The organism is Collinsella sp. CLA-JM-H32B, assembly GCF_040098065.1.
In the GTDB taxonomy this organism is placed as follows: Bacteria; Actinomycetota; Coriobacteriia; order Coriobacteriales; family Coriobacteriaceae; genus Collinsella.
Genome location: NZ_JBBNNA010000001.1, coordinates 115,343 through 173,013, shown reverse-complemented (window position 1 = coordinate 173,013; position 57,671 = coordinate 115,343). Strand labels below are relative to the sequence as shown.

General features: G+C 56.5%; 51 protein-coding genes and 6 tRNA genes (2 of these 57 running past the window's edge). 9 read left to right on the top strand and 48 right to left on the bottom strand.

The annotated features are described in order from the left end of the window. The 3 genes from pstB to AAA138_RS00735 form a co-directional block, all read right to left on the bottom strand. Positions 1–867, bottom strand: partial view of a phosphate ABC transporter ATP-binding protein PstB gene (gene pstB, locus AAA138_RS00745; RefSeq protein WP_349089187.1) — the 5' portion only. Its footprint begins 9 nt before the window's first position; only the first 867 of its 876 coding nucleotides appear in the window; the start codon lies at positions 865–867; its stop codon lies beyond the left edge, outside the window. A gap of 103 nt (positions 868–970) precedes the next feature. Beyond that, positions 971–2,209 (bottom strand): ATP-binding protein, encoded by a 1,239-nt coding sequence (locus tag AAA138_RS00740; RefSeq protein ID WP_349089186.1) that lies wholly within the window; start codon positions 2,207–2,209, stop codon positions 971–973. 25 nt (positions 2,210–2,234) lie between these two features. Then, positions 2,235–2,930, bottom strand: a complete 696-nt coding sequence (locus AAA138_RS00735; RefSeq protein WP_349089185.1) for a response regulator transcription factor — start codon at positions 2,928–2,930, stop codon at positions 2,235–2,237. 197 nt (positions 2,931–3,127) lie between these two features. Here AAA138_RS00735 and AAA138_RS00730 point away from each other — a divergent pair, with 197 nt between their 5' ends. Beyond that, positions 3,128–4,468 carry a D-alanyl-D-alanine carboxypeptidase family protein gene (locus AAA138_RS00730; protein WP_349089184.1) on the top strand — a complete coding sequence of 447 codons (1,341 nt, stop codon included), beginning with the start codon at positions 3,128–3,130 and terminating at the stop codon, positions 4,466–4,468. Positions 4,469–4,600: 132 nt separating this feature from the next. Here AAA138_RS00730 and AAA138_RS00725 read toward each other — a convergent pair. The 3 genes from AAA138_RS00725 to AAA138_RS00715 all read right to left on the bottom strand — a co-directional run bounded on the left by AAA138_RS00725 (position 4,601) and on the right by AAA138_RS00715 (position 6,732). Further along, positions 4,601–4,691: transfer RNA gene (locus AAA138_RS00725), tRNA-Ser, on the bottom strand. 119 nt (positions 4,692–4,810) lie between these two features. Beyond that, a complete protein-coding gene (locus AAA138_RS00720) occupies positions 4,811–5,935 on the bottom strand; it encodes a zinc ribbon domain-containing protein (RefSeq protein ID WP_349089183.1) in 1,125 nt (374 codons plus the stop codon). A 119-nt stretch (positions 5,936–6,054) separates the two neighbouring features. Further along, positions 6,055–6,732, bottom strand: a complete 678-nt coding sequence (locus tag AAA138_RS00715; protein WP_349089182.1) for a zinc ribbon domain-containing protein — start codon at positions 6,730–6,732, stop codon at positions 6,055–6,057. Between the two features lie 131 nt (positions 6,733–6,863). On the opposite strand from AAA138_RS00715, the gene AAA138_RS00710 reads away from it, so the two are divergent. Together AAA138_RS00710 and AAA138_RS00705 are read left to right on the top strand one after the other, a co-directional pair. Beyond that, positions 6,864–8,216, top strand: coding sequence for a hypothetical protein (locus AAA138_RS00710; protein ID WP_349089181.1), 1,353 nt, complete (start codon positions 6,864–6,866; stop codon positions 8,214–8,216). Between the two features lie 248 nt (positions 8,217–8,464). Continuing rightward, complete coding sequence (locus tag AAA138_RS00705) at positions 8,465–9,235, top strand: zinc ribbon domain-containing protein (protein WP_349089180.1); 771 nt, start codon at positions 8,465–8,467, stop codon at positions 9,233–9,235. A gap of 229 nt (positions 9,236–9,464) precedes the next feature. On the opposite strand, the gene AAA138_RS00700 is transcribed toward AAA138_RS00705, so the two are convergent. The 10 genes from AAA138_RS00700 to serS form a co-directional block, all read right to left on the bottom strand. Next, positions 9,465–10,967 (bottom strand): zinc ribbon domain-containing protein, encoded by a 1,503-nt coding sequence (locus tag AAA138_RS00700; RefSeq protein WP_349089179.1) that lies wholly within the window; start codon positions 10,965–10,967, stop codon positions 9,465–9,467. A 12-nt stretch (positions 10,968–10,979) separates the two neighbouring features. Further along, complete coding sequence (locus AAA138_RS00695; RefSeq protein ID WP_349089178.1) at positions 10,980–12,101, bottom strand: zinc ribbon domain-containing protein; 1,122 nt, start codon at positions 12,099–12,101, stop codon at positions 10,980–10,982. A gap of 71 nt (positions 12,102–12,172) precedes the next feature. Beyond that, positions 12,173–13,597: a zinc ribbon domain-containing protein gene (locus AAA138_RS00690; protein ID WP_349089177.1), complete on the bottom strand. Its 1,425-nt coding sequence runs from the start codon at positions 13,595–13,597 to the stop codon at positions 12,173–12,175. A 371-nt stretch (positions 13,598–13,968) separates the two neighbouring features. Beyond that, on the bottom strand, positions 13,969–15,255 hold the full coding sequence (locus AAA138_RS00685) for an ATP-binding protein (protein WP_349089176.1): 1,287 nt from the start codon (positions 15,253–15,255) through the stop codon (positions 13,969–13,971). A gap of 136 nt (positions 15,256–15,391) precedes the next feature. Next, a complete protein-coding gene (locus tag AAA138_RS00680) occupies positions 15,392–17,833 on the bottom strand; it encodes a hypothetical protein (RefSeq protein WP_349089175.1) in 2,442 nt (813 codons plus the stop codon). Positions 17,834–18,198: 365 nt separating this feature from the next. Continuing rightward, a tRNA-Arg gene (locus tag AAA138_RS00675) sits at positions 18,199–18,275 on the bottom strand. 349 nt (positions 18,276–18,624) lie between these two features. Further along, positions 18,625–18,701 (bottom strand) — tRNA-Arg (locus AAA138_RS00670). Positions 18,702–19,134: 433 nt separating this feature from the next. Continuing rightward, a tRNA-Arg gene (locus AAA138_RS00665) sits at positions 19,135–19,211 on the bottom strand. An 80-nt stretch (positions 19,212–19,291) separates the two neighbouring features. Then, positions 19,292–19,669: a hypothetical protein gene (locus tag AAA138_RS00660; protein WP_349089174.1), complete on the bottom strand. Its 378-nt coding sequence runs from the start codon at positions 19,667–19,669 to the stop codon at positions 19,292–19,294. A 171-nt stretch (positions 19,670–19,840) separates the two neighbouring features. Then, on the bottom strand, positions 19,841–21,124 hold the full coding sequence (serS, locus tag AAA138_RS00655) for a serine--tRNA ligase (RefSeq protein WP_349089173.1): 1,284 nt from the start codon (positions 21,122–21,124) through the stop codon (positions 19,841–19,843). Positions 21,125–21,235: 111 nt separating this feature from the next. On the opposite strand from serS, the gene AAA138_RS00650 reads away from it, so the two are divergent. After that, a complete protein-coding gene (locus AAA138_RS00650) occupies positions 21,236–21,409 on the top strand; it encodes a DUF6724 family protein (protein ID WP_006235069.1) in 174 nt (57 codons plus the stop codon). Between the two features lie 155 nt (positions 21,410–21,564). Here AAA138_RS00650 and proC read toward each other — a convergent pair whose 3' ends face one another. The 24 genes from proC to AAA138_RS00530 all read right to left on the bottom strand — a co-directional run bounded on the left by proC (position 21,565) and on the right by AAA138_RS00530 (position 44,664). After that, complete coding sequence (gene proC / locus AAA138_RS00645) at positions 21,565–22,335, bottom strand: pyrroline-5-carboxylate reductase (protein ID WP_349089172.1); 771 nt, start codon at positions 22,333–22,335, stop codon at positions 21,565–21,567. Positions 22,336–22,408: 73 nt separating this feature from the next. Continuing rightward, complete coding sequence (gene rlmH / locus AAA138_RS00640; RefSeq protein ID WP_349089171.1) at positions 22,409–22,879, bottom strand: 23S rRNA (pseudouridine(1915)-N(3))-methyltransferase RlmH; 471 nt, start codon at positions 22,877–22,879, stop codon at positions 22,409–22,411. Positions 22,880–22,885: 6 nt separating this feature from the next. Continuing rightward, positions 22,886–23,824 carry an SPFH domain-containing protein gene (locus AAA138_RS00635; protein ID WP_118256237.1) on the bottom strand — a complete coding sequence of 313 codons (939 nt, stop codon included), beginning with the start codon at positions 23,822–23,824 and terminating at the stop codon, positions 22,886–22,888. 578 nt (positions 23,825–24,402) lie between these two features. Next, positions 24,403–24,489: transfer RNA gene (locus AAA138_RS00630), tRNA-Leu, on the bottom strand. Between the two features lie 43 nt (positions 24,490–24,532). Continuing rightward, positions 24,533–25,450 (bottom strand): TatD family hydrolase, encoded by a 918-nt coding sequence (locus AAA138_RS00625; protein ID WP_349089170.1) that lies wholly within the window; start codon positions 25,448–25,450, stop codon positions 24,533–24,535. Then, the gene (gene rsmA, locus AAA138_RS00620; RefSeq protein ID WP_195364292.1) at positions 25,440–26,300 is read right to left on the bottom strand and encodes a 16S rRNA (adenine(1518)-N(6)/adenine(1519)-N(6))-dimethyltransferase RsmA; all 861 of its coding nucleotides are present in this window, start codon (positions 26,298–26,300) and stop codon (positions 25,440–25,442) included. The genes AAA138_RS00625 and rsmA overlap by 11 nt, the downstream gene beginning before the upstream one ends. Before the next feature lie 107 nt (positions 26,301–26,407). Then, complete coding sequence (gene metG / locus AAA138_RS00615; protein ID WP_195521629.1) at positions 26,408–28,009, bottom strand: methionine--tRNA ligase; 1,602 nt, start codon at positions 28,007–28,009, stop codon at positions 26,408–26,410. A 69-nt stretch (positions 28,010–28,078) separates the two neighbouring features. Continuing rightward, positions 28,079–28,957 (bottom strand): 16S rRNA (cytidine(1402)-2'-O)-methyltransferase, encoded by an 879-nt coding sequence (gene rsmI / locus AAA138_RS00610; protein ID WP_349089169.1) that lies wholly within the window; start codon positions 28,955–28,957, stop codon positions 28,079–28,081. A gap of 6 nt (positions 28,958–28,963) precedes the next feature. Then, positions 28,964–30,025 (bottom strand): cellulase family glycosylhydrolase, encoded by a 1,062-nt coding sequence (locus AAA138_RS00605; protein ID WP_271737150.1) that lies wholly within the window; start codon positions 30,023–30,025, stop codon positions 28,964–28,966. 434 nt (positions 30,026–30,459) lie between these two features. After that, positions 30,460–30,532, bottom strand: a tRNA-Phe gene (locus tag AAA138_RS00600). 156 nt (positions 30,533–30,688) lie between these two features. After that, positions 30,689–31,069, bottom strand: coding sequence for a DUF192 domain-containing protein (locus tag AAA138_RS00595; RefSeq protein WP_349089168.1), 381 nt, complete (start codon positions 31,067–31,069; stop codon positions 30,689–30,691). Continuing rightward, positions 31,045–31,521 (bottom strand): hypothetical protein, encoded by a 477-nt coding sequence (locus AAA138_RS00590; protein ID WP_225094205.1) that lies wholly within the window; start codon positions 31,519–31,521, stop codon positions 31,045–31,047. Before AAA138_RS00590 ends, AAA138_RS00595 begins: the two co-directional genes overlap by 25 nt. Further along, entirely contained in the window at positions 31,521–33,686 is a 2,166-nt protein-coding gene (locus AAA138_RS00585) for a hypothetical protein (RefSeq protein ID WP_349089167.1), read from the bottom strand. Before AAA138_RS00585 ends, AAA138_RS00590 begins: the two co-directional genes overlap by 1 nt. Continuing rightward, positions 33,658–34,158, bottom strand: a complete 501-nt coding sequence (locus AAA138_RS00580) for a TadE family protein (protein WP_225094203.1) — start codon at positions 34,156–34,158, stop codon at positions 33,658–33,660. The genes AAA138_RS00585 and AAA138_RS00580 overlap by 29 nt, the downstream gene beginning before the upstream one ends. After that, on the bottom strand, positions 34,133–34,351 hold the full coding sequence (locus AAA138_RS00575; RefSeq protein WP_225094202.1) for a hypothetical protein: 219 nt from the start codon (positions 34,349–34,351) through the stop codon (positions 34,133–34,135). The genes AAA138_RS00580 and AAA138_RS00575 overlap by 26 nt, the downstream gene beginning before the upstream one ends. A 1-nt stretch (position 34,352) precedes the next feature. Next, positions 34,353–34,742, bottom strand: a complete 390-nt coding sequence (locus AAA138_RS00570; RefSeq protein WP_349089166.1) for a hypothetical protein — start codon at positions 34,740–34,742, stop codon at positions 34,353–34,355. Positions 34,743–34,879: 137 nt separating this feature from the next. Next, positions 34,880–35,113, bottom strand: a complete 234-nt coding sequence (locus AAA138_RS00565; protein ID WP_225094200.1) for a hypothetical protein — start codon at positions 35,111–35,113, stop codon at positions 34,880–34,882. A 10-nt stretch (positions 35,114–35,123) separates the two neighbouring features. Further along, entirely contained in the window at positions 35,124–35,765 is a 642-nt protein-coding gene (locus AAA138_RS00560; protein ID WP_225094199.1) for a type II secretion system F family protein, read from the bottom strand. Further along, positions 35,762–36,688, bottom strand: coding sequence for a type II secretion system F family protein (locus AAA138_RS00555; RefSeq protein ID WP_349089165.1), 927 nt, complete (start codon positions 36,686–36,688; stop codon positions 35,762–35,764). The genes AAA138_RS00560 and AAA138_RS00555 overlap by 4 nt, the downstream gene beginning before the upstream one ends. Next, positions 36,661–37,989: an ATPase, T2SS/T4P/T4SS family gene (locus AAA138_RS00550; RefSeq protein WP_349089164.1), complete on the bottom strand. Its 1,329-nt coding sequence runs from the start codon at positions 37,987–37,989 to the stop codon at positions 36,661–36,663. Before AAA138_RS00550 ends, AAA138_RS00555 begins: the two co-directional genes overlap by 28 nt. Then, positions 37,986–39,635, bottom strand: a complete 1,650-nt coding sequence (locus AAA138_RS00545) for a P-loop NTPase (RefSeq protein ID WP_225094196.1) — start codon at positions 39,633–39,635, stop codon at positions 37,986–37,988. The genes AAA138_RS00550 and AAA138_RS00545 overlap by 4 nt, the downstream gene beginning before the upstream one ends. Next, entirely contained in the window at positions 39,635–40,294 is a 660-nt protein-coding gene (gene cpaB, locus AAA138_RS00540) for a Flp pilus assembly protein CpaB (RefSeq protein ID WP_225094195.1), read from the bottom strand. The genes AAA138_RS00545 and cpaB overlap by 1 nt, the downstream gene beginning before the upstream one ends. A 252-nt stretch (positions 40,295–40,546) precedes the next feature. Further along, positions 40,547–41,626 (bottom strand): ribosome small subunit-dependent GTPase A, encoded by a 1,080-nt coding sequence (gene rsgA, locus AAA138_RS00535; RefSeq protein WP_349089366.1) that lies wholly within the window; start codon positions 41,624–41,626, stop codon positions 40,547–40,549. Positions 41,627–41,982: 356 nt separating this feature from the next. After that, positions 41,983–44,664, bottom strand: coding sequence for a cation-translocating P-type ATPase (locus AAA138_RS00530; protein WP_349089163.1), 2,682 nt, complete (start codon positions 44,662–44,664; stop codon positions 41,983–41,985). 441 nt (positions 44,665–45,105) lie between these two features. Here AAA138_RS00530 and pyk point away from each other — a divergent pair, with 441 nt between their 5' ends. Both pyk and AAA138_RS00520 read left to right on the top strand, forming a co-directional pair. Further along, positions 45,106–46,566, top strand: a complete 1,461-nt coding sequence (gene pyk / locus AAA138_RS00525; RefSeq protein WP_349089162.1) for a pyruvate kinase — start codon at positions 45,106–45,108, stop codon at positions 46,564–46,566. A 190-nt stretch (positions 46,567–46,756) separates the two neighbouring features. Further along, the gene (locus AAA138_RS00520) at positions 46,757–47,005 is read left to right on the top strand and encodes a DUF6061 family protein (protein ID WP_085531192.1); all 249 of its coding nucleotides are present in this window, start codon (positions 46,757–46,759) and stop codon (positions 47,003–47,005) included. A 49-nt stretch (positions 47,006–47,054) separates the two neighbouring features. Here the strand turns inward: AAA138_RS00520 and AAA138_RS00515 are convergent, their stop codons facing one another. The 8 genes from AAA138_RS00515 to AAA138_RS00480 form a co-directional block, all read right to left on the bottom strand. After that, positions 47,055–48,080, bottom strand: coding sequence for a sensor histidine kinase (locus tag AAA138_RS00515; protein WP_085531194.1), 1,026 nt, complete (start codon positions 48,078–48,080; stop codon positions 47,055–47,057). Then, positions 48,077–48,358, bottom strand: coding sequence for a helix-turn-helix domain-containing protein (locus tag AAA138_RS00510; protein WP_230320317.1), 282 nt, complete (start codon positions 48,356–48,358; stop codon positions 48,077–48,079). The genes AAA138_RS00515 and AAA138_RS00510 overlap by 4 nt, the downstream gene beginning before the upstream one ends. Before the next feature lie 129 nt (positions 48,359–48,487). Next, entirely contained in the window at positions 48,488–48,754 is a 267-nt protein-coding gene (locus AAA138_RS00505; RefSeq protein ID WP_349089161.1) for a response regulator, read from the bottom strand. Positions 48,755–48,773: 19 nt separating this feature from the next. After that, complete coding sequence (locus AAA138_RS00500) at positions 48,774–50,846, bottom strand: ABC transporter permease (protein WP_085531198.1); 2,073 nt, start codon at positions 50,844–50,846, stop codon at positions 48,774–48,776. Beyond that, positions 50,836–51,603, bottom strand: a complete 768-nt coding sequence (locus AAA138_RS00495) for an ABC transporter ATP-binding protein (RefSeq protein WP_270441397.1) — start codon at positions 51,601–51,603, stop codon at positions 50,836–50,838. Before AAA138_RS00495 ends, AAA138_RS00500 begins: the two co-directional genes overlap by 11 nt. Before the next feature lie 77 nt (positions 51,604–51,680). After that, positions 51,681–52,868 (bottom strand): hypothetical protein, encoded by a 1,188-nt coding sequence (locus tag AAA138_RS00490; RefSeq protein WP_270441399.1) that lies wholly within the window; start codon positions 52,866–52,868, stop codon positions 51,681–51,683. 64 nt (positions 52,869–52,932) lie between these two features. Further along, positions 52,933–53,877: a DUF3658 domain-containing protein gene (locus tag AAA138_RS00485; RefSeq protein WP_274271614.1), complete on the bottom strand. Its 945-nt coding sequence runs from the start codon at positions 53,875–53,877 to the stop codon at positions 52,933–52,935. 25 nt (positions 53,878–53,902) lie between these two features. Continuing rightward, entirely contained in the window at positions 53,903–55,006 is a 1,104-nt protein-coding gene (locus AAA138_RS00480; RefSeq protein WP_270441385.1) for a DUF6076 domain-containing protein, read from the bottom strand. 220 nt (positions 55,007–55,226) lie between these two features. On the opposite strand from AAA138_RS00480, the gene AAA138_RS00475 reads away from it, so the two are divergent. The 3 genes from AAA138_RS00475 to AAA138_RS00465 all read left to right on the top strand — a co-directional run. Beyond that, complete coding sequence (locus AAA138_RS00475; protein ID WP_109258819.1) at positions 55,227–55,838, top strand: CHC2 zinc finger domain-containing protein; 612 nt, start codon at positions 55,227–55,229, stop codon at positions 55,836–55,838. Next, complete coding sequence (locus tag AAA138_RS00470; RefSeq protein WP_243141398.1) at positions 55,822–57,195, top strand: phage/plasmid primase, P4 family; 1,374 nt, start codon at positions 55,822–55,824, stop codon at positions 57,193–57,195. Before AAA138_RS00475 ends, AAA138_RS00470 begins: the two co-directional genes overlap by 17 nt. Before the next feature lie 399 nt (positions 57,196–57,594). After that, positions 57,595–57,671 carry the 5' end (the start) of a phosphoribosylglycinamide formyltransferase gene (locus AAA138_RS00465; RefSeq protein ID WP_109258817.1) on the top strand. It continues 139 nt past the right edge of the window, so the window shows 77 of its 216 coding nt (coding positions 1–77); its start codon is at positions 57,595–57,597; its stop codon lies beyond the right edge, outside the window.

Genomic DNA, 57,671 nt, shown 5'->3' with positions numbered 1-57,671 from the left:
ACGGCCCGTCAAATAATCCGCCGTGCGCGGATCGGTCGGGTTTTTGAAGAGCTGAGCGGTGGGCGCATGCTCCACCAGCTCGCCCAGCAAAAAGAACGCGACCGAGTCGGAGATGCGCGCAGCCTGCTGCATGTTGTGCGTAACGACCACCAACGTGCAGGTCTCCTTGAGCTCGCAGGCCAGCTGCTCCACCACCAGCGTCGATACGGGGTCGAGCGCCGAGGTCGGCTCGTCCATCAGCAGAATGTCGGGCTGCACGGCCAGCGCACGGGCGATGCACAGACGCTGCTGCTGGCCGCCCGATAAACCCAGGCCCGATTCCTTGAGCTTGTCCTTGACCTCGTCCCACAGTGCGGCGCGTCGCAGGGAGTCTTCGACCAGCTCGTCGAGTACGACGCGGTCGCGCACCCCCATGCCGCGAGGACCGTAGGCGACGTTGTCGTAGATGCTCATGGGAAACGGATTGGGGCGTTGGAACACCATACCCACGCGCTGGCGCAAGCGGCAGATATCGTAATCGCCCAGGATATTCTGGCCGTCGAGTGCAATCTTGCCTTCAATGCGGCAATCCTTGATACCGTCGTTCATACGGTTAAAGCAGCGCAGCAGCGTCGACTTTCCGCAGCCCGAAGGCCCGATGAACGAGGTGATCTGCTTGTCACGAATTTTGATGCTCACGTCCTTGAGCGCATGATGGTCGCCGTAAAACAGGTCAAGGCCCTCAACATCGATGCGCGTCGGCGAGGCGGCAAGGTCCTGCGCCGTGGGGCGAGTCGCATCCCCAACTTCGCGCTCGTGCGCGGCCTCGGCCTGCGCCTCTATGAGTTCCTCAAGCTCCGTAGGCTCCATCGCCGCAGCAGCCGTCATACCGCATACCTCCATATCGATATCAATTCAGCAGTATCGATAGTAGAAATCGCGGCTCATACGCACGTGAGCGCATTGTCAAGTGTTTGTAAGGGCACGCTGGTTATGTAGCGGGCAGTGCAATGGTAAACACCGTGTGCTCGGGCGTCGATTCGCACGCAATGGTGCCGCTGTGTGCCGCGACAATCTCCTTGGCGATGGCAAGGCCCAGGCCGGCGCCGCCGCGATTGGTCGCACGTGCCGCGTCCAGGCGATAGAACTTCTCAAAGATCACCCTGAGCTTAGCCGCCGGAATCGGATCACCCTGATTGATAAAGCGAATTCGCACGCCACCGTCATCTTGGCGTCGGGCCTCGATCGCAATGGTCGATCCTTCGTAGCTATAGGCGATAGCGTTTTTCATGATGTTGTTGAACACGCGAGCCATCTTGTCGCCATCCACGAGCACCGTCAGGTCCTCACGCACATCAACTTGGACATCTTTGTGCTGCTCGTTGAGAATGGGATAGAACTCATCGGCCACCTGCGCCAGCAGCAATCCCAGGTCGACGTAGCCGCGCGTGAGCACAATATCGTGGAAGTCAAAGCGCGTGATATCAAAGAACTCCTCAATAAGCGCGTCGAGTCGGTGCGCCTTGTCGAGCGCCACGCCTGTAAAGTGCGCGCGCTGCTCAACCGGCAGGTCGGGCGCCTCCTGCAACAGCGAGAGGTAGCCCACCACGCTGGCAAGCGGCGTGCGCAGGTCATGCGCCAAGTATGTGACCAAATCGTCCTTGCGATGTGACTCGTCACGCAGGGCCTGCTGGACTTTGCGTTCGCGATCGCGCACACGATTGAGCACACCCTCGACCTCCAGGAAGTCGCCGTCGATGTTGTCCCACGCGTCGGGATGATCGATCAGACGGTCCTGAATACGGGCGGCAAGCACGCGGTCGGAATGCTGCTCACCCTGCTCATAGCCCTGATAGTACAGAGCGCGGCCGCAAAAGAACAGAACGCACACGGCGAGCGCCAAGACAAAGCCAAGCATGTTGAATACAAAGCCGGCATCGAACAGCACCGGTCCCTCAATGCCACCGAGTGCCATGGCACCGATCGCCAGCGTCATGACCCACGCGGCACCGCCGATCACCACGCAACGACGCACGATTTCAAAGCGATCGATCAGCAAGAAGCCGATGAGTAGCACCGCCAAGATACCGGCGATGTTATCAATGCCGATCAGCAGCAGACTCAGCAAAAAGAGCAGCACCGTCGCAAGCGCGCGATTATCGACGACCGCCCTCACGTATTCAAAGAGCCGATCGGGCACCTCGAACAACTGCTTATCGTCTTTTGTCATGTCCATGTCCTCGCAAACAAAGGCGTTATTCGATGATATAGCCGACGCCCCAAACGTTTTTAATAAAACGCGGCTTCTGAGCGTCGTCATCGATCTTTTCGCGCAGGTGACGAATGTGTACCATCACCGTATTGTTGGAGCCGGGCATAAAGTCCTCGTTCCACACCGCGCGGAACAGGTCCTCCACGGGCACTACGCTGCCGTGATGCTCGGCCAGATACAGCAAGATGGAATACTCGATGGGCGTGAGGCGCACCGGCGCACCGTCCACCGTCACGGAGCGAGCGTCACGGTTGATCTCGAGGCCGTCGAGCTGGAGGGTCGGCGACTCGGTCGCCTGCGCGCGGCTGCCGTAGCTGGTGTAGCGGCGCAACTGAGCATGAACGCGCGCGATGAGCTCCAGCGGGCGGAACGGCTTGACCACGTAATCGTCCGCGCCAAGAGAAAGGCCTTCGATCTTATCCTGCTGGGCATCGCGTGCCGTCAACATAATTACGGGATAGGTATGGCCAGCACGGATGGTACGCAGCAGCTCAAAGCCGTCGATATCGGGCAGCATGACATCGAGCAGCGCCAGGTCAAACTCTTGCTCCAGAATTGCCTTGGCCGCATCGGCCCCGCTGTAGGCGATCTGGACGTCAAAGCCCTCCTTTGTAAGGTAGATACCAACCAGGTCGGCGATGGCCTTCTCGTCATCAACTACCAGTATGCGCTCGTTCATGCGTGCTCCTCTCGCGCTCCATTATGCCCGAGGCGGCGCCCGCCACACACAACAAGCGCGGGCGATTAAGTCGACCTTAAGCACCCTTGCGCCCGTTCGAGCACGAATGCGGGCCATGCGCGCTCGCAACGATCGTCGTCGCCGGCAAACGATATACTCTAGTGCCAGAAGAGACCATCCCGTCGAAAGCGAAATCTGTGAAGTCCCTCACCTCTTTTGCAAAGCGCTCCGCCCAGCTTGCCGCCGGCTTTGCCTGCGCCATCGCCCTTGTTGCCGGCGTGCCCGCTGTTGCCGGCGCCCAAGTGCTCACGACCGACGACGTCTGCGGCAAGACCGCCGACGTCCGCGGCATCACGACAGAAAACCTGCCCGATATCGAGGCGACGAATGCCCTTGTTATGGGCAAGGACGGCACCGTCTACTATGGACGCGGCGCCGATGAACAGGTCAAGATTGCCTCGATCACCAAGGTCATGACCGCAATCCTGACCGTCGAAAACTGCAAGATGGACGAGAAGGTCACGGTGAGCAATGCTGCCGCCACCGTAGGCAACTCGACTGCCGGCCTGCTCGAAGGCGACGAGCTCACCGTGGAACAGGCACTACGCGGCCTGATGATCCCCTCGGGCAACGACGCCGCCACCGTGCTTGCCGAGTACGTGGGCAAAAAGATCGACCCCAAGACCAAAAACGCCGAGGCAACCTTTGTGAAGGCCATGAACGAGCGCGCCAAAAAGCTCGGCTGCACCGGCACGGTCTTCGAGAATCCGCACGGCCTGGATTTTGACGAGTGGGCCGGCGATATGCACTCGACCGCACATGATGTAGCACTCATGATGCAGGAGGCTATGAAAAACGACACGTTCCGCGAGGTCGTGGCGAGCGAGGACTCCTGGATCGAGGTTACGGGCGCCGACGGCTCCGACCATTCGCATTCCATGGACACGCACAACGTTTTGCTCGGTCAGGACGGAAACATTGGCGGCAAGACCGGCACCACCGACGACGCGGGCTATTGCTTTACGAGCGCCTACAACCGCGACGGCGACGAAATCTACACCGTTATTTTGAACTCCACCACCAACGACCAGCGCTTTACCGATACAGCCACCCTTGCCAACTGGTACTACGGCCACAAGGCCACGGTCGCGATCGCCAACACGCAGGAGAAGACCGCCAACGGCAACCCGCTCATGGCACGTATTAGCCAGACAGATTGGACGGACAAGACAATCGACGCCACGCTCGCCGACCCCGCCGCGCAGGCAACGGTGTTCTCACTCGCCGGCGAAGTGACCGAAAAGGTTAGCTACGATGACCTTTCGGGCACGGTGCATGTTGGCGATAAGGTGGGCAGCGTTACGCTTAAGCAGGACGGCACCAAGATTGCCGTCATGGACCTGGTTGCCGACGAGGAAGGAACGGGGCCCAATCCCATCGAGTGGCTGCTTGTGAAGCTCGACCGCCTGGGCCGCCGCATCGACAACCGCCCGCTCACAGCCGAGAGCGAGACCGTAGCCAAGGCTCCTGAGGTGTAGGGCCAAAGCGTTATCACATCGAACCAAATGAGGCGTCCAACGGGGCGCCTCATTTTTTGAGGTTCGAATCCCCAGTTAACGTTTTTGATAACAAAAAAGGGTCCCTTTCGGAACCCTTCTTTAAAGTCTTACTGGCGGAGAGCTGGGGATTCGAACCCCAGATGCCCTTTTGGGGCATACTCGCTTAGCAGGCGAGCACCTTCGGCCTCTCGGTCAGCTCTCCGTAACAGCCGTTCTATAGTAACCAAACAGTCGAGGATGGGCAAGGGGGAATTTGAAACTCATATCTGTCCGTCGTCAATCCCACTAGCCAATACCACCAAAGAGGTTATTCGGCCGACATTACTCGACCTTGGTCCAATCTTGGCTTGCGAGAAGATCGCTGCTCTCACTCGAAGCCTGATACTTGGCATCAAACTCATCACGCATTATCCCTGCGTTTTGCCAACCGACGACCATCTGATCCGGCTGTCTTTTGCCACTTTCTATGAGCATCACCTTATAGGAATTCTCGTCATCAGACGAACTGTCGTAGTTGAGCTGCAGGGCATCCGTCAGACTCATTTTGCCGTTCGTATAGTCAAAGTAGTAGCTCGCACTATACCTATCTTGGCGTGTCCTCAGAGCTATCTTCCCGCCATCACATAGCTCGATTGTCTGGCTCTCCCCCATGATGAGGAAGCCATCCTTGGACAGCATCGCGGTCGCCATTCCGTCACCAATGTTGTCATAGATGGATTTAGCTTTGCCGTCCTCAAAGTAGTAGATATTTACAAGGTCAAAGCTATCTCGGACGCCCTTCTCATAACAATACTCTTGAGCAACAAGTAGCTCGTCTATCCCATCGCCATCGAGATCTTTTTCCAAGTAATATGCTTCAAAATAATCCGGGCCAGTGCGCTTGTTGTATGCATAGGGTCCGATATAGCTTTGGTCGGCCATGAGATCGTCGAGTTTCTTCGACGACTCCTCGCTCCATTGCTCCGCTTCATTCTCATCGCAGTATTCTCCGTACTGCCTGTAAATATCAACGATTCCATCATAGGCATCATGGGCTTTTTCGTTCTGAGCTGAGACGGTCTCCTTATTCGATTCTCCCTTACCTTTGACCGCTGGCTCGCTCTTTTGCTCGAGTGCTGGAGCAACGAAGACCTGGTATACCTTGCACAGCGCGTATGCCGTACCGGCGGCGACGATCATTACGGCGAGGATGATGGCAAACGTCGGGACCATTGTGCGACCGATTTGGCGCCGCTCGATCAAAAACGAGGCGAAGGACGAGCGCTGCGGAGCCACCTGGGCTTCGAGCGGATATTGCACATTCTGCTGAGGATAGACGACGTTTTGAGGCTGAGCGGGATACGGCTCATATCCCGCATTGGCCGCCGTGCCTGCGACGCGGCAGCCACAGCTACCGCAAAAGCAAGCGCTTTCTTCGATTTTGGCACCGCAGTTTGTGCAAAACATCGCTTCTCCCGTTGATCCGCATCTGCCGGCGCATCGCATCAGGAACACCTGTCACAATGAGCCATTCCATCATAAGGTGCCGTCAAGCATCTCTCGACGGCACCTTGATTAATTTGAGCCTATCGAAGCCCGTTGATGGCGTCGACAATCTGTGCCTGACCGTACGCCATGCGGTCGGCAGCATTCTCGGTATGGATGCGCACGTTGGTGTCGTACTTGCGAGCGCTCAGCAGCCTGTTGATGTTATCGGCAATCATATCGGCCTTGTCGCGCTCAAAAACTACCAACGGAATGATAACGAGCTCGCCCGAGTCCATTGAAATCGCCACGTACGAGACCAATGCGTTGAGCACCATGAGCACACCGAACGCCATGATTGCCAGAGCGAGTAAGATGCTGTCCGGATCTCCCAAGCTGCACAGGCCAACCAGCGCAATCACCGCACCAATCAGCAGTTTCTTGATGTCAACCTTAAAGTCGCTCACCGTTGACGTGATATGCGCAACATCGAGCGTGCGCTTACGGCGGCCGAGCGGAATAACACCGAGAATCGTATTGGGCACCTGCGCGATCACGTTGTCGTTGGTGAACTCGATGCTCCCCTTAAGATAGAACGTGATGTACGAGGTGATGAACTCGATAGCTCCAATGCCGGTGCTCTGGGGAGCATAAAAGGTATGGCGGCTGTTAGCAGCCACATCCTCCGGCGTTGCTTCGGCCGCAACCGTAGGAGTGCCGCACACGCCGCAGAACTTGGCGCCTTCATTGACCTGCGATCCACACTGCTTGCAATACATGATAGGGTCCTTTCTGCTGTCCCTCTTCCTGACACCACATAAGATACGATTTGCAGTAACCCAATTACAGTGATTTTGACCGGGTAATTATTTGATATACTCCCTATAGAAAAGCACAAGGTAGGAGCGCTATGTTCAATCTTTCGCAAACTAAGACGGCGCAAGGATTTATCCCCTTTAAGGGCGTCAAAACCGTTGAGCCCCACGACGGGCAAACCGCCAGCGACACGCTCCTGTTCTTTGATTTATACCAACCCATCGAACTTAGCGAGCTTAACCATAACGCCGCGCCCAAGCATAGCGAGCGCCATGCGGACCTGATCAAACTCGCTTCATGCGTCGAGCCCACCGGCAACCCCGAATCCCCCATTCGCGTAGACGTGGGCAACATTGTTGATTTTGCACGTCAAACAGGCCCTCTTTTCGGTGTCAGCGAAACGGAGATAGTGCGTGATTGGGCATACGCCGCCGTATCGGCACTTGTCGCGGTTCGCATTCAGGAATTCCTCAACGGCAACTGCAATATCGCAAAAGTACGTGCCATCAGGCAGATTGATAAGGTCGTCATCTCAAGCGAGGCAGACGAATCATCCTTCATCATGTACTCGATTTATCTGGGCATAAGCGGCGGCTACGCTGCATGTTTTAAAAGCCTGCCGATTATCCGCCGCATCGAATCGAGCGATGGCTATTTCTACGCATTTGTTTCCGCCACCGGAGACGCCGCTGCATCAGCTATTGAATTTCGCGTGTTCTCCTTTGATCACGAGCTTACATTGGAAGACTTCGAGACCCTTAAGCTGCTGCTTGACCTAAGCGATGACGATTCGCGTGCCGCGATGGAACATCTTAAGCTTGCTCCCAGCGAGCAGAGCTATTACGACATCGCCCCTGACGCGAGCATCGTTCCGCAGAGCAGCTTTCTCAACGACACCGACAAGGGCGCACTCACCGCACTTGTCCAGGCGCTCGTGATTGCACACCTCTCGGGCGCGCATGTCGATGTGTTCCAGGGCAGCGAGTCCACAGGTTTTCTGTCCTTTGACAGCCACCTCTCATGGCTGTGGTTCGATTTCTCGCGCAAGCTCAGCACCGTACGCATCGGCTACTGCGAGCAGTGCGGACGCGCCTTTTCGCTCGCCGGGCACCGCGGCATGGAACGCAAATACTGCAGCGAGAAATGCAAGACCGACGCCAAAAACGAAAAGACCCGCCAGGAAACGCTTGAAATACGCCGTCGATTCGCCGAAGGCCAGCCGGTAAACCAAATAGCCGAGGCAACCGAACGCCGCCCCGACTATATTCGCAAACAATTGAGTAAATGGACCCAGCTCAAGCACGAGCTGGAAGACGATCTTGCCGAAAACGGATTCAACGGTTCCGGTCTGCTTAAGCGCTGTGGATCAGAGGGCCTCAACCTAGACCAGCTCCTCAGCAGCAAGCGAAAAGCCGAGCTCAAAAAGATTGCAAACGGAGATAGGTAAGCTGGACATGGGCGTTGCCGAAGTCGCGGCGGCAAAGTTTAACAACTTTAGCAAACTTTAACAAGTTTAACAGCTGGTCTTACAAAGGCTCAACTGGGCTGTCGTAAAGCGGGGTTGGAGAATCGCGCTTCCTCGGCTTCGTCAAAATATATACCTCATACCGAAATTAGGGGCATAGCCGCCATCCTTTTGGAGCAATAGGAATATCATTTTGCCGCCTTTGTTCCACATCACGTAAGGACATATTCATGTACTGCAATCACTGCGGCGCCAACAATCCAGATGGAGCTACTTACTGCAATGCGTGCGGCAAGTCCATTTCCGCAACCGGCACCTTGCATATCGAAAAGCCAGCCACCAAGCACAACCTCGCTGAGTTGGAAACACGGTCTCAGTGGTGCGATTTCTTAAGCAGATTTCGCAACCACGTCCTCCAAGTTAACGATTGTTATGATCAAATAGAGCGCATCTGCGCCAAGATTGCCGTCTATCAGGCCGAAAAAACCGAGTTGAAAAACGCCCTTGCAAACGATACAGCTTTTCGTAAGTCAAAAAAGGTCCTGATTGGCTTCCTCATTTTTGTATCTTTAGAAATCATCCCCTCCATCTTAAGATTCGGCCCTGGCTATCAAGACGGCCCAGCGGACGATTTAAAAGCCGGTGCAGTCATCCTGGCCATCCCGCTCCTCGTTTTTTTGCTGCTATTCAATCGCCGAAAGCACTGGCAGCGTGAGATTAGACTCCGCGACGAGAATACTGATCTTCAGGTGAAAAAGGCAATCAAAGAGAAATTGAAACTTCAAATCAATTTCGAAAAATTCAACGAAAATAAAATCAACGGTGTTACATCATCGGTTTCGACTACTCAAGCCCTTGGATGCTCAAGGCACTCGAGGATGTCATCCGCGACGGAAAGGCCGACAACCCCAAAGAGGCAATCGCCTGCTACGAAGCCGAGCTGGAGAGACGGAGAAGCCAGCAGGACCGAGAACGCAACGCGCTTTTCCAGCAGACGCTGATCGACCACATGAACGAACTCCACGACCAGATGAACCTCCTCAACTCCTTGACATCGGCGGACTTCGTCCTGAACGGAGCCAGGCTCTAACGGTAGACGACAAATAACCTCGGCAAGATGAAGCCCGGATGCGCAATTAACGCGCATCCGGGCTTCTTGCTTTTGAGTCCCTCCATGTCGCAGCAGCTAGATCGGAAACTCTCTCTATGCCCAACTGACCAAATACACATCTACGCTTTATCAAGCTTTGATAGCGTGTCAGCAGTCCTTTGCTGAACATCTTGCAAGGACAAATAGGTCGAATCCTGATACTCGTTTTTCGTAGTACTGAAATCCAGCAATGCATAGGTTGCGTATTGGTCATAACTCTTCAGGGCGTCCATATACTCCTCCTCGGATGCAGGCTTTCCTTGTACTAGGCAGAAGGATTCGCATGCACCCGACGAGTAACTACTGGCAAATTCGATTGAAATGTCGTCCTCAAAAGAGTCGCCTTCCTTGCCACGCATCGTCGTAATTGAAGCGGAGAGGATATCGCTTTTCTCGCACATGGCCTTCATCTGATCGCTCATCGTAAACATATCGCTCTCGATAAAGACCTTGTTGGACTTCTTCGTAAGCGTGAGAAACTCACCGCCGCCGTTGCTGAAATCAACCCAATGCTGCTCATATACGCGCTTCAGGCCACCGTCGACGTAAGACCAGACCTCAACTTCGTACGGCTTGGTCGAATCTGTGCCGGCCCAGTCCATCTGAGACGCACCCTCATCCAGGCTGCACGCAATCGTAAGTAGCTCATCGCTCCCATCGTTGTCGAAATCGATCAAATCCGCCACACAAAATCCCGTCAGCGCATATCCATATGTCTCAACAACGCGCGCCTCGCCATATTTATTGAGGTACTCGCGACACTTTTGGCTGTATGCACGATATGCAGCAATCTGACTGGGGTCCACGTCTTCCCCGTCCGCATTATCCTTCCCGGCATCTGCAGCAGGCTTCTTTGCGGGAGCCTGAACAGTGATTTCAGTTTCAGCCTCAGATTTATGGCTACCGCCCACAAGCTTTACCGGAATCGAGTACTCGACCTTTGTCTGCTTGTTGGTCACTTTGAGTGTATACGGTCCCTCTTTGGCATCCTTAAACTTCCCCATCGAAAAGCCTGACTCCCCGGTTACTTTTACCTTCGAAGAGCGACCGTCCTCATCAATAAGCTCCGCTACAAAAGATGTAATCGTATTACCGTCTGAATCTTTCGGAATTACCTTGGTATCAAGAACACAAATCACCGATTCCTTTTGGCCGAACGTAGCGGAATTGCCGCCAAAATCGCTAAAGAAAAGCCGCCGGGACACTAGCCCGATCACGATAAGTCCAACGGCGATTCCAAGGACATAGAGCACCTTGGGCTCTTTCCGTTGAGGAATTGCAGCTTGAGATGCTGCATTTGCCGTAGTCGATGTTTGCACGGATTCACTCGCTTGCAGGGTGTTGTCGGGCACATGCTCATCCGTTCCGAATTCAGGCTCCACCCCAACAGCTTCGTCAACAGCATCAGTCACCATAGCGCCATCGGCGAGTGTTTCACCAGAAAGCTCGGATGGAGAGCCGTCCGCGCTCGTCTTTTCGCGAACTTCGGCCAACACCTGAGCCGCGCCCTCTAACGAAGCACCGCACTCGGTGCAAAACTTTAAATTGTCGGCGAGCTTAGCGCCGCATTTTGGACAGAACATATTTGCTCCTTGCTAGATCAGCGGTTGCCAAGCTGCTGAAGTGTCAACCGGGTAGGTATTCTCGACTTTTTGAATCAGTGCGTTGCAATTTACTAAATGAGAAGCATCATGTATGCCTTCGAATGAATCGCTCGCCGTATCATTAATTGCCCCCGTGCACTCAACAGTTGCAATCTTTGTATCGTCGTCGCGATCCTGAGACATTATCGTCTCGCTCTCGAAACGCCCTTCGATCAGCCGGCTATAATCCCAAGCGACCACTGCCCATCCGCCATTGCCGCACTGACAAATAATATTGTCCGTGCAAAGCTCCATGCCCTGTCTGTAGCCTGTTACGGCAACGAGCCCTTTAGCTTGACCGTCCACAAAAGTATAGATAGCTAGCACACATGAAGACGGGCAACTAATCCCCGCGTCGTCATCTACATGACCAAAAAGAAGCTCATCTACCCCATCTCCATCCAAATCCTTATAGAGGTAACGCATTCCTTGCGCGGTTATGCCGGTCCCCGGCACGTCCATAGAGTAATTGAATAGTGGGTATTTTGAATCCTTCTGACTATCAGTCCAATATGGCGATTCCACGGCGTCGTCGTATACGAATCCATTATCTTCATAGCCTTGGGTCAAAGATCCATCAGCAAAAGCCTCGCGATACTGATTTAAAACCTCATCGTAGGCAACGTGGGCTTCCTTGTTTGCTTTTTCCTTATCGTCTTTTTCCGAGGACTTCTGCTGCTCCTTGCTCTTTTTCGCCGTCTGCTCCTGCTGGACGGGCTCCTGGATACGGGGCTCGACAACATTCTTGTAGAGCATGAATGCGGCGTAGGCGATGCCTGCGGCGGCAATGAAGCTTGCGATGATAAGAGCGAACGTCGGTACCAGGCGATTGCCGATCTGACGCCTCTCTACGAGGAAGTCGAGCATACTAGAGCGCTTGAGCTGTTGCGGTATCGGTGCCGGAGATCCAAAGTCCACCGGATTCGCGGGGCCTGCGGAGTTAACGACTCCAGTCGGATTCACCTGCGTAGGCGCATCAACGCCACCTTGTTGCAGTGCGCCAAGCGGAGCACCGCAACCGGTGCAGAAACGCGCGCTGTCTTCTACTTTTGTTCCACATACCGGGCAGAACATCGATGCTCCTCCTTCATCGCGGCGGCCCCGCAAACAGCTGCAGGGTCGCCAACCGTCTCAAATGAATCGCTCTAGTTGTCCTTGGTCAGCGTATAGGTATCGTAATAGTACGAGCTATCAAAAATGCTGCCTGGCAGATAAGATGTTTTGATCTTCGCTTCGGCATCATCGCCAAAGCTCAGCGAAAACGTCACTTTGCCGTTTGCGTCTTGGGGGCACTCATAGTCATCCGAAGGATACGACCACGAGGAATTAAACGTGAACACCATGTTGAACGGAACATCGGTAAGCACGGTATCGCCGGCATCGGAATCCTCTGCGTTATCGGGTGTTTTGTGATTATGCGCCACGCCACTAAACGTTCCCTCGACCTCGCCAGTCTCATCGTCAACCTTGGTAATCGTCACCTTAACGGGATTCGCCTTGCCGCCAAAGCATTCCTCGCTACTTGACTGGCTCTTAAACTTGCCGGTCCACGTTCCCACGAGCTTCTGATAGCTCACTTTGTCGATATCATCGCTCGCATCAACGGAATTGAGCTCCCAGCCATTGCCGCCATAGACAAACTTAGCGGTAATGGTGCCTTTGCTTTCACTATATGTCGAGCTCGACTTGCAAGAGATCTTTACGGTATCCGTGGCCTCATCCGGGTTAAGGTCGCTTTTCTTGACCTTAAAATCGCCGTTGCCATACAGCGAGGACAGACTCGTTGAATAGCCGCTTGCGTCAGCCGTGCTCAGAATCGTCCCCATATTCTGGATGACCTTTTTCTCGTCGACGCCCCCGGTTACCTTGGTTCCCGTGGTTTCGAGATCCGACCCACTAAAGTAAATCGTGTCCCATTTGCCATTGGCCTTGACCAAATTGATATTGCCCTGCTTGGTGACCTCGGAGTCATTGTTGGCAAACACGATCTCAATCCTTGCAGAATAAGGATCAGAAATCCTAACACCCATGACCTGGTAGCTCGAGACGCCCTGCATACTGTCCTTTTGCTTGTTGAGCACCTTGACCGACTTGATGGAGTAATCGCTACCGTCGCTCCACATCGAGCCGGTACTCATATCCTTGGTCGAGACGTTCTCGCGCACGATCTGCTCAATCGTGCCGTTGGAGGGGCCGCTGTTCAGGAACACGACCACGGCAACAACGGCAACCAGGACGACTGCGACAACACCGCCGATGATTGCCTTTTGCTTCGTGGGAATTGCAGCGATTTTGGAACCCACTCCCGAGTTGGCAGGTGCGGACTGTGCTCTGATCGAAGTGGCGTGTGGCTCAACGTAACCAGTATTCTGGAATGCTTGATTGTCCGCGGGCTGTTGCGACGAAACAGGAGTGCCCTGCTCGAGCGCTGCATCCTGATTCATGCTCTCGTCAGCCTCTGGCGCTTTAGGCTCCTCCGGCACCGAAGCAGAGGGAGCCAGTGGCGTTCCGCAGGCATAGCAGAATTTGGCGCTCTCGACGTTCTTAGCTCCACATTGAGGGCAATACACAGTGATCGCTCTCCTTCCCTTTTCCCGATCGCGTATGCGACCTTCCCTTTGTTGATTCACAAGATACGTGAGACAGCTATCCCCTAAAAGAGATTTTGAGCGGGTAATAATTTGAGCCTGTTGGACAAATAAGACGCTGTTGCACAACACCAACCATGCACGTGATTATACGGCGAGAAACTTCTCCTCTACCTCCTTTGTCACGATTACACTTGCCAGACCCATCTGAGCCGACACGAGCAGTCCCGTAACCCCCATCACCGTTGCGTTCGCCATAGTAAGTCGCACCTTAACTCGTTATACCTTATCTATGCGCAGGCGATGCAAATACCACCGATCCCAACAGCCCGCAAGTTTCCGGTAGAAACCAATCACGCACTCGGCTGGCTGTAGAGGTCCCTCAAGATGAACTTCCAGGCAGGGATAACCTCGATGTGCGCACCCTCAACATCGAGGTCCCCTTCGTCTTCTTTTGTCACAATAACAAGCCTGTTCACGGCGTCATCAACCTTGGCAAGCTTTACCAAGTTGTCAATTTCGCGCGACCGGGCGCTTTCCGATAATGAATACGCCACCTGAACCGCAAGCCCCCTCTCGGGCACGTAGAAATCGACATCAATCCCGTTCTTTGCGGATTTTAGATAGCAGAGCGCATCTCCGTACACATCATGCATCGCAACCGCAATTTCATTTTCGAGCAGCACCGGTTCCTTATTCACCAAGAAGAGGTTGAGCAAACCATTATCCGAAAAATAGTATTTGGGGCTACCTTCACGTTCTACGAATTTTGCCGTTGCGTTTTTAACGACAAAGAGCAGGTACGCCTCTTCAATCATCCCCAAGTACTCGATGAGGGCCGCCTTGCTTAGGCCATATCCAATGCCTTTGAGCATTCCATGCAGGGATGAGAAAGAAGCCTCGTTGTGGACCGTTTCCGCAACTTTCTTCACAAGCACACGCATGGCCTGAGGGTTACGCACGTTATTGCGCGCAACGACATCTCCGAGCAAAACTTTTTGATAGACGCTCTCAACGTATTCTCGCGGAGCCTCATAACGAAGGGACTCAGGAAATCCGCCGTAGGTATAGAAAGAATCGAATGCCGCGCTCAAGGCGCCCCTACCCGACGTCGAGTACAGCGCCGCCTCGTCGCGGCTTTTCCCCAATGCGTCTAGATATTCGTCGAATCGGTAGGGAGTGACGTGTTTGACCAGGAAACGACCGCCAAGCGTCGTTTCAATCTGACTGCTCAGCATCTTCGCATTGCTGCCCGTTATATAGGCGCGTCTGCCAGAATCTGTTAATCGCCGCGCAAATTTTTCCCAGCCCTCGATGTTTTGGACTTCGTCAAGGAAAAAATAACCCTCTCGATCGCTCAGCTCGCTTTGAGCGAGCAAGATATCGTTGAAATCAGCAGAAGTGAATTCAGCGAGGCGCTCATCCTCAAAGTTGATATAGATTATCTGGTTCCACGCTGCTCCGTCTCTAACCAAATCGCGCGCAACTTTATAAAGCAGCGTTGATTTTCCCGAACGACGAAGGCCCGTGATGACATAGTTTCCCTGGGGATCCAAGTGGTAACGGCGCGGCACAATCGTCGCGCTGCGAATAACCTCGTGTTGGTCAAAAATCACATGCTTTAGGAGTTCGCGATTCATAGGGCCTCCGATTTGTTCAATATACTGAACAAATTATATCTAATTTCGTTCAGTATATTGAACAAATCGGAGGCATTTCCGTTCACTATACTGAACAAGTTTGCTTTTCAATGCGGAAACAGCAGGCCAGCCGCCCCTATCCCAGCGAGCGGTTGAGGGAGCCGAGCTCATCGTTGCCCATGGTGCGCCACATTTGATAGATGCAGCCGCGCGCCAGGAAAAAGAAGCCGTTGTCGACGAGTTGCACGGCGGCATCCGCGAGTTGATTGGTCACGGCGGGCACCGGCGGCAGCTCAAGACCTGCCTTGCGGATAGTCTCGACAGCCTCCTCAAACGTGGGCGGTTTGATGACGCCCATCTCGTTCATAAGGCCCTGCATTTCCTCCTGCGCACTGCCACCCGACTCCTCGCCGCGCGGCACCAGGCGGTAGCACGCCAGCGCCAGCTCGAGCTGGTCGCAGTTCCAGTAGGCGAATGCCAGGCGATAGAACAGGTAACCGATCGAAGTTCGGTCGCTGGCGATGCGCAGGCCGTGGCGCGCCACCTCGATAATCTCGTCATAGCGCTCCAGACGTGCCAGCACGTTGATCAGGGCAAAGTGAGACTGCATTGACGAGCGTGCCAAATCGTAGAGACGACGCACCTCGGGCAGCGCACGCTCAAAGTCCTCTTGTTCGGCGTAAAAGCTGCAAATCTCGTGCTGGGCAAAATACAGCGCATCGGGAGCGCGAAGGATACGCACGGAACGGTCCTCCTCCATCACCGGCAGCACCATGCGCACCAGCTGGTTGTCGCAGAACTGGGTCTGCACTGGGCCCGTCGCCAAAAGCTCAGCAACCGTACACTTGGCTTCCAGCTCCTCGACAAGGCGAGAAAAGCCCTCGAAAGCACCAGCTCGGTCAACTTTGAATTGCTCGCGCAGCTCGACGACACGGGCGACATACGGATCGTTGTCCTCCTCCATGACCTCAAGCTCGTCAGCCGTATCAGCGAGCAGCAAATCGCGAAGCGCAGGCGGCAATGAACGATGGTCATCACGTGGTCGGGCGTGAACCTCTGCAGGCTCAATCATGTCCGGAGCATCTGCCTCATATGCCTCGAGCAAATGCTTGCAGGGCATGTCGTCCATATCCATGCTCTCAAGATCCTTGGCGACAGAAACGCAATCAGCCAGATAGGCCGCACGGCCAAAGGAATACGTTTCGACAACGCGCTCGCCCTGCTCGCCGTCGGGAGCCGCAATCTGCACGTAGCAGCGCGTGATGCGAGCACCCGAAGCAAAGCAAGCCGCCGCGAGTGTAAGCGCAACACGCGCATCGTGCTCAGTGGCCCATGCCGCGCGCTTAGGCTCATCCACCTCGCGCCAGGCGTCATCTTGAGCATCGTATTCGCGTCGCGGCATAGCATCGACAACCGTGCGGCCAAATCGCACCAGCATGATGCCCTCGGCAACGTTCGCTCGATAGGTATAGTCGAGCCGCGTGACCACGTTGAGCGCTTCTACGAGACGTGCAAAGCGAGTGCGAACGTCCCACTCGCCACCCGGCTGGCACGCAACCGTCCCCGGCTTGGCCCACGGGTTGTCATTCGACAGCGTTTCGAGCAAGCGAGGAACGTCGTTTGTCGTCTTGCTGATATGCCATAGGTCAAAGAGCGAGCAGCCCTCAAAGCTTGGCGACGAGGCAACGGGGCCCAACCCTGCCCCAATACGCTCAAGGATGCCCGATAGGCGGTTCAGGCGGCACTCGACGGCAAGCAGGGTATCGATCTCGTCCTGGTCCAGCAGGCTACGGTCAAAATTGAGATAGAAGAGCCTCGAGCGATCGATGCGCGCCAGGCTCATTTCGGTTTTGGCCGCGATGGTGCGCAGGCGTGGCAGATTAACTTCGCCCATCAAAGCGGCGGCATAGCGCTCAATGCCACTTGGATTATCTGCATGGTCAATGCGGTAGAGCAACGTTTCGATTGCATCGGGCAGCGGCGTGGAATCAAAACCCAGCAGTACCTCAACCGGCTCGGGGAGTTTTACAAGTTTGATCTTGTCGACGGCATTTTTCATGCCCTCGTCGAGGCCGTCACCGTCTGCCGTGCCTAAGACAGCGTTTTCAGAATCGGCAAATACCACGTAACGCAAGAACATCGAGGCCATGAACTCGCCGTAGCGAAGGCTGCGCGTCGAATTCCACGTCTCGCGATCGGATTGTTCGCGCATGGTGCCTTCGGGAGAGCCGATGACTCGCGCCCGGGAGTACATCGTCCCATCGGTACCCCTGACCGCAATCTCACCGATGTTGGAATCGGACTCGTCAAGAATCAGTTGCATGTCGGGATCGTCGGGCAGCGACATCTCGTTAACGGGACGGTCCACCTTATAGACCTCACCCGAAACGCTCACGTAGCCCAAAAGCGACACATGGCTTTTGCCGACGAATTCGACGACATAGCATGATTCATGCGGGTCCTCGCCAAAGAGCTTCCAAACCACGCCATACGAACGTCCCGCAGGCTGCTCGGGCATGGCCGGAAAGCGCTTTTTGGGATCGAGAAACCTGAGCTTGTATGTCGGACGCTCTGCCACGAAATATCACCCTGATCGGTCGTCTAAAGAAAGAGCGCGCCACGGGCTCACCGAGGCGCATACTCGAAATCTTACACGAGTCGATGAGAAATAGTCCCCTTTGACCGAGGTTCGAATCCATGCGGGGTCCGCCTAAAAGAAAAGCCCCCGTTGCCGGAGGCTTTCAATTTCAATTGGTGCGGCGTATAGGATTCCGCGTATCCGCTTGCGCGGATCCGCACCGGCTTCGCCCGCCTGCCGGCGCGCTCGCCCGCGGGCTAAAAACGCTCCGCGTTTTCTTTACGCCCGCGCCTCGACCGAGGTTCGAATCCATGCGGTGCCTACGTAAAAGAAAAGCCCCCGTTGCCGGGAGCTTTAATCTCAAATGGTGCGGCGTATAGGATTCGAACCTATGACGTTCTGATTCGTAGTCAGACCCTCTATCCAGCTGAGGTAACGCCGCAACTTCTTGATTATTATGCACATGGACTGAATAATGGTCAAGCGTTTTTTCAAAAAAAGTTATCGAATTTGATTTTTACTCATTTGGAGGGCTTGGCACGATCTTCGGTGCATCGCGATATAAGAAAAGCCCCCGTTTCCGGAGGCTTTAAATTCAATTGGTGCGGCGTATAGGATTCCGCGCATCCGCTGCGCGGATCCGCACCGGCTTCGCCCGCCTGCCGGCGGACTCGCCCGCTCGCTAAAAACGCTCCGCGTTTTCTTGACGCTCGCGCCTCGACCGAGGTTCGAATCTCCGCAATGCCCCCGTAAAGGAAAAGCCTCCGTTGCCGGAGGCTTTAAAGCTCGATTGGTGCGGCGTATAGGATTCGAACCTATGACGTTCTGATTCGTAGTCAGACCCTCTATCCAGCTGAGGTAACGCCGCAACGCACGGATTATTATGCACGTGAGCCCCCGATGGGTCAAGCGACAATTTGGAAAATTTTTACGAAGCGCTGATTAAGTTGTCATGCTGATCCGCACCGGCTTCGCCCGCCTGCCGGCGGACTCGCCCGCTCGCTACGGACGCTCCGCGTCCGCTTCACGCTCGCGCCTCGACCGAGGTTCGAATCCATGCGGTGCCGGCGTAAAAGAAAAGCCCCCGTTACCGGAGGCTTTAAGTTCGATTGGTGCGGCGTATAGGATTCCGCGTATCCGCTTGCGCGGATCCGCACCGGCTTCGCCCGCCTGCCGGCGCGCTCGCCCGCTCGCTACGGACGCTCCGCGTCCGCTTCACGCTCGCGCCTCGACCGAGGTTCGAATCCATGCGGTGCCGGCGTAAAAGAAAAGCCTCCGTTACCGGAGGCTTTAAGTTCGATTGGTGCGGCGTATAGGATTCGAACCTATGACGTTCTGATTCGTAGTCAGACCCTCTATCCAGCTGAGGTAACGCCGCAGCACAAGACATATAAAACCACTTTAGTTCGTTAGAGTCAAGCAAAATCTCAAACTTTTTTTCGCGCGGGCCGCAATTTGTCACGCTGTACCACGATCATCAGCGCTTTTCGTGCGATCGATTGGCTTTTCGATCACATCGAACCCGACGCCAAGCTCCCCCAGAAGCGACCGCACCCGTTGGGCACAGTCGTAGTCGGCAAACGAAATGCTCAGCATTCGGGCCACCTGATTAGAAGTTCCAACGCCATAGAAGTGCTCAAGGACAACAAGCGCCTCATGCGCCACAAACGTCTCGACCACATGCGGCGACTCCTCATAGCACCATTGCGTCAATGGTCCCTCACTCGTCTGCCGAACCACCAAGCCACCCATACCCGACGGCTCGCACGTTACCAGCAGGTGCTCCCCACCCTCATCGCTCTGGAACAAAACAACCCGCTCGTCGAACAGCTCCATCGCATCCCCTTTCTCTTGCTCTTAGTTAGTAAAAGCATAGCAGGTAAATGCATGTACACAGAACATCTGTTCGTGTGTTTTCTATCGAGCTGTCCACACGGCATGGTATAGCCGTACACAAAAAGGGCGCCCCTAAAAGGAGCGCCCTCGCAAATCGCCTATGCAGCTAGCTTACGCGACCGGCTCGATCTTCTCGAGGCCGCCCATGTAGGGACGCAGAACCTCGGGGATCGTGATGGTGCCGTCGGCGTTCTGGTAGTTCTCCAGAATGGCAGCCATGGTACGGCCAGCCGGCAGACCGGAACCGTTAAGGGTGTGCAGGTAGCGCGAGCCCTTGAAGTTCTCGGGGTCGCGATACTTGATGTTGGCGCGACGGGCCTGGAAGTCGCCGCAATTGGAGCAGGAGCTGATCTCCTTGTAGGCGTTGTAGCTCGGCAGCCAGACCTCGACGTCGTAGGTCTGACGGGCAGAGAAGCCCAGGTCGCCGGTGCACAGACTAATCACGCGATACGGCAGGCCCAGCTGCTGCAGCAGGTACTCGGCCTCGGCGGTCATGCTCTCGAGCTCCTCGTCGGACTCCTCCGGCTTGGCGAACTTGACCATCTCGACCTTGTCGAACTCGTGCTGGCGAATGATGCCGCGGGTGTCGCGACCGGCGGAACCGGCCTCCTCGCGGAAGCAGGGGGTGAAGGCAGTGTAGCGGCGAGGCAGAGTGTCGGCGTCCAGAACCTCACCGGCATGCAGGTTAGTCAGTACGACCTCGGCGGTAGGGATCAGGAAGTTGTCGCCCGAGACGTGATAGGCGTCGTCCTCAAACTTGGGCAGCTGGCCCGTACCGAACATGGTCTGACGCTTGACGACGATGGGCGGCCACCACTCCTTGAAGCCACGGCTCGTGTGTGTGTCCAGGAAGAAGTTGATAAGGGCGCGCTCCAGGCGGGCGCCGGCGCCACCGAGAACGGTGAAGCGGCTGCCGGAGAGCTTGTTGCCACGCTCGAAGTCGAGGATGTCCAGATCGGTGCCCAGATCCCAGTGGGGCTTAAAGTCGAAGTCGAACTCGCGCGGGGTGCCCCAGCGGCGACGCTCGATGTTCTCGTCCTCGTCCTTACCGTACGGGGTAGCCTCGCACGGAATGTTGGGCAGGTGAGACATGAAGTCGTACTGCTCCTGCTCGAGAGCGGTACGGCGCTCGGCCAGACCGTCGATCTTCTCGTTGACGGCGCGCACGGCCTCCTTGGCGGCCTCGGCCTCGTCCTTCTTGCCCTCCTTCATCAGGGCGCCAATCTTCTTGGACTCGGCGTTACGCGTGGCCTGGAGCTCCTCGACCTCGGTGATGACGGCACGACGCTCGTCGTCGAGCTCAAAGAACTTCTCGCGATCCCAAGACGTCTGGCGATTTGCCATGGCGGTATCGATGGCATCGGGGTTCTCGCGAACAAACTTGATATCAAGCATTAGATCCTCCGGCGATATACATTCCATTTAGGTTGCAACCTTGTACATGTATGGGCAAGTATATACTTATGAGCGTTTACGACCCAACCCAACTACGCAAGAAGGCACCCAATGGACGCAGTTTTTTCCTTTTTGTTTGGCACCCGCACCGGTTTTGCCATCCTTTTCGCCGGCGGCATCCTGCTATTTGCGATTCTTGCCTTTGTGATGGAGAAGCGCACCCATAAGATGTATGTCGACCGCGGCCCCAAGTCCGAGGATGAGGAGGACAGCTTCTGGGACTAACCTGCCAAATAGAGACAGGCTTATTTTGGTCGGTTTTATCTGGGCAAACGCAAGCGCCCCGCAACTGGAATTGAGCCAGTTGCGGGGCGCTTTTTGCTCAAGGTACAAAACCGCAGGAAAACCCTGCAAAATGAATCTGTCCCTTATTGGTCAGTTTACTGGAGAGTAGCGTCGATGGCCTTGACTAGGGCGCTGCGCATGCCGGCGTCCTCGAGCGCGACGACGCCCTTGATGGTAGCACCGCCGGGCGAGCACACGGCATCCTTCATCGCTGCGGGATGCTGGCCGGTTGCAAGCTGCAGCTTTGCCGTACCCAGCACCATCTGGCTCACAATGCGATAGGCATCGGCGCGCGGAATACCGTGTTTGACGGCCGCATCGCCCAGAGCCTCGATTGCCATGGCGACAAATGCCGGAGCGCAACCGCCCACGGTACCGCCCACAAACAGCAGACTCGAATCGAGCTCGACCACCGTGCCAAGCTTTCCGAGCAGACCGAGCACCGTGGCACGCTGCTCTTCGCTAAGCGTGGAAGCCTTCTCGCAGGCGATAACGCCCTCGCCCACCGAAACCGGCGTGTTGGGCACCGTCGAGATATGAGCGACACCCGGCAGGACCTGTTCCCACTTGGCACTATCCCAGGTCCAGGCGACCGAAAGGACGACCTTGTCGGCAAGCACATCCTTGAGCGGGGCGAATACCTTCTCAATCATGTACGGCTTGACCGCCGCAACCACGATATCGGACGCGGCAACAACCTCCGCCGCATCGTGGCAGGCAGCCATGCCCCGTGCCTCGCAACGCTCAACCAGAGCATCGTAGCGGCCTGCGCAGGCGCACATGTCGCCCGCGGCCACGCCGGCGGCAATCCAGCCATCGGCCATAGCGCTCGCCATATTGCCAAAACCGACAAATCCAATCTTCATATCACACAGTCCTTTCAGACACATTCCTCAAAACGAAAGTCATTGTCCCACGCCATTGTTTCGCATTGCCGACCTACTTGTGATACGGCTCGCCACGGCTAATCTTGCAGGCGCGGTAGATCTGCTCCAGCAGCACCACGCGCGCCAGGTTGTGCGGCAAGGTAATGCGTCCAAAGCTGAGCATCTCGTCGGCGCGGGCGCGCACGGCATCGCTCACGCCGTCCGATCCGCCGATTACAAAAGCGATGTCGCTGTTGCCTCGCAGCATAAGGTCATCGAGATGCGTCGAGAACTCCTCGCTCGAACGCTCCTTGCCCTCGATAGCCAGCAGAATCACATGTGCCCGCGGTGGCAGGGCAGCAAGAATCGCCGCGCCTTCTTTGTTGCGCGCGGCATCCACGCCGCCCGCCTTGGCCGGATCGATATCGGCAGCCTCGCGCATATCTACCTTGGCATAGGCGCCTAGGCGTTTGGTGTATTCGGCGCACGCGTCCTTCCAAAAGCGCTCTTTGAGCTTGCCAACGCAAACAACGGTATATTTCACGCGCGTCTACTCCTTTGACTCGTTCTGAACTTTGCCGGCGGTCAGCATCTGCTCGAACATCGAGGCCGACTGTGAGAAATCGCTCGGCAGCACGACCGTCGAGGTTTTGCCCGTGCGAGCGAACTCCGTCATCATCTCGGACCACTGCGTAAACATGAACAGCTGGTTGGCCTCATCGTTGCCGACGCCCGTCTCCTGGATAATCTCGAGCGAGTCCTTGATGCCCAGCGCGATGGCTTTGCGCTGGTTGGCGATGCCTTCGCCTGCCTTTTCCATCGCCTCGGCCTCGGCGGTCGCCTCGGTAACGCGCTTGATGCGATCGGCCTCGGCGAGCTCCTGCGCAGCGGCGCGCTTTCGCTGGGCAGCGTTGATGTCGTTCATGGAGTTCTCGACCTCGGTCGGCAGCGCGATCTTGGTGATAAGTGTCGACACGAGGGTAAAGCCGTAGGCGGCCATCTGCTCGGACACGGTGGCGTTGACGTCCTTGGCGATATCGTCTTTTTTGGCAAAGACCTCATCGAGCGTGTAGACGGGGATGGAAGAGCGCAGGGCATCGGTGATGAAGTCACGCATTTGGTCGACGGGCTCCTGCAGCATGTAGTAGCTCTTGTAGATGCCCGAATCTGCCGGGCCGGCGCCCATGTCATAGCTCACGTGGTACTGAGCAGAGACCTCAAGGCCGATAGTCACGTTGTCCTGGGTCTTAACGTCGATGCCAAAACCGTTTTTCATGGTGCGCAGACTCACCGTGGCGGCTTTACGGTCGATTACGGGCACCTTCATGTGGAAGCCCGCGTTGACGATGCGGTTGAACTTGCCCAGGCGCTCAATGATCACAGCATGCTGCTGTTCAACGACATAGCAGGCGTTGGGGAGCAGTAGCAACAAAATGATGATGGGAAGTAGAAGGCTCGTAAGGGCAGCGATGATACCGGACAACAGCATGGTTTCTCCTCTGATAGGCACGCGTTGGGACTAGGATACCCGCACGAAGCAGCTGTGTGACACCAACAAGAGGACCCATGGTCAAAAAAGGCCAAATATGAGTACTGTTACCAGTTTAGTAACAGCGTATTTGGGTCAAAATCGCCTCTTTGAACCCGAAGTCTATCGAAATGACTTCATTTTGTCTCAAGGTTGAGCCAAATTAGCGTACATCTGTTGCGTAAAATGAGCAAAAATGGCTTCGCGAAATGTCTCTGTTTTCGTGCCAGTACTCATATTCGCCACTTTTTGACCACAGGGGCATCTACCGCGCGAAATCGATAGGTCAAATCTGCCAAAAACGGCCCATAACAAAAAAAGCCCCCATTGCTGGGAGCTCTTTCATTTAATGGTGCGGGCGAAAGGACGTCCGCGCATCCGCTTCGCGGATCCGCACCGGCTTCGGCCGCCTGCCGGCGCCCTCGCCAGCTCGCTAAAAACGCTCCGCGTTTTCTTTACGCTCGCTCCTTCGCAGGTTCAAGTCCCCGCGATGGGCCCATAACAAAAAAGCTCCCATTGCTGGGAGCTCTTTCATTTAATGGTGCGGGCGAAAGGACTTGAACCTTCATGGGGTTGCCCCCATACGGACCTGAACCGTACGCGTCTGCCAATTCCGCCACGCCCGCGTGCAGGAATTAGAATAACGGAGCGCCACCGCGAACGCAAGAACTATTTTTGAAAAAGTTTGCAGGCATTTTCCCAGGCGGCTCGAGCAACTGCTTCAGCATCCTCGCCGGTACGATCGACGCGGTCATTGACCAGCGTGTTTGCTGTGATGGAAATCATTGCAGGCTCGCACTCGAGACCGCGAATGGGCTCCGGCGCCATATAGGGACAATCCGTCTCGAACAGAATACGGTCGAGCGGGGTTGCCGCGAATGCCTCGCGCACGTCGCCGTTGCGCTTAAAGGTAGCCGCGCCGCCATAGGCGATGTAACAACCCAAATCCACAAAGCGCTCCATCGTGGCTCGATCCTCGCCAAAGCAGTGCAGCACGCAACCGGCCTGAGGCACGCCCACCTCGCGCAGCACGTTGTAGGCGTCCACATGCGAGGTGCGCTCCTCGTCCGTATCCTCATGACGCAGATGCAGCTCTACCGGCACATTGCGGCGTACGGCGACCTCGAGTTGGCGCGCCATACAGTCGATCTGCACGTCGTGGGGCGCCGGCGCGATATCGTCGTCATAGTCCATGTGGTAGTCCAGACCGATCTCGCCAATACCGGCGCATAAGGGATCATCGAGTGCGGCAACGACCTGTGCGTGAACGTCGTCGGTATAGTCCGGTGCGCCATACGGATGCACGCCGGCAAGATACTTGATCTGCGGGATATCCCGCATCGGCAGGATCTCGCGAACCAGCCAGTCGCTATAGTCCGCCACGCTGCGCTTATCGGCAATGGGGTCGAAGACCGTCACCAACAAGTCAATGCCCGCTTCCTTGGCGCGCGCAAGCGTCTCGGGCACTTCCTTGCTCCAAAAAGAGAGCAGGTGCGCATGCGTATCGGCAAGCGGCGCCAGCGGCACCGGGCAGGCCACCGTTTTCTTCTTTTTGGTAAACGTCACGCGTTCGACATTAGGCGTCATGGGAAAGCTCCTGAGCCAAGCGGACAAAGGCAGCGACGTCGAGCGTCTCGGCGCGCGTGGTAGGTGCGATACCGCAGGCCTCAAAGGCGGCGTCGAGCGCGTCCTTGGCAAAGCCGTTGGCGCTCATAGAGTTGCGAATCGTCTTGCGACGCTGAGCAAACGCGGCGTCGATCACGCGGGCCACAAACTCGCGGTCGATGCCCTCGGGTACCATACCGTCAACGCGATCGATGCGCACCACGGCAGAATCCACATGCGGCGCCGGCATAAAGCAGCGCGGCGGCACCTCAAAGCGCCCCGTCACCTGCGCATACAGGCCGAGTTTTGCCGTGTAGCCGCCATAGGTCTTGTTGCCCGGCGTTGCGCCAATACGATCTGCAACTTCCTTTTGCACCATAACGACAGCGCGCATAAGCGCGGGCATCGTCTGGAAAAACTGAAGGATGATCGTCGCCGCCACGTTATAGGGCAGATTCGCGACAAACACCGTGGGTTCACCACCGGCGGCATGCTCAATCTGCTCCGGCGTCACCTTGAGCGCATCGCCCATGATAAAGCGGAAGTTGGCATAGTCGGCGGCGTGGGCGTCAAGCACCGGCTCAAGCTCGGGATCGGCCTCAATCGACGTAACGCACGCCGCCTCCTGCAGCAGGGCCAACGTCAGCGTGCCGCAACCCGGGCCGACCTCGAGCACGCGCTCATCGCCCGCAAGCTCAGCGAGCTCACAGATACGCTCGATCACATGGTTGTCGATCAGGAAGTTTTGGCCCAGGCGATGCTTGGTCGCAAGGCCAAACTCCTCTAGCAGCTCCCTAGTTGCCGTGGGGTTTGCCAAAGGCGAAGTTGTCATGGTTGCCTCCTTAACATGGTGGCTGCATCGTAAAGCAAAAGGGCATGGACCGTTGCGGCCATGCCCTTACATCTAAACAGCAAATTGCCGATATGGCGCGCAGCGGCTTAGCCCAGACGCGGGAACAGCGGCTCGCCCTTCTCGACGGGCTGACCACCGGCAAGCAGGCCCCAAGCGCAAATGCCCTTGAGGTCGTCGCTCGCGGCCTCGTCCTCGCAGGACAGGCGGCGCAGGGCCTCGGCAGAGGTCTGGGGCATGAGCGGCATCAGCAGGTGAGCGGCAATGCGGATGGCCTCGAGCAGGTTGTAGATCACAAACGCCAGCTCGTCAGCCTTGGCCTCGTCCTTGGCAAGCGCCCAGGGCTCGGAGTCCTCGATGTAGTGGTTGGCAGCATGGATGAGCTCCATGACCTCGTCCTTAGCTCCACCGTAATCGAGCACGTCCATCTTGGCCATGTAGCGATCGACCAGACCATCGGCAATCTTTGCCAGCGGGTTGTCGAACGCATCGAACGACGCGGGCTTGGCGGGCGCGCAGCCGTCAAAGTACTTGCCGCTCATGTTGAGCGAACGCGAGATGAGGTTGCCCCAGCTGTTGGCCAGGTCGGCGTTGTAGACCTGCTCCATGCGATCGAAGCTGATGGCGCCGTCGGTGCCGGGGACGACGTCGGTCATGAAGTAATAGCGATAGCCCTCGACGCCCAGCATGTCGATAACATCCTGCGGAGCGATGGCGTTACCGCGGCTCTTGGACATCTTCTCGGCCTTGCCGGTCTCGGCGTTGCGCACGGTCAGGAAGCCGTGGGCAAAGACGTGCTCGGGCAGGGCTTCACCGATGGCCATGAGCATGGCAGGCCAAATGACGCAGTGGAAGCGGATGATGTCCTTGCCCACGATGTGGAACTGCGCGGGCCAGCGATAGGCCAGCTCGGCACGGGCCTCGTCGGTGTCGACACCGTAGCCGACGGCCGTCATATAGTTGAGCAGCGCATCGAACCACACGTAGGTCACGTGACCCTCGTCGAACGGAACCTGAATGCCCCAGTCAAAGCTCGTACGGCTCACGGAAAGGTCGTTGAGGCCGCCTTCGACAAAGCTGCGCACCTCGTTCATGCGGAACGCGGGCTCGACAAAGTCGGGGTGCTCGTCATAGAGCTTGAGCAGCTTGTCCTGGAACGCAGAGAGCTTAAAGAAGTAGGACTCCTCCTGCACGCGCTCGAGCGGACGGTGGCAATCGGGGCACAGGTGTTGGCCGACGCTGCCGTACTCTTCGTCACCCTTCTGGACCTGTGTATCGGTAAAGTAGGTCTCGTCGGGCACGCAGTACCAGCCGTCGTAACTGCCCTTATACAGGTAGCCGGACTCCTTCATGCGCTCCCACAGATACTGCACCGCATGATGCTGGCGCGGCTCGGTGGTGCGGATGAAGTCGTCGTTGGAGATCTCGAGCTTGCTCCACAGCTCCTTGAAGTGCGGAGCCTGGCTGTCGGTCCACTCCTGCGGCGTCATGTTGTGCTTGGCTGCAGCCTCGGCGACCTTCTCGCCATGCTCGTCCATGCCAGTCAGGAACTTGACGTTATAGCCGGCGGAGCGACGATAGCGAGCCTGGACGTCGGCGATGATGGTGGAATAAGCCGTGCCCAGATGCGGATCGGCGTTGACGTAGTAGATGGGCGTCGTGATAAAGAACGAAGGCTTGCTTTGATCCATGGGGTTTGTCCTCCAGAAAAACGTTGCATACAGGGGATGATTCTAGCGCAAGGGCTGGATATCCTCCATCTATTGCATATCGAGCACCATGGCATAGACATCGCGCTTGCGGCGCGAGTACTTCTGTGACAGGCGCTTTGCCACCGCGGAGGCGGGCTCCCCCTCCTCGAGCGCGGTGCGAATGTCCTCACGCAGGGCTTCGTCGGGATCCGCTGCCGCGGCTCCAACGGGCGCGATACCGGCATCCTCGTCCTCACTCGGCGGCGCGATGACCAGCGCAATCTCGCCCTTTACCTCGCCACGGGCACGCAGCTCCTCGGTTAGCTGGGCGGCAGATCCACGCAAGACTTCCTCGTGCAGTTTGGTGAGCTCGCGACAGACGGCAACCTCACGCTGGGGAAAGACCTCCGCCACGGCCTCGAGCGTCGCCACGATGCGATGTGGAGACTCGTAGAAGATGAGCGCGCCGGGGACGACGGCAAGGCGCTGCAGTCGGCGCACGCGGTCGCCGTGCTTGCGACCCAAAAAGCCTTCGAAGAAGAAATGCTCGCAGGGAATACCGGACGACACGAGCGCCGTGACGCAAGCAGAGGGGCCGGGAATAACCTCGACAGGCACATCCGCCTCGCGCGCCGCCTCAACCAAAGCCTGGCCGGGATCAGACACACTCGGCATACCGGCGTCTGAGGCAAAGGCGAGGGTCTCCCCCGCCAGCAGGCGGTCGACCAGGCCGGCTGCGCGACTTGCGATCACGTTCTCGTCGCAACGAACGAGCGGCTTGGAGATGCCTAGGTGCATCAGCAACTTTGAGGTCACACGCGTGTCCTCGCAGCAGATGGCATCGGCGGCGGCAAATGCCTCGCCGACGCGCGGAGACAAGTCGCCCAGGTTACCGATGGGCGTACCGACCACATAAAGTTTGCCCGTGCGGGCGCTGTTTTGCGTCATATCAACCTATTCAATCATGCCGCGCTCGAGCGTGCCGAGTGCCGCGCGGGCGTCCCATGCTGCAATACGCTTCTCGGTCTTCCACGTTTGGAAGAACCAACCGGCAGCCGGCGCAAACGATGCCAGCTGGTTGGCGATGAACACGCGCTCGTAGGCATTGCGGCCCTCGGGCGTAACCGATGAGTTGGCAAAAATCGCCGCACCCGACCATTCACCCACCAAAACGGGGAATCCGGTCGAGATTGCCTCCTTGAGCTCACGCTTGTTGCGCGAAATCGCCGTCGTCAGACCGCGGGGGCTCGTGATGTCGAGCGCATACTCGTCGCGGTAATGGTACAGGTGAAGGTCCATGTAGACGTTCTTGTACTTGGCACCGCGCATAAAGTGCTTCCACTCGCCGGGGTGTCCCGAAGAGGAAAAGACGACGATCTTATCCTCGGGCATATACGAACGGACGAGCTCGTAGGCATCGCGATAGAAGTTGCGCAGGTAGTGCGCCGGAATACCGTCCGTCATGGTAAAGAGGCTCTTGCGTACGCTCATCTGCGGCGTATCCAACAGCTCGATGCCTAGCAGGCTCTCGGCCTCGCCGTAGCGATCGGCCAGGCGCTCGAGCACATCGAGCGCAACGTGACGGCCATTGGTGGACGAATGCCACTCAGCGACGACTTCCGGCGTCGTGGGCGAATCGTTGGAATCGCCCTGGCCGCCCGGCACCGTCGCCAGATCGAGCAGTACGCGGATGTTGTACTTGTCGGCCCACTCAATAGCACGGTCGATATAATCGACGACCGAGATGTAGGAAGCGTCAGACTCCTGCGAACCAAAGGCATACCACGGCACCGGCAGGCGCACGGCGTTGAGACCGATCTGCGCCATACGGCGAAAATCGTCCTCACTCACAAACGTCTCGTAATGGCGACGCATGCGCTCGTTATAGGCAGCGGTGCCCATGGCCTCCTGCAGCTCGGCTGCATTGGATGCTCCGGTCGCTGCATAGAGCGACGGGGTCACCCAGGGCTCGGGAATAAACCAGCCAGAGAGATTAACGCCGAGAATCCTCTCCATCACGGCCCCCTTCGAATCGCGCAGGCCGAACCTGCATCGTATTGCATAGGAAAAGTATCGTTTTGAGTATACCCGCGCGTGCGGACAGGCGACCGAACGGTCTACAAAGTGGCGCAAAAGTGGGAGAAATGTCCGGGCGGGCGGAATCCGCGCATCCCGCTCTGAAGCCAAATTCCGGGATGCAGTTTCCGCAGGAGCCCTCGGTAAAAGAAAAGGACCCCTTTGCAGAGGTCCTAGTCAATTCAAGGTGGCGGGGAAGGGAATCGCGCCCGCGCTCCGCGCGTGCGGACCGCTGCGGCGCTTCCGCGCCTTGCGAGCTGCGCTGGCAAACGCTCACGCGTTTACTCAGCTCCGCGCCCTCACGGGGTTCGATTCCGCGTGGGGGCCACATAAAAGAAAAGGACCCCTTTGCAGAGGTCCTAGTCAATTCAAGGTGGCGGGGAAGGGAATCGAACCCCTGACACGAGGATTTTCAGTCCTCTGCTCTACCAACTGAGCTACCCAGCCATTTGAGGTGTGCCTTGTTTCAAGGCTTGATTAGTATAACCAAGGACACGCTCCGGTCAACCGAGAATTTTAAAAAAATTTTTGAGCATAGCCTCGGTTCTATAAATCGGCACGTCAGAGACATCAGCCGGCCGCAAGAAGTTTTCACTCAGTCCCTTAAGCCGGCACTCGTTGAAAGACGGAGGGCGAGGTGAGGATTGAAGGGCGTTCGAGTGCCGCCCAGGCACCGGGACAGGAACACATACGCCAAGGGCGTACGTTTTCGTAGCATGCGAGGACATTGCCGCTGCGATCGATAAAGGCAATGTCGATGGGATAGGCCATAAAGCAGGTGTGAACCGAGGAACAGCGCGGAAACGCCATGACAAGCGGCAGTCCGCTGGCGGCAATTGGCCGCCGTCCCAGCATGCCGCGCAGACGCACGGTAAACGACTCCGCCACCACAAACTCGGCCGGCGTCCAACCCAACCTGTTGAGCGCCCGCGCGTAGGCGATATAGGACGAGACCGCGGTCACATGACCACCCCCGGACGCCATGGATCGACCGTCACCGCACGTTCATGCGTGAGCACGGCCGGCGCCCCCAGGGAAACGCCGGCGATGCTCAGCAAACTCGGCCACGGCTCGTAGTGCATGGTGCAGGTATAGGTCCTAAACGTGCCAGAAAGAGAGAGCAGACTACCATCCGATGACGCCGTGCCTTGCTCGCTCGAGACCTCGACCTGTAGGTCATATCCCTCCATGGCATCCTGAATCTGAGCTTGAACGGTCGCGGAAGCGTCAATGGAGCTCTCGTCACCCTCCCCGCCCGGCGCCACAGCGTGCGCAAGCACGATGTCGGGCACCACGCGGTCGAAGCGCGCGACCGCGCCTGCAAAGATCATGACGTTGTACGCGACGAGAGCCAGCACGAGCAGGACAGGCGTGACCACGGCCATCTCGACCGTCGCCTGGGCACGCTCCTCGCGCAAGCCCGCGCGAATGCCCATTACGACCCACCGCCAAAAGCTCCCACCAGCGTGGCAACATCGACAGTGAGCGGGATGGAGCGGCCACCGGGCAGCGGGATCTCCGCAAGCGTGAACACCGCGCTGCTGATGGTGCGCTCGACGTGATATTCCAAGGCCTCGCAAAGTGCCTTGGGGTCAGTCACGCCCAAGGGGATTTTTCGCAGGGTATCTTGAGTTTTGGAGATGCCTGCGATATCGGACCCCGGACTTTTGATGACATTGGCGGTATCGGTCAGCACCGGTTTTCGCAGACGCAAATCGCACGGTTCGAGCCCCAGCGCCGCCACGGAGGACGAGACGGTGTCACCGAGCCAGGACGCGATGGAGCCCAACGCGCCGCTACCCCCTCCCAAGCCACCGATCAGCTCTCCCATAAGCTCGTCGGCCGCACCCTGGATGTCTCCGTACCCCACAAGCAGGCGGCCCCAAACATCCATAACACCGTCGAGCACGCCGGCAACGCCGCCCGAACGCTCCTCCAGCGTCGAGAAAAACCGCGAGAGAACGTTATTTTGTGCCGTCGCATCATCGGGTGCGAGTACTGCAGCAGAAATTGCACCACGATCGCCAAGCTCGACTGCCGTGCTAAACGAAGAGTTGAGCTCGTCGGGACTGGAGATGGCGCCCGAGACCGCAAAGGCGACCACGCCGTTGCGACCGGGCGGGGCGATGCGCGGACGCTCACCGGATAGTTCTTTGATGGCGGTATCGAACGCATTGCCCGCACGGTCGGCTTCGTCCTCGGTCTGACGCTCGAGTTCGAGTTCCTTGTTGCGACAGTCGACGTAGTCCTCCAGGGCGTCTTTAAACTTGTCAAAGTGATACTCGAAGCCGTTTTCGATAGAGGTTGAAGGCGCCGCAACAGCACCAAGCGACGAAACGCCAAAATGGCATTTGCTGCATTTATCCTGCCCATCGTAATCGGCAACCGAAGCAAATCCGCTCGGCGTTCCTTTCTTATAGTTAGGGCAGGTCGTCCCGTAATGCAGATACGCCTTGTCATCGTTCATGCTCGTCGGCCACACCGCATCGGTATAGAGTTCCGTCGCCCGAACCTCATCAGAGTTGCGCGGCAGCAGCGGAATATAGGAGGAAACCCTGTCTCCGTTCTCAGTTATATATGCCCGATCGACCTCCGCACTCGCATAGGTATAAAACGCCTTACGCGCCGCAGACTCTGCCTTCATCTCGACACTCGAGCCTTGGGGCTTCTCGCTTGCCAGACGCCGATGGTAGTAGTCCTTCGAGCGATTGAGCGCCACTTGGGGCTCCCACGTAACGCTCGATGAGTAATGCGGATTTTGAACACCGGAGAGATCCGTTAGGCTTTTTGCGCGCTCCCACATACACGAACAGCTGCCGACCGAACCTTTATCCGACCCACCGCAATCCGCTAGCCAGGCGCGCTCTTTGGCCTTCGCCGTCTCCTCCGATGCTTTTTGCAGCTCCTCGGCCGCGCGTTCCAAATCTTCCGATGCATCTTTAATGGCATCGGTCGAAATCTCGGACCCTTCGAGCGCAACAAAATCCGACTCGGATGTCCTGGGCACGGCGAGCGCCGTACCGGTATAGGTCACGCCGTCGGTATCCTGCGCCGATACTGCCTGCATGGCGCGCGCGGCAACCAGGTACGGCAAGGCGGTCTCGATCTTTTGCAGGCCCTTTGCCGCGCTTTTAGCAAACTTGTTACGCGTTTTAATGATCTGGGTTCCCGTATCGATGATATCGCTGCCGACAACCTCGGCGCCCGGAATGAGAATGGCAACCAAGCCGGTGCCGATCGTGGCAAACCCCGCCAGGCCCAAACTCAAAATGCTCGCATCGACCACCGTGGCGGCTGTGTGATAGGACGACACCACGTTGGCGCCCGCCAGTGCACCGCTATCGGCCGCCACCTGGGTGTCTCCGGCGCGCGACATACTCCATATCGCCGCGGTCGACGAAAACAGCAGCGTAAGCACCACCAGAATGACAACCGCAGAGGAGAGCGTGGTATAGGCGCCGTCTTCGATAAACAAGTCGATACCGGCGCGGCCCATAAAGCCGCCCCGCTTGCGGCGAGCGCCTGGTCGACGGCGGGCCGCAAGCCCTTGCGTCGCCCGCAGCAGGCAGCGCCTAATCCCATGCAGCAATCCATGAATCATAATCTCCCTCCAGCCATTCGGGACGCGATCGATACGAGACGTCGACCTTGAGCTCGACATAGCCGCCCTCACCCGCACTGCCCATGGCCTGCACAAATGCACCGATCACGGGCAGCGGCTTAACCTCGCCGGCAACAGACACGGACGAAACGCCACCGGCACCGGCCCGCCCCAACTCGATATCCCACGACAGCGGCCCGCCGGCATGAAAAATCGAGACGTTGGGCACCGCGGCAAGTCTGCGGCGAGTGAACTCCTTAAGGTCATCGTCGTCCTCCACCGTCGTCGTGGTCATAAGCCGCGCGGTCTCGGCGGCGGCAGACTCCATGACCGCACGCGTATAGAGCAGGCACACCGGCTGCAACGCGAGCAAGATAAGTGTCAAAAACGTCGGCAGCAAAAAGGCGGCCTCGACCGTAGATTGCGCCCGATCCTCGCACGCGATATCAATACAGAGCGATGTCCTTGGCACCCGTCGCGGCATCGATAACCGACGATGGGGCGACGCCATGAGACGCTGCCCGCTCGACCAGTGCCGCCAAGCGCCCATCGGTGCCAGCGCGCCAAAGCCCCGCAATCGCCAGCACAATCGATAACAGCGCCACGGTGACGATGGCGTATTCGACGGTCGACTGAGCAGATTCCTCACACAGGACACCATGCATTTCACGACCCCTCCTTTGACTCCGTTGTTTGCGGAACCAGACGCACGGCACGCAGGCGGCACGAGGCATCGCCGGCATCCGCGGCAACCGTCACCATGTCGACCCAGCCTCTCCCATCGCGCACGATGGCGCCCCATACGTTGCCCTTAATATCGAGATAGCCGCTCAGGGCGAGCTGGGCCGTGGGCACCTCACGGTAGGCGCGCAACAGGTCTGCCGCCGCCTCGGTCATCGGCCGGTCCTCGGACCATGCGAGTCGAACCGCGATCGCGTTGTCTGCAGACGGCTCCGTCGCGCTGGCGGCCCGCTCGTCGAGCGCCTGCAAAAAGGTACGAGCCGTGACGGCGGCATTCTGACCGCTCGAATCTTGCGCGCCTTCCGCTTGTGACACCGCCGCCGAACCCGATCCCAAATCGGCAGTAGCGCCTGGACGCTGCTGTCGCGCAACACCCAGCCCCCAAAGCGTCACCGCTATTGCCACGAGCAAACAGACGAGCACCAGCGGCGAACCAACAGGCCGCCGGCCTCCTACAGGCTGTTGATGCCGTCTTTGATCGCGTTCCATAGTTCTTCGACTTTGCTCTTAAACGCGACGATGGCGATAATCGCGATCACTACGAGCACACCGACCAAGATGGCGTATTCGGTAGTGCCCTGCGCGTTCTCCTCCCGCAACAGCGCCTTGGCACGCTGGCGAGCGCGGATTGCCCGGCAAAATGCCCAGCTCCAAGCCTTGCCCGCAATGTCGGTCATCGTGTTCATGTATTCCTCCCTACATCATCCCGCCTGCTCCCAGCAGCGGGCCCAATATGGACAGAAGCAACGCCGGCAAGATGAGCGTGCCGGTGGGAATCAGCAACTTGACCGGCGCGCGCTCGATCTCGCGCTCGACTGCGGCGCGATGGGCCGCACGGATCTCGCGACTTTGAGCAGCCAGCGTCTCGGCCAGCGGGGCGCCCAGCGCAAGCGCCTGCCCCACCGTGATGGCAAAGGTCTCGAGCGCCCTCACGTCCAAATCACGCGCGGCAGCCAACAGCTCGGCCTCGCGCGTCCCCACGCCCACCTGCCACGCCATGCAAGCTCGTTCAAGACGAACGGCCAGCACCGACCGACGATTGGCACAGAAAATCTCGAGCGCCGCGTCAAACGAAAGGCCGGCAGAAAGACCCAGGCGCACCACGTCGATCATCTCGGACACCTCACCGAGCGACACCCGCGCCGGGCCGCCCGCCCCAATCGCGCCCTTCATTCGCGCAGTCAGGGTATCAATCACCGAGTAGCCCGCAGCAATGACCAGTACCGCTTCACGCTTGCACGTCTCTGCAATCTTGCAAGCATCCGCACGCTCCAAACCTGTCGCGGCAAATACACTCAGGGCACACAGACAAGCCGCGGCCCCGACCAGGGCGCTCATAGCTCCACCCGCATAATGCGCCGGATAACTACCAGGGCAACGACGTTGAGGGCAAGTCCCAGTACCACGGCGCCCGCACCAGCCGGCGTCGCAAGACCGCGACGAAAGTCTGCCGAAAGCAAAGCCAGCACCGCGCACATGCCCGCCGGCATCGCCGCGACCATGTGTGCCGACATACGCGCCTGTGACGTCTTAACGTCCAGACGGCGTTTGAGCTCAATGCGCTCACCCACCATGCTCGACGCCTCGGACAGCAAGCCGGCAAGCGGAGCCCCGGTACGCTGCGATACTTTGAGCGCCAAGGTGACAAGCGAAAGGCCGGGAGCATCGATGCGAACGAGTAGGTCATCGAGTGCGTCGGTCGCCGAGATACCGCAATCGATTGCCGCCGCCACCCGCAAAAACTCGGTATGCACCGGCTCTTGCGCATGGGCGCCCACAAAGCGCATACCCTGTGCCAGCGAATGCCCCGAGGCAAGCGACATGGATAACGCTGTGAATGCCTCGGGCATGGCCTCTTCTACATCATGCTGTTCGCGTCGGCGATCGAAGGTGTCACGCGCGGCGCCCACGCCAAACGGCGCCACCAGCCCCAAGACAAAGCCGATGGGCGACAACGACGTAACGGCCAGCAAAACGCTGCAGATACCGCTCGACAGCAGCAGAAATGCCAGACGAGCCGCGTTATCCTCAATAGCAAGCCCAAGGCGATCTGCGGGGATCAGCGACGCCCACGAGCGGGCAATCTTTGTCAGCAGGTCGTTTTCCGCCAACTCACGGGGCAGTTTCTCCGCCATCGATTCGAGCGTCTGGCGCGCCAGCTCCGCCGGCGGCATCCGCGGCACACGAGGCTCTACCCCACACGCCGTCGCGACAGAAAGCCCCGCCAAACCCCCTACGACGAGGGGCATAGCGATCTCCATTCGTCCACCTCCTCTTGCGTGAGCGTTCCCGACCGCAAGCCCTCCGCAATAAACGGCGGCTCGCGGTCGAGCGTCCAGGTGCGTTCGGCGGCATCGAACGTCACGTAGCGTTCGAGCTCAACACCGCCCGACGCGCCGCGGTGAACCCCCGAATATGAGGCCACAAAGCGCCTGCCATCTGCATGACGCTCGGACATCACGATGCCGTCGAGCGCCATGGCGATCTGCTCTTCGATAAGCTCACTCGGCAAATCGATGCCGTAGCGCGCAAGCAGCGTCAGGCGAACCACGGTCTCCTGCTCGGTGCCCGCATGGAGCGTGGTGAGCGAGCCGTCGTGGCCCGTGTTCATGGCCTGCAGCATGTCGCAGCACTCGGCACCGCGCACCTCGCCCACGACGATGCGATCGGGGCGCATACGCAGAGCATTGGTCACCAGGTCGCGAATCGTCACCGCACCCTCGCCCTCGATTGACGCCTCACGCGCCTCCAGACGGACAACGTGTGGGTGATGTGCAAACTTGAGCTCGGCGGAATCCTCGATCGTCACGATGCGCTCGCCGGTGGAAATCTCGCACGACAGCGCGTTGAGCAGCGTGGTCTTGCCCGACCCCGTGCCTCCCGCAACCGCCAAGTCCTGCCGCAACGACACCGCGCACGACAGCAGCTGCGCATACCAAAGCGGCAGTGACCCCAACCCCACAAGCTCGTCCAACGAACAGATACGGTCCGAGAACTTACGAATGGTGAGGATTGGCCCGTCAATCGCCACGGGTGGAATCACCGCGTTGACGCGATAACCCGTCTTGAGGCGGGCGTTGACGATGGGGCTACGCTCGTCAATACGACGGCCGAGCGGCGAGATGATGCGGTCGATGAGCACACGGATCTGCTCGTCGTCCTCAAACGCGTGCTCGATGGGATACAAAACGCCACTGCGCTCAAAAAAGGCAGAGCGACAGCCGTTGATCATGATTTCGGTAACGGTGTCGTCCTCGATGAGCGGCTGCAGCGGTCCCAGGCCCACCACGTCATCTAGAATCTCGTCAATGATGGTCTCACGCTCAGGCGTCGCCAAGTCGGTCGACTCTTCCACGTTGAGCGCCGCTTCCACCGCCGGACGTAGCTCAGAGCGGGCAAGGGCCGGGTCGACGTAGGCACTGATGCGCGCCACCTCGTCGTAGCCCATGCGGTCCATCACCGCACGCTTGGTGCGGCGTTTAACGGCACGGCGGCGTCCCGCATCAACGGGGGCAGCCGCGGCGGCCGCGCCGGCGGCTTTAATCCTCGTCTGCAGACTCATCGCGAATCACCCTCACGCGACCAGGGAAGACGGATGCGCGGGCGCTCGGTGCGGGTCGCGCGGTCGGCGACCATATCGCTCCAGGGACCGACGGCGCAGCCCAGCTCCACGAGCATCTCGCGCGTGGCCTCGCGCACGCTGGTCGCAAAAGCACTCGTCTGACCCACTGCCTCGTCGGCGCGACCGAATGCCATGAGCGCGACCAAGTCCTGACCGCCATCGGCAATGCGGATCTTGGAGCTCAGTGCGCAGGCGATCTCGAAGCGCATGGCGACGTCCTCGTCGGCACCGCGCGCACCAAACCGGTTGAACACGGCGCTCATGCGCGTGCGTGGCACGCCAACACGGCTCGCCAGCTCAATGACGCGCGAAGTGGATGTCGCGGACGATACCGCCGCATCGCCTACGACCAGGCAACGGTCGCTCGCCGCCACCGCGGCGGCCACGGCATCACCCCAAAAGACCGAGGTGTCGACAAAGACCACGTCGGATTCGCGACGCAAAACATCGAGCAATAGCTCCACCGGACGTGCCATGAGCTCGGCCTTCTCGGGGGCCGCGACAGGTCCCCAGAGCGTGACGCCCGGGGCGACGCGCATCGATGCGGCCACGATATCCGGCTCGGCAAGTGCGCCCGCCGCCGACGGCTCGACAAGCGTCGCCATATCGTGCGGGGCATCGACACCCAGCAAATCGTATAGGTTTCCAAACATGAGGTCCAAGTCGAGCACAGCGGCACGCAAACCCAACAGCGATGCCGCATGCGCCATGGTGGCAACGATCGTCGACTTGCCGCAACCGCCCGAACCCGAGACGGCGCAGACGACCGGCGCCCGACGCGACGGAATCGAAGCGTCCGCCGACGGCGCGGGGGCTGACGGTGCAGGAACCGGCGACACGAACGCGGGCGATAACATCCCCGTCTCCCCCGCCGCGGTCACGCGCTGAGCCCAAGCCGGCATGGCAGGCTGCCCGGGCTGCGGCTCCGAAGCCAAAGACGCAGCGGCACACGGCTCGCCAGCCCCGGCAAAACCCTCGATCTCGTCGAGTTCATCGGCCAGATTTACGCCGTGCACGTATCCCATATCTTCAGCCAGAACGTCATCGCCATACGGTACCGGCCTTCCAGCGTCATCGTATGCAAGGGGGTCCCGGGGGCGCCGACCATGCTCGGCTTCCGCTTTTCCATATTCATCAACACGCGGGCCTCTTGTAGCGCGAGGCGCCCCGGGTTCCCTATCAACAAAAGCATCGGGCTCAATCGTCATGCGCCGATCGGAATCAACCGTTCCCTCGCCCGCGAGCCCGTTGCCGCACAAGCTGTGCGCAGCGATGACCTCGGTCGCCCCCGCGCGAAACAGCCCTTCGATATCCGACGGGTCGAGCGTCTCGATCAACACGACGACGCGACTCACACGGCCCTCGGCCGTCAGGCGTGCAACGGTCTTCCGCACGTCTTCGGTATCGAACAGAGACGCCGCGATGATGGCGGCACCGCGGCGCGACGGAAACGCCCGCGCCATGGATACCAGCCCGTCCAGGTCGCCCACGCGAAGTACCTGCGCGCCCACATCGCGGCCCTCGACTTCCTGCTGTAGCAGCCCGTAATCACCGCACGCGCAGCACGCAAGCCAGATCGCCTTCATCACTCGTCGCCTCCGCTCTTTTTGCCGCGCGCCGTGGCGGGAATCGTCAAGCTGACCGTTCCCTTTCCCGAGGCTCCCAGCAATTCCTTGACGTCTTCGGGGTCTGCCGCCAGCGTCACCCACTCGATCTTGCCTTCACGCGTGGTGCCGGCATCTTCGCTGGTATCGATCACGTACGCGCCGCACAAACGATCGGTCACGCCATCTTTTTGCACGTACACGTCCACATAGCTGCCCACGCCCGTAGCGCCGCCGACCGAGTGCTCGGCATCGACCGCCACCGAAACGGCAACCTTGCCTTTAGGCACCTCGAGCTTGTGGCTCTCGGCCTTGGTGTAGACATTGCAAATCACGGCGTTTTTAGGAATGCGCGAGGTCGTCACGTCGCCGCGCACCTGACGCAGCTCGGTCGCCGCATCACGCGGCAACTGACTCGCCAGCCATTCCTGAGTTATGACATTAGTCTCGTCGAGGGTCTCGCCCGCATCGATATCGCGCGCCGCGACGCACACCTCAACGCGGTCGCCGCCGTATTTTGCCAACGTCTCGGCCTGGGCCCGCTCGGCTTGCGAGCGGATCGACGAGCCGTAGACCATGCAGAGCGCCGCGGCAAGCACGCCCGCGACCAGACTGATGGCGATGCGCTTGCTCTTGTTCACGGCCGCTCCTCTCTTGGCGGTGCCGGGCAAATGCCCGTACCACCATTGTCTGGGCGACCAGGGCGCAAAGCGGCGCAATCGCGATCTTGGTTTTACGTGTCAAACCAATTGCTGACCAAAAGCTGACCAGCCCGTCAAGCTCGTGGCAAGGTTTTGGTCAGAACGTCGGCAAAACGCATATTTCGAGACGCTTTGGCAGCAAAAAAGCCGCCTCCCAAGCAGTTGGGAGGCGGCTGTCATAGGAAAAATCAATTACAGATGGACATCGGGATCGAGCATTTGGGCACTCACGCGCATGGATGACGCCAGGTTTTGGAACGTCTCCAGGCGCAGGCTGTCGATCTGCCCCGCGTCCTCGGCCTCGCGAACGGCACAACCCGGCTCATGGGTGTGCGTGCAATCGCCAAACCGGCACGCACGCGACGCCTCGACGATCTCGGGGAAGGCACGCGCCAGACCCCGCTCATGTCCCACAAGCGGCAGGCTGCGCAGGCCCGGGGCATCGGCGATCACGCCGGCGTCGCCCGGCAGCGCCACCATCACGCGCGCAACTGTGGTGTGGCGACCTTGGTCGTCACGCTCGCGCACGCCGCCAGTGGCCAGGGTGTCGTGGCCCAACAGCGCGTTGAGCAGCGTTGACTTGCCGGCACCCGACTCGCCCAAGATCATGGCACAGCTCCCGGCCGGCACGCAGGCGCGCACCTCGTCCAGGCCGAGGCCCTCGGCAGAAGACGTCACGATCACGCGCACGTCCGGACCCACCAGACGGCGCACGCGGTCCAGATCGCGCTCGAGTTCATCGGCCTCGCAGCGGTCGGCCTTGGTGAGCACCACCACCGGCTCGGCATCGCAATCGAGCGCCAACACCAGTGAGCGCGCCACGCGATCGAGCAGCACCTCGCCGGCGCCGAGCGCCTGCACGATCAGCACGCTGTCAACGTTGGAGCAGAGCACCTGGCGCTCACCGCGGGCACGGCCACGCCAACGCTCAAAACTCGTACGGCGCGGCAGTACGCACTCGATCACGCCCATGTCGTGCCCGGGAGCACGGCGAACCGCCACGCGGTCGCCCACGGCGGGCAGCAAGACCTCGTCCTCGCCACGCGACTTGGCAAACCCTACGGCATGCTCGGCGCGAAACGCGTCATCGGCAGTCGCCACCAGCGGAAACCCGCGGTCCAGGCGCACCACGACACCGAGCTGCATTTGCTCGGGCTCCTCGGCCTGTGCGCAAAAGTCGTCAAATGCAGCCTGCTGAGCCGCATCGACCGGCAGGTCATCGAACGCCGGAACATCCTGCAGCGCGTCAAGCCCCGGCACGCTTGCCAGCAGCTCCTCGGCAGACGCGGGGGCTTCGGTCGCAAGCTTCCGACGACGGTCACGCTTAGCCCGCGCCCCCGTCGTCTTTTTCTTCGCCTTAGCCTTAGCCTTGCCCACAAGCGCCTCCCAGCAAAAAACCACACAACTGAGCAGGTATTTTACCCATAAAAAAGAGTCGGTCGAGCAACTGCTCGACCGACTCACACACTTTCCCTCAGCCCTTTATCATCCGCGCGGGAGAAAAGCCAGCAAGGACACCGCAGGGCCCGCCCGCCGGGAGGGGTTTCCTAAGGGCACATCCCGCAGCCGCAAAGCGGCGAGGACGTGCCCGTGGAAACCCCGCAGGCGGTCGGGGCCGGACAGGTACGTTACTCTTTCTCCACTGCGCGCATGATCGCCTTGTAGATCTCCATCAGCGGGATGATCAGGAAGGCAAGGCCCAACGCGGCGATGACGCCCTTGAGCTCAAGCGTCACGGGACCAAAGAACATCTCGGCAAGCGTCGGCTGAACGGTCACGATCACCGTCAGTACCAGCGCCAGCGCGGCCGAAGCCCACAGCCACTTGTTCTGCTTCTTCATGCTAAACAGCGACGCACGACGGCTGCGCATATTGAAGCAGTGGAAGATCTCGACCATGTTGAGCGTGATGAAAGCCATCATCACGCCTTCCTCGTCGGCATTGCCGGCGATCATATCGGCGATGTGGATGTAGCCCATGTCAAAGTACACGCCCACAAAGAAGCTCGCCAGCACCAGCACGGTGATGATCAAGCCCTGGACCACGCAGTCCAGGCCCATATTGCCGGCAAAGACACCATCCTTGGCGTTGCGCGGCTTGCGCTTCATGATGTCGCCCTCGGCATCCTCCATGCCCAGCGCGAGCGCGGGGAAGCAGTCAGTGACCAGGTTCACCCACAGCAGCTGCACCGGCTGGAAGATGGTAAAGCCGATGAGCGTGGCGATAAACACCGAGAATACCTCGGCAAGGTTGGCCGAAAGCAGGAACTGGATGACCTTACGGATGTTGTCGTAGATGCGGCGACCCTCTTCGCAAGCACCGATGATGGTGGCGAAGTTGTCGTCGGCGAGCACCATGTCGGCGACGTTCTTGGTGACGTCGGTACCGGTGATGCCCATGCCAACGCCGATGTCAGCGCGCTTGATGGACGGGGCATCGTTGACGCCGTCGCCCGTCATGGCCACGATCTGGTCGCGCGACTTCCAGGCCTCGACGATGCGGGTCTTGTGCTCGGGCTGGACGCGAGCGTACACGCCGTAGTCCTCGATGTGCGCGTCGAGCTCCTCGTCGCTCATGCGATCGAGATCGGCACCGGTGATGGCATGGCTGCGATCGGTGACGATTCCCAGCTGCTTGGCAATGGCCACGGCGGTGTCGATATGGTCGCCCGTGATCATGACGGTGCGAATACCGGCGTCATGGGCCTCGCGGATGGCGTCGGCGACCTCGGGGCGGACAGGGTCAATCATGCCGGACAGGCCGCAGAAGACCAGGTCGTGCTCGAGCGCAGTGGGGCTGCAGTCTGCCGGAACCTCGGTGTAGGTGCGGCTTGCCAGCGCCAGCACGCGCAGGGCCTCGTCGGCCATGGCCTTGTTGGCGGCCACGAGCTCGGCACGACGCTCCTCGGTCAGGGGGACGACCTTATCGCCCTCGTAGATGTGGGTGCACAGGCCGATCACCACGTCGGGCGCGCCCTTGGTGTACTGCTCGTACTCGCCGTCCAGGGTCTCGACGACCACGGACATCATCTTGCGGCCCGAGTCGAACGGGGCCTCGCCCACGCGCGGGTGCTCGGCAGTCAGGCCAGTGAGACCAGCCTTGCCGGCATCGTTGACGAGCGCGCACTCAGTCGGCTCGCCCACGGCCTCGCCCAGCTCCTCGTCCCACTGGGCGTCGGAGCACAGGGCCATACCGGCCAGGAACTTCTCCTTAGGCGCGGCGAGCTCGTGCTTGACGACGGTCATCTTGTTTTGGGTAAGGGTACCGGTCTTGTCGGAGCAGATGGTCTGCGTGCAGCCGAGGGTCTCGACGGCAGAGAGCTTACGGATAATCGCCTGGCGCTTGGCCATCTTGGTCACGCCAAGCGACAGCACGATGGTCACGACGGCGACCAGGCCCTCGGGGATGGCAGCAACGGCGAGCGAGACGGCGACCATAAAGGTGTCGAGCAAGGCAGTCGGGTCGGTAAGGACGTTGCCCACGCCGTGGCGGAGGATATCAACGCCAAAGATCACGACGCAAATGATAATCACCATGATGGTGAGGATGCGGCTGAGCTCGGCGAGCTTCACCTGCAGCGGCGTGAGCTCTTCCTTGGCCTCGGCCAGGGCGCCGGCAATCTTGCCCATCTCGGTATCCATGCCGGTACCGACCACGACGGCGCGACCGCGACCGTACACCACGGTGGAGCCCATGTAGCACATGTTCTTGCGGTCGCCGAGCGGCACGTCATCGGTGCCCGCGGCAAGCTCGATCACGTTGGCGTGCTTCTCTACGGGAACGGACTCGCCGGTGAGTGCGGCCTCTTCGATCTTCATCGTGGCGCTCTCGAGCACGCGGCAGTCGGCCGGGACGGAGTCGCCCGCCTCGAGCATGATTACGTCGCCGGGCACGAGCTCGGCGCTCGGCAGGTGCACGAGCTTGCCGTCGCGCAGCACCTTGGACTGCGCCGCGCTCATCTCCTGCAGGGCCTCGAGGGCCTCTTCGCTCTTGGCTTCCTGAACCACGCCCAGCACCGAGTTGACGATAACGACGAACATGATAATGACGACATCGGCAAAGTCGGGCTCGCCCTTGACCATGCCCGTGAGCGCGCTGATGACGGCGGCAACGATCAGCATGATGACCATGGGATCGGCCATCTGCTCAAAGAAACGCTTCCACAGCGGCGTCTTCTCGGCTTCCTCGAGCTTGTTAGGGCCTGTCTTGGCAAAGCGCGACGAAGCCTCGCCGGTGCTCAGGCCGAGGTTCTCATCGACACCTTGGTCGCCGAGCACCTCCGCCGCGGCGGACAGGTATTCCTTTTGCATATAGAGTCCCCTCCTGGGATTCGGGCCACTCAGCAGATTGATGCCCGATCATAATTCCCAGGAGAAGGGCAAGGGCTCATCAAGGCTGCCGTGCTGAGCGGCAGTTGATAGTGGGGCTATGGTACCCCAAAGCGACACGTCTAGCCAAAACAATCCATTTGGAAATATGGTCCATAAGCAACGGTGCAGACCGTGTGACGCTCAACATTGATAAAACGCTTTTTCTTCGGTGCATCATCAAACTGAAATATCGCCCAGATAGCAGCGGTTAGAACGGTTGGTAAAGTTTTTGCATATACCGTTTTTCCGCAAAAAATGAACTTCTAATTCGGCATACGGTCGATTTTTTGGGGTATTCGGTCGTCATTTCGTTATAATCATCTCAGTTTTATTTCTTATGGTTTATCTATCAGCGCAAGACGATGTCAGATGGAGGTCTGAATGTACAAGCGCACTAAGATTGTATGCACCATGGGTCCCGCCTGCGATAGCGACGAGACCATCCGCGAGATGATCAAGGCGGGCATGAACGTCGCCCGTTTTAACTTCTCGCACGGCTCCTACGACGAGCACCACGGTCGCATCGAGCGCGTCCGTCGTATTTCCAAGGAGCTCGGTATGCCCGTCGGCATCCTGCTCGACACCAAGGGCCCCGAGGTCCGCACCGGCCTTCTGGTCGACGGCAAGAAGGTTGCCGTCAAGACCGGCGACAAGATCGTCGTCACCGCTCAGCCCACGACCGAGGATTTCCACGGCACCGCTGAGCACATCTCCCTCGACTACCTGGCTCTGCCCTCCGAGGTCGAGAAGGGCTCCCTCATCCTGATCGATGACGGCCTGGTTGCCCTTGAGGTCGAGTCCGTCGACGGCCAGGACATGACCTGCGTCGTCAAGAACGACGGCCTGATCGGCGAGCGCAAGGGCGTCAACATGCCCAACGTCAACATCTCGCTGCCCGCCATCACCGAGCGCGATCGTCAGGACATTCTCTTTGGCCTGACCGAGAACATCGACTACATCGCCGCTTCCTTCATCCGTGACGGCGAGTCCGTCCGCGGCATCCGCGAGCTTTGCCGCGAGAACGGTGGCGAGCACGTGACGATCTTCCCGAAGATCGAGTGCGCCCTGGGCGTCGAGAACTTCGACGAGATCCTCGAGGCTTCCGACGGCATCATGGTCGCCCGTGGCGACCTGGGCATCGAGATCAAGCCCGAGCTCGTTCCGCACATCCAGAAGGAGATCATCGCCAAGTGCAACGCGGCCTACAAGCCCGTTATCACCGCTACGCAGATGCTCGACTCCATGCAGCAGAACCCGCGCCCGACGCGCGCCGAGGTTGCCGACGTTGCTAACGCCATCTACGACGGCACCGACGCCGTCATGCTGTCCGGCGAGTCCGCTGCCGGTAAGTACCCGGTTGAGGCTGTTAAGATGCAGGCCAGCATTGCTCTCGAGACCGAGAAGTACCTCCCGGCCCACGCTCCGCTCGAGGTTCCGGCCGATGCTCACGGCACCCGCGTCGTCAACAACGTTGTGGGTATGTCCGCTGTGAACATGGCCACCACCGTTGGCGCCAAGTGCATCACCGTGCCGACGACCACCGGTCGTACCGCTCGCCTGATCTCGCACTTCCGTCCCAACATGCCGATCTGCGCGTTCTCCCGCCACGAGTGGGCCGTCCAGCAGATGATCATGTACTGGGGCGTTATCCCGCATCAGGCCGAGATTACCCAGGGCACCGTCAACGGCACGATCGTCAAGGCGATCGAGACCGCCAAGGAGCTCGGTTACGTCGAGGCCGGCGATTTGACCGTCGCTACCGCCGGCGATCCCCGCATGAGCGTCCAGCTCGAGGACAAGGTCTCCTCGACCAACGTCGCTTACGTCGCTCAAGTGCGCTAAATCGCACTTGCAAGCAAATTTGCATTGCAAAGGGCCCGGAAGGCATTGGCTTAACAGTGATAAGGAACTAATTTACTTATCAACTGTTAGCTGACGGTTTCCGGGGTGCATACGGACAAATCCCGTCTGATTTCTAACAGGAAGTCAGACGGGATTTTCGCTTTATATTTCGAATTATGGAGGACATACCATGAAAACCTTAATATCTTGTGCTTACACTATGGATAATTGCTGTGTGGAACTGAAATTCAGGGACGGCAGAATGATTGCGATTGACACTATCGCTGTTGAGAACGAGATTGCAGACAATATGTATCAGCGGTCAGAGTTGGATTATTTGATCTACAATGACCCGATAGCATATGCTGACTTGATATTGAATGGCGATCCCGAAACCTATCTGAAAACTGTAACAGAATACAAGCCTTTGGATAGCTGACAACACGCTGCCCGCAGGAGAAAATCCTGCGGGCGTTTTTCTGTTTATATTATTTCCCTCCGTTGGATCTCAATTTAGGAAAGAAGATGACAATCTTGAAGCCCTTTCCCCACTGGGAAGTAGCTTCCAGATGAAGATTTAGATCGTCGGCCATCTTCTTAACCAGGTAAAGTCCCATACCGGTAGCCTTCTTTCTGCTGTCAGTAGAATCCCCGGTAAAGCCCTTTTGAAAAATGTACGGCAGATCATATTTTTTTACGCCAATGCCGTTATCTTCAACAGAAAGGATATCTGCGGTCTCCGAATGTATCATGGAAATCGTAAGCATGGGACTATCGCTGCTATATTTGATGGCATTGCTAACGATCTGTCCCAACATAAACTGAAGTCCTCTACGGTCTGTATAGACTGTTTCAGATTGCAGTTTGTTGAGAATGACAAACTGCTTCTCTTCAAGAAGTGGGGCATAGTCCTCCAGAACTTCACCCAAGCAGTCATTCAAATTGACATCCTCAAATCGGTAATCCTTTGTACTGCTCTTCAACCGGGCATAGTACAGCATCTGCGTGACATCCTCCTGAAGCTGACTGCGGACATAATCCAGCTTTGCTTGCAGGGAAGGAGAGATTTCATCGTTCCGGTTATCCAAGAGCATGGTCAGCAACGATAGGGGCGTTTTCGCTTCATGTGCCCAGCCCTCCACGTATTCTTCATAGTCCCGTAGGGCATCCGCCATATTGTTACTCTCGTTTTTGTATTCCCGTAAAACCGAAGCCAAAAATCGGACAGATTCTCCTTCTTTCTGACTAATGGCACTGAGCAGCCGTTCTTCATTGCAGATGGTAGGATCACTGAGGAAATCCCGGAACAGTTCCATGTGGGTGTTCTCCCTCTTGTTTAGTACAAACAGAATCGCTGAAAACAAAAGGATGCTCGTCAGAACTACTAACCCGATCAAGGTTTGAAATGCCTGAATGTCAGAAATCCAAAGAATGACAGCGCAAAAGCAATCCACGCCCAGCAGCAACAGAAGCCAGGGGTAGTACCGTTCTATCATGTGCCAAAGCTGCTTCATAGAGACACCTCCGCTTCCAAACGGTAGCCCATTCCTCGAACTGCAACGATTCGCTGCTTCATTTCAAGGGCGGACATCGTTTTTTTCAACCGGGTCAGGTTAACCTGCAAGGCATTTTCATCTATGTATTCCGTAGTTCCCCACAGTGCCATGCAAAGCTGCTCCGTTGTAACCAGTGCATCACCACTTGCCAAAAGAGCAACCAACAGTTTTCCCTGATTTTTTGGAAGCACCACAGAGGTGTTATGAATATAAAGTGTGTAGGTCTGCTGGTCCAACAAGAAGTCCAATCCCTCTATGAGGTTGGTACGACCTTCATACCTTTTGAGAATATTGGATACCCTGGCGAGAAGTCGGTCTTTTCTGCACGGCTTCGTCAAATATTCATCTGCACCCAACTGGAACGCTTACAGTTCATCCTTTACCTGATCTCTGGAAGTCAGCACCAGGATGGGGATAGCGGTTTTATTCTTTAACTCCTGGCAGATTTGAAAGCCACTGATTTCTGGTAAATTCAGGTCTAAGATCACGAGGTCAGGACGGAGGGCTGCCAAGAGCCGAGCGGCATCTTCAAACTCGGTGATTGCCTCCACAAGATACCCGTCCTTTTGGAGCATATTGCAGAGTTCTTCCCGCATATAGACTTCATCTTCCACAACAGCAATTCTTTTCACGACAGCACCTCCTTCCAAATTATTCTTCTCTCTGCGGCTGCATCAGTGTCAGCAAATACCGATCACTGGAGTGCTTGACCACTCTCATATAAATATATTCTATCACGCAAAGCAGCAAAATCATAGCAGCAGATACAAACATCATTTCAGCCACTGTCCCACGGGTTCGGGACGAGAGTATCCCTGTAAATAACGCCCTGACTCCAAACAGACTGCTGACAGCTGCAACCAATACAGGAAGTCCCATAAACCAGGTAATTTGCTTTCCAGCAGACTGGCAAAGGGTTTCGTAAGTAGCTCCCAGGCGGATCAGAGTCTGGTATCTGCGCCCGGTTTTCTGCTGACTCATCAGGAACTGAACACCCACGATGGTGTTGGCAACTACCAAGAAAACAATCGCAAGATAGAGGGTAATATAACTGGATGCTATGGTGTAGAAAAGCTGGCGGCCCATATTCTGAAGATAGCTTTCATATTCGATACCTATTTTGTCCAGCTTCTCGTTCAGATCGGAATAGGCAGTCATAAGGCTATTTCCTTCCATAGCCTGCTCACTGAGTACCGCATTCACATACGTATCATACATTCCTTGGGTATGATAGAGGAAGGCTTCATCTGGAAGAATCAATGCAAAGGACAAAGTAATAGAACGATCCGTAATCAAATTTACAGACTGAACCTCTCCAGTAAGATAAATCGGACTGCCAACCAGTTCCGTTTCAGGCTGTTCAGTAAGTATGTCGTTCAGCATTGCGGTACGATTTACAGTAGTAAAGTCGGAACCTATATAAACAGCGGCTTCATCCTCACTTAATTTAATGACAGGCTTGCCGGACAATTCCAACAAACGATTATAGTCCGATAAACAAATCAAATATGGGTATGTGGCATAACCAAGATTGTTCAGAAGGACATCCCGGTCTTCCGACTGGGGCAGGCTCCGAAGAGAGTCCATAACAGCGTCCATGCTGTAGGCATTATCATAATCTTCTGTGGTGCGAATACGCCCAACCCTCATTTCAAAAAGCTCTGAAAATTGATTTTCCAAACTGTTTTCTTTCAGGACTGCCTTTATATTCGGAAGAACCTGCGATGAGTCTTCTGCAGTATGATCTTCAAAAGTATAGTCGATTACATGGCCAGAAGACAGGTTATTCGTTCCTGCAATTCCTACGCCCGCACCAAAACAACACAGCGCCGCCAGAATCAGCAGGGAGCTGATGGCCATGGAGTTTGACTGATGAATGACATTCTCCTGAATCTGCCGGAAGGTAAATACATGAAGCTGCTTATTTCCTTTTCCTTTCTTAACAATCAAAGCAATCAGCGCACGCATCCCATAGAAAAGCAGCATCGTACCAACTATGCCCAACAGCAAAGTCAGTCCCATCATACTTACCTTTGTCCATGCAATTCCCTGAATCGCCATGTAGTAAGCCACTGCCAACATCACACTTCCGCATATAGCAGCCAGTCCATAGATAACAGATGGCATTTGCTTTTTGGGGCGGTTCGTTGGCTGGGATAGCAAAGTACCGATCTCCTGGCGGCTGATTCGTCCACTCAAAATCAGAAGTGCCGTCAGCTTAATTGCCAGAAATCCTGCCAGCGTCCATTCAATCGCAGACCAGGATAAAGAAAACTGATGACCGATGATCCCCATGCCTACCAGCTTGGCGGTGACAAGACTGACAATTTCTGAAAGCACCACAGCCACAGGTAAGCCTATGAGCATGGCAAGAATACTGGTCAGGAAATCTTCCGCCAGAAGCATCCAGAACAGTTTGCTTCTGCGCATTCCCAACATCAGATAGACACCAAACTCGTGGCGTCTGCGCTCAAATTGATACTTGCAGGCGAAGTAAATCAAAAAGAAAAGAATACCCAGGGTCATTCCGTAAAACACAGGAATCAGAAGCAAGAGCCTGTTCACTGCGTCGCTCTCCATTTTCTGCAAAAAAATCATTACATCCTGTGTGGAGATGGAAAGAATCATATAAAAGGCAATAATAGAAATCACCAGGGAGCTGAAAAACAGACCGTTTTCCTTTCGGCTGCGGCGACTGTTTCGAAAAATCAGATTAGAGAACATTTGCGCTACCCCCTCCCAGTTGAGCCATCACCTTCAGGATGCGCCCGTAGAACTCCTGCTGGCTTTCGTCTCCACGCCGAAGCTCATGAAAGATCACGCCATCCTGGATGAACAGGATGCGCTTACAGAAGCTGGCGGCATTGGAATCATGGGTTACCATCAGGATCGTAGCTTGTTCGTCACGATTCAGGCCGGACAGCTTCTCCATAAGACTTCTTGCGTTCTTAGAATCCAGCGCACCCGTCGGTTCATCGGCAAGGATCATTTGGGGATGTAAGATCAGAGCCCTTGCTGCCGCAACACGCTGACGCTGGCCGCCGGACATCTTGGACGGAAACTTATTCAGAACATCAGTGATTTCCAGATAGTCAGCCAACTGCTTCAGCCGCTGGCTGCTTTCTGCTTCGGATACCCCATGCAGAGAAGTTGGAAGCAGTATATTTTCACGTCCGGTCAGATTATCCAGTAGCTCAAAATTCTGAAATAGATAACCAACTTTTTTTCCACGGTAATCTGCAAGAGTCCTTCCCTTGAGTGCTTGCAGATTAACGCCCTCCACCTGAATGCTTCCACCTGTGGGTTGAATCACAGTCGCAATACAATTGAGCAGTGTGGATTTACCAGAACCACTGCTTCCCATAATGCCAAGAAACTCTCCCGGCATGACCTGAAAGGTGATCCCATTCAGTGCCTTTGTTTGACTTGGCACATTGCCATAGATTTTTGTTAAATTTTCAATATTCAAAATGGGTTTCATGTGAATACCTCCTATCATTTGTAATAAAATGATAGCATGGGAACACAGCAAATACCACTTACAGTGGTTGTAAGGATTCAGGATATAAGTGGCGGCTCAAGGGGGACGAGCATATATTTTGTAAGAGCATCAGGCGACAATGATAAAATACACCGGATCGACTCCTTGGCAAACCAGTTCGTTTTAATTGTATCCCAATCAGCAAGTCGGATAATCTCTGCTGTGCCGTTCTCAAAATCAACTGAAACTTCGCCCCATTCGCCGTCGCAGTCTGCTTGGTATTCGTAGATTGCGGCGGCGCTTTTCTTTTTGCGCTTGGTTTTGGATTTCTGTTTCAGCCGGACAGCATGGAGCGCACCTTCGGCAACCAGCAGTTCTGTCAGTTTGTCCGCCGCTTTCCGGTAGGCTCGCTCTGCACCGCTGGCAGTGCTGCCCTCAAACATAATCGCCAATTCTTCAAAAGTGGGGCGGTTCTTCCATGAGCCAACTCGCCCACAGGTCATGCAAATTGCTAACCGTTTTTCGAGCAAGGTCTGTTCCCGGTAATTCAGTTTCTCAAATGCCCGCTGCACCTTTTCTGCCTGTATGCCGTTCCAGAGGATATCGGTATAGTTCCAGCTATCGTCAAGGGCTACATCCTCGCCTGTTTCCTCGCCGTTCTCGTCTGTCACATAGAATGGCTGCTGATTGCGGATACCTCGCACAACTTTCAGATAGTCTTCGGCAAGAGCAAGATCACAGTTGTATTTCTTGGAAAACTCGTTGACCGCATCCTTGGTGTTATGATACAGCCACGCCATTGAGCGTATCATTTTGTAATTAGTCAGAGAGGATACCGACCATTTTTCTTCGCCCATGCGAAAACGGAGCATAGCATCCCGGATGAACGGGAAAATGTATGTAGCATACTCTGCACCCTTGGCAAGGTCATAGTCCATCAGCTTTTGGAGCATTTGCTCCCGGCAGGAGAGCTTTATATCTATAAATCGGTCTGTGTCGTACAGATCGCCGCCATCCACACCGAGAAAGTCTTTAATGCGCTTGTTAAGCTGCGGCTCGTAGTGGTGCAGGAAGAATGAGAAATATAGCAAATTCTTTTCCTGCAAGGCAGACAGGATATATTCGTTCAGATTGCCCACCGCTGGAGGCTCCGGTTCCAGTTGGAAGATGCGCTCTGCCACATAGGGAATGATGCCGTCACCGTGCGGATTGACATGATGTTTCGGTATGTATCCAGTCATATTCCATGTAAAATCATTCAGCATAGCGCACCTCCTTCCAGTTTAGTAATACTCATAAATATCCCGTGGTCAACTAATGGGTTATTTATTACTTTATTTTCTTTAACATACGGTGATAAATAGGTGCATTTGGTGCAGGAGTTGTGATTGGGACCAGAAGTCCCTCTTTGATAAATTGTTCCACACGCAAAGCAATCCACCCATCACCGATCCCTAATTGATTCTTTCCAAGAACCTGTCCAACAAGCACGCTTTCCTTAAACTCGTCGTCCAGTGTATCCAATTCTCGAAGAATAAATGTATCATACAGAGTTTCTGATACGCTGACCAGTTTGCCGTTTATAACAGCACGAAGAGGAGAATTTTCCTGTTGGAGTTCTCTCCAGCGGTTAGCCAAACTACGAAGGTAATTTGTTGGCAACTTCTTTCCAAGAGATGCCATCCGTCCCAAGTGATAAGGTTCAACTTCTCCCCAACCGTTATACTGGACAATGCATCCATCTGGTCTTGTTTCCCACATTGGAAGCTCCACAATGGTAACATCCAATTTTTCAAAGCCGATTGGTCGTAGTTGTTCCAGAAGCCAATACAATCCGCACACATCATCTGGTTCTCGTCCGACCCAAACACGAATCGGCTCTCCGTTTTGTGCTTTTTCCAGTAGCGTAGCATAGTTCTTTCGGGATGTATTGAGAAGTTCAGTTACGATTTCAGATGCCATATCGGGCAGTATGCTTAGTAGCAAAGATAATGCCGACTCACGCTCCAAACAAATTCCTGCTTCGGAGATGTTGCCCACAGACAATGCCAACGGAAGATTAACTATGTCCTTACGATTTCCCTCCAACGGTATAGCATTCTCCCAACCAGAACGCTCCCGTTCTTCTGCTTGATGCTGGAACTTTTCTATTTCTTCTTTTGAAACTGTCCCATCAGAGATAATTACACTGGTTGCTCCGCCTAAAAAACCCTTATGTCCAATCGCAACCGCCATAGTCCCTGCGGCACTGTCGCTAAATACTACTTCTAACATAACGTTGCTCACCTCTTAGCTAAATTCAAATTCTTTTTAGTGCTTCTTTCTTCAAAGCCGCCTGTCCCATTTCTTTTTCATAATCGCCCTTGGCATAAGCGACATTGCTCAATGCCTGGAGCATCTTATCTTTTGCCAGCTTTTTCATGACCTCCGCAAGATCTTCATCCAGAGTACCACGCTTTATATAGCGGTTTATGGTGTTCAGACGCTTCTCATGTATCTGCTTCACTGGATGATCATCCGCAAGCTCCCGTTGTTCTCTGCCTTTCAGATTGCCGATCTGCCGACAGGTGCGGTGCAGCTTATCTCCCGGCGCATAACCGCCGCAGTATTTGGTGTGCCTTGCGTTGGTTGTCAGAAACCATTTGCCGCAGATCCGGCACTTCTTAGGAGCGTGACCGACACACAATCCCTCAAAGAGATCTGACCGGAACATCCCTACAAAGGACACATAGTGCATCCGTTTGACGAGCTTCGCCACATTTTCGCCGGGACGGATGACAGATACATACTGAACGGAGTTGTTCAGGGTAGACATCCAGGCATTTCCCTCAGTAATAGAAAAGTCCGGAGGGAAATAGCTTCCAAACATTTTTGCAAAGCCCTCTGCGGTGCGGTCAGCTTCGTTGCCGTCTGATTTTTCTGCAAAATCAAGCATTGCCTTTTGGTATTCCCCAAGGGAGTATGCCAGATGCCCGAATACAGCGGTATAGCGTTGGAGCATCATCGCATCGGCATATCTCGGAACTTCTTCAAGCTGCAAGGAGTTGGTTGTGGCTTTTATGGCAAACTCCATATATTTCAGAGCATTGTCCGCAGTAAAGACTTTTTCAATCTGTTCTCTGTGTTTTGGAATATCCATGTAGGAGAACGGCGGTGTTTTACTGAGAATATCAAGCATCGCCAGAGCAGCTTCCCTTGCCATAGGAAAGAGTGCAGAAGCGTCCTCTCCGGCGTTCAACATTCCAAGCAGCAGATTGATTTTTTCGCATTGCTCATTCATCTTTGCAATGGCATCCGCAGGAACATTCAGCGCATCACAGGCAAGAGTGCCGACAGGGAATGTTTTGCCCTCATATATGACCGTATCCTGCCAAAAATCCAATGTCATCAGTTCTTGATTCATGCTTGCCCTCTTGTCCTGTTTTTTTACTTTTCCAATTATACCATGCAAATGTGAAGAAATCTATATCCTCCGAAAAGTTGTCCTGTTTTTTGAAATAGGCTTGTCCTGCTATTAGCCTGTTTTTTGAGAAATCCGGCATAACCATAGTAGAAAGAGCGAAACACCTGCCAATCACGGCGGGTGTTTCGTGCTTTCTGAATACTATGAACGGAGGTTTTCTATGACAATCTATGAAACCATCAAGGTGGCAATCAGCGTAAAGCAAGCCGCCGAACACTACGGGCTGAAAGTCAACCGAAACGGCATGGCTTGCTGCCCGTTCCACAATGACAGGCATCCGAGCATGAAGCTGAATGAGGATTATTTCTTCTGCTTTGGCTGCGGAGTCAAGGGGGATGTGATCGACTTCGTGGCAAGGTCGTTCGATCTGAGCAGCTATGAAGCAGCACAAAAGCTGGCTTCGGATTTTGGGCTTGACCCGAAACCGCCCACTTCCGCAGCTATGCTCAAGCCCAAACGTCCCTATATCCGTCAGTTTCGGGAGGACGAAATGCTGTGCTTCCGGGTGCTGATGGATTATCTGCATCTGCTGGAAGATTGGAAAGTGCGATATGCACCGAAAACACCGGACGATGATCTGGATGACCGTTTTGTGGAAGCCTGCCAGATGATTGATTATATCGAATATCTGGCAGATATTTTGACAGTCGGTGATTTAGAAGAACGGGTTGCCGTGGTGGACGAGCTAATGAAGGAGAGCAAGATTGCTTTCCTTCGGAACTATGTGGCACGGAAACGAAAGGAGGGGTTGTCCCATGGGGAAGAAAGGTAAAATGCCGGATATGAATCTGCCGATCTGGTTTGACGGGCAGAACATCAATGAAGCTCTGTTCTGTGAAGAATTTCTGCGTGAGCGCAGAATCATCTTCGCAAACGGAGCTTTTTTTACGCCCGATGGTCGGGTAACAGACGATCTCCCTCTCCGGGGTGAGATTTACGACAAGCTGAAATTCTGTGCCGTGAACAACATCCCCCGGAAGATCACCAATATTCTGGAGGTGCTGAAACTGGAAGCACAAGTGCCTGACTTTCCTCCGGAGCAGGATCGGATTCATGTTGCCAACGGTACGCTGCTGCAGAACGGAACATTCACTGAGGGCAGACCTGCTATCGTGCGGAGCCGTCTGCCTGTTGCCTACAATCCCGATGCTCCTGCTCCTGTGGTCTGGCTGAACTTTCTGGATGACCTGCTTCATACAGAGGACATTCCCACTTTGCAGGAGTTTATCGGCTACTGCCTGATTCCCTCCAACAAAGGACAGCGCATGATGGTGATTAAGGGCAACGGCGGCGAGGGTAAATCCCAAATCGGTGCGGTGCTTTCGGCAATCTTTGGCATGAATATGAAAGACGGCAGCATCGGAAAGATTTCCGAAAACCGCTTTGCCCGTGCCGATCTGGAACATATCCTCTTGTGCGTGGATGATGATATGCGGATGGAAGCTCTGCGCCAGACCAACTATGTGAAATCCATCGTGACAGCACAGGGCAAGATGGATTTGGAACGCAAGGGCAAGCAGAGTTATCAGGGCTGGATGTTCGTCCGGCTGCTTGCGTTCAGCAACGGCGATTTGCAAGCTCTTTATGATCGCAGTGACGGATTTTATCGCAGACAGCTTGTGCTGACCACCAAGGAAAAGCCTGTGGATAGAGCTGATGATCCTGACCTTGCGGAGAAGATGAAAGCCGAAGCCGAGGGCATCTTCCTGTGGGCATTTGAAGGCTTACAGCGGCTTGTTGCCAACAACTTCAAATTCACAGAGAGTGACCGTATCCGGGAAAACCGGGAAGCGGTCAAGCGTGACAATAATAATATCTTTGATTTCATGGAATCGGAGGGATACATCCGGTGCAAAGCGGATGCGTCCATCAGCTCCAAGGATTTCTATGAAATCTACCGGATGTGGTGCGAAGAAAATTCCCTTGCACCGCTGAAAGCCCGCAGCTTCAGCGACGCCATGATTGCCAATGCCGGGAGATTCAATCTGGAACATTGCAACAACATCACCAACTCTGCCGGACGGCGGGTGTGGGGATTTATGGGTGTGGAAGCTGTGGCAAGACCTCATATAAATGGGTTTTACGATGTTTCGTCATGTACGTACGTACCGGAGGAATGGCGGGATTGATTTTGCCAGTCATGCTCTGTACGTATGTACGCAGCATTTACCCCTGTTTTCTCCCATTATAGGAAACAACGGCTTTCAGAGACAACCTGTTTTCGGGTATTGAAAATCAATGGCAATGGAAACAGCAAAGTTTTTGACCGCAGGACGAAGCTATTTCACGAAATCGTGCTTCTCTGAACCGTGTACCCTGTTCACGGAACAATAGATGTTTTCATTTTTCCAGACCAAATCACACGAAACAGTAAAGCGGGATATGGTCATATATGGACAGGACATCACAAGCAAAATTCTGAACGGATTTCAGAGATTGCAGATTTTTCACTGTTCGGTGTATCTGCTCCGTTTTGGGGTGCAGAGATTGTACCGAACCACAAACAGAATTATGGAGGATTTTTCAATATGAATGTACGCAATGAAATCAAGGCACAGATCATCCGTGCTGGGATGACCATGCAGGAAGTTGTTGACCTGCTCTC

Coding starts and splice junctions, on each gene's coding strand:
- AAA138_RS00740 (WP_349089186.1), bottom strand. CDS start 2,209: ATGACAAAAGACGATAAGCAGTTGTTCGAGGTGCCCGATCGGCTCTTT.
- AAA138_RS00735 (WP_349089185.1), bottom strand. CDS start 2,930: ATGAACGAGCGCATACTGGTAGTTGATGACGAGAAGGCCATCGCCGAC.
- AAA138_RS00720 (WP_349089183.1), bottom strand. CDS start 5,935: ATGTTTTGCACAAACTGCGGTGCCAAAATCGAAGAAAGCGCTTGCTTT.
- AAA138_RS00715 (WP_349089182.1), bottom strand. CDS start 6,732: ATGTATTGCAAGCAGTGTGGATCGCAGGTCAATGAAGGCGCCAAGTTC.
- AAA138_RS00710 (WP_349089181.1), top strand. CDS start 6,864: ATGTTCAATCTTTCGCAAACTAAGACGGCGCAAGGATTTATCCCCTTT.
- AAA138_RS00705 (WP_349089180.1), top strand. CDS start 8,465: ATGTACTGCAATCACTGCGGCGCCAACAATCCAGATGGAGCTACTTAC.
- AAA138_RS00700 (WP_349089179.1), bottom strand. CDS start 10,967: ATGTTCTGTCCAAAATGCGGCGCTAAGCTCGCCGACAATTTAAAGTTT.
- AAA138_RS00695 (WP_349089178.1), bottom strand. CDS start 12,101: ATGTTCTGCCCGGTATGTGGAACAAAAGTAGAAGACAGCGCGCGTTTC.
- AAA138_RS00685 (WP_349089176.1), bottom strand. CDS start 15,255: ATGAATCGCGAACTCCTAAAGCATGTGATTTTTGACCAACACGAGGTT.
- AAA138_RS00660 (WP_349089174.1), bottom strand. CDS start 19,669: ATGGAGCTGTTCGACGAGCGGGTTGTTTTGTTCCAGAGCGATGAGGGT.
- serS (WP_349089173.1), bottom strand. CDS start 21,124: ATGCTTGATATCAAGTTTGTTCGCGAGAACCCCGATGCCATCGATACC.
- AAA138_RS00650 (WP_006235069.1), top strand. CDS start 21,236: ATGGACGCAGTTTTTTCCTTTTTGTTTGGCACCCGCACCGGTTTTGCC.
- proC (WP_349089172.1), bottom strand. CDS start 22,335: ATGAAGATTGGATTTGTCGGTTTTGGCAATATGGCGAGCGCTATGGCC.
- AAA138_RS00635 (WP_118256237.1), bottom strand. CDS start 23,824: ATGCTGTTGTCCGGTATCATCGCTGCCCTTACGAGCCTTCTACTTCCC.
- AAA138_RS00625 (WP_349089170.1), bottom strand. CDS start 25,450: ATGACGCCTAATGTCGAACGCGTGACGTTTACCAAAAAGAAGAAAACG.
- rsmA (WP_195364292.1), bottom strand. CDS start 26,300: ATGACAACTTCGCCTTTGGCAAACCCCACGGCAACTAGGGAGCTGCTA.
- metG (WP_195521629.1), bottom strand. CDS start 28,009: ATGGATCAAAGCAAGCCTTCGTTCTTTATCACGACGCCCATCTACTAC.
- rsmI (WP_349089169.1), bottom strand. CDS start 28,957: ATGACGCAAAACAGCGCCCGCACGGGCAAACTTTATGTGGTCGGTACG.
- AAA138_RS00605 (WP_271737150.1), bottom strand. CDS start 30,025: ATGGAGAGGATTCTCGGCGTTAATCTCTCTGGCTGGTTTATTCCCGAG.
- AAA138_RS00595 (WP_349089168.1), bottom strand. CDS start 31,069: ATGGCGTCCGGGGGTGGTCATGTGACCGCGGTCTCGTCCTATATCGCC.
- AAA138_RS00590 (WP_225094205.1), bottom strand. CDS start 31,521: ATGGGCATTCGCGCGGGCTTGCGCGAGGAGCGTGCCCAGGCGACGGTC.
- AAA138_RS00585 (WP_349089167.1), bottom strand. CDS start 33,686: ATGATTCATGGATTGCTGCATGGGATTAGGCGCTGCCTGCTGCGGGCG.
- AAA138_RS00575 (WP_225094202.1), bottom strand. CDS start 34,351: ATGCATGGTGTCCTGTGTGAGGAATCTGCTCAGTCGACCGTCGAATAC.
- AAA138_RS00565 (WP_225094200.1), bottom strand. CDS start 35,113: ATGAACACGATGACCGACATTGCGGGCAAGGCTTGGAGCTGGGCATTT.
- AAA138_RS00560 (WP_225094199.1), bottom strand. CDS start 35,765: ATGAGCGCCCTGGTCGGGGCCGCGGCTTGTCTGTGTGCCCTGAGTGTA.
- AAA138_RS00555 (WP_349089165.1), bottom strand. CDS start 36,688: ATGGAGATCGCTATGCCCCTCGTCGTAGGGGGTTTGGCGGGGCTTTCT.
- AAA138_RS00550 (WP_349089164.1), bottom strand. CDS start 37,989: ATGAGTCTGCAGACGAGGATTAAAGCCGCCGGCGCGGCCGCCGCGGCT.
- AAA138_RS00545 (WP_225094196.1), bottom strand. CDS start 39,635: ATGAAGGCGATCTGGCTTGCGTGCTGCGCGTGCGGTGATTACGGGCTG.
- AAA138_RS00530 (WP_349089163.1), bottom strand. CDS start 44,664: ATGCAAAAGGAATACCTGTCCGCCGCGGCGGAGGTGCTCGGCGACCAA.
- pyk (WP_349089162.1), top strand. CDS start 45,106: ATGTACAAGCGCACTAAGATTGTATGCACCATGGGTCCCGCCTGCGAT.
- AAA138_RS00520 (WP_085531192.1), top strand. CDS start 46,757: ATGAAAACCTTAATATCTTGTGCTTACACTATGGATAATTGCTGTGTG.
- AAA138_RS00515 (WP_085531194.1), bottom strand. CDS start 48,080: ATGAAGCAGCTTTGGCACATGATAGAACGGTACTACCCCTGGCTTCTG.
- AAA138_RS00500 (WP_085531198.1), bottom strand. CDS start 50,846: ATGTTCTCTAATCTGATTTTTCGAAACAGTCGCCGCAGCCGAAAGGAA.
- AAA138_RS00495 (WP_270441397.1), bottom strand. CDS start 51,603: ATGAAACCCATTTTGAATATTGAAAATTTAACAAAAATCTATGGCAAT.
- AAA138_RS00490 (WP_270441399.1), bottom strand. CDS start 52,868: ATGCTGAATGATTTTACATGGAATATGACTGGATACATACCGAAACAT.
- AAA138_RS00485 (WP_274271614.1), bottom strand. CDS start 53,877: ATGTTAGAAGTAGTATTTAGCGACAGTGCCGCAGGGACTATGGCGGTT.
- AAA138_RS00480 (WP_270441385.1), bottom strand. CDS start 55,006: ATGAATCAAGAACTGATGACATTGGATTTTTGGCAGGATACGGTCATA.
- AAA138_RS00475 (WP_109258819.1), top strand. CDS start 55,227: ATGACAATCTATGAAACCATCAAGGTGGCAATCAGCGTAAAGCAAGCC.
- AAA138_RS00470 (WP_243141398.1), top strand. CDS start 55,822: ATGGGGAAGAAAGGTAAAATGCCGGATATGAATCTGCCGATCTGGTTT.